Annotated in this window: 52 protein-coding genes and 1 pseudogene (2 of these 53 only partly in view); 20 read left to right on the top strand and 33 right to left on the bottom strand. The window is 58.3% G+C overall.

What is annotated here, in order from left to right; all coding sequences use genetic code 11:
- The 11 genes from ybgF to ruvC form a co-directional block, all read right to left on the bottom strand.
- A protein-coding gene (gene ybgF, locus K3757_RS04865; protein WP_259999842.1) for a tol-pal system protein YbgF crosses the window boundary here: on the bottom strand, positions 1 to 744 show its 5' portion. It extends 72 nt beyond the left edge of the window; the window shows 744 of its 816 coding nt (coding positions 1–744); it begins with the start codon at positions 742 to 744; the stop codon falls past the left edge of the window.
- A gap of 11 nt (positions 745 to 755) precedes the next feature.
- Positions 756 to 1,277 carry a peptidoglycan-associated lipoprotein Pal gene (pal, locus tag K3757_RS04860; RefSeq protein ID WP_259999841.1) on the bottom strand — a complete coding sequence of 174 codons (522 nt, stop codon included), beginning with the start codon at positions 1,275 to 1,277 and terminating at the stop codon, positions 756 to 758.
- Positions 1,278 to 1,345: 68 nt separating this feature from the next.
- Entirely contained in the window at positions 1,346 to 2,668 is a 1,323-nt protein-coding gene (tolB, locus tag K3757_RS04855) for a Tol-Pal system beta propeller repeat protein TolB (protein WP_409202571.1), read from the bottom strand.
- A 244-nt stretch (positions 2,669 to 2,912) separates the two neighbouring features.
- Positions 2,913 to 4,016 (bottom strand): energy transducer TonB, encoded by a 1,104-nt coding sequence (locus tag K3757_RS04850; protein WP_259999840.1) that lies wholly within the window; start codon positions 4,014 to 4,016, stop codon positions 2,913 to 2,915.
- A 2-nt stretch (positions 4,017 to 4,018) separates the two neighbouring features.
- Positions 4,019 to 4,492, bottom strand: a complete 474-nt coding sequence (gene tolR / locus K3757_RS04845) for a protein TolR (protein ID WP_259999839.1) — start codon at positions 4,490 to 4,492, stop codon at positions 4,019 to 4,021.
- Between the two features lie 3 nt (positions 4,493 to 4,495).
- On the bottom strand, positions 4,496 to 5,191 hold the full coding sequence (tolQ, locus tag K3757_RS04840; RefSeq protein WP_259999838.1) for a protein TolQ: 696 nt from the start codon (positions 5,189 to 5,191) through the stop codon (positions 4,496 to 4,498).
- Positions 5,192 to 5,300: 109 nt separating this feature from the next.
- The gene (gene ybgC, locus K3757_RS04835) at positions 5,301 to 5,687 is read right to left on the bottom strand and encodes a tol-pal system-associated acyl-CoA thioesterase (protein WP_259999837.1); all 387 of its coding nucleotides are present in this window, start codon (positions 5,685 to 5,687) and stop codon (positions 5,301 to 5,303) included.
- Positions 5,684 to 6,313 carry a hypothetical protein gene (locus K3757_RS04830; RefSeq protein WP_259999836.1) on the bottom strand — a complete coding sequence of 210 codons (630 nt, stop codon included), beginning with the start codon at positions 6,311 to 6,313 and terminating at the stop codon, positions 5,684 to 5,686. The genes ybgC and K3757_RS04830 overlap by 4 nt, the downstream gene beginning before the upstream one ends.
- 48 nt (positions 6,314 to 6,361) lie before the next feature.
- Entirely contained in the window at positions 6,362 to 7,381 is a 1,020-nt protein-coding gene (gene ruvB, locus K3757_RS04825; protein WP_259999835.1) for a Holliday junction branch migration DNA helicase RuvB, read from the bottom strand.
- A gap of 45 nt (positions 7,382 to 7,426) precedes the next feature.
- Complete coding sequence (gene ruvA, locus K3757_RS04820) at positions 7,427 to 8,089, bottom strand: Holliday junction branch migration protein RuvA (RefSeq protein WP_259999834.1); 663 nt, start codon at positions 8,087 to 8,089, stop codon at positions 7,427 to 7,429.
- Positions 8,086 to 8,592 carry a crossover junction endodeoxyribonuclease RuvC gene (ruvC, locus tag K3757_RS04815; RefSeq protein WP_260001183.1) on the bottom strand — a complete coding sequence of 169 codons (507 nt, stop codon included), beginning with the start codon at positions 8,590 to 8,592 and terminating at the stop codon, positions 8,086 to 8,088. Before ruvC ends, ruvA begins: the two co-directional genes overlap by 4 nt.
- 346 nt (positions 8,593 to 8,938) lie before the next feature.
- Between ruvC and K3757_RS04810 the strand changes: the two genes are divergently transcribed.
- Positions 8,939 to 9,157, top strand: a complete 219-nt coding sequence (locus K3757_RS04810; protein WP_259999833.1) for a DUF1127 domain-containing protein — start codon at positions 8,939 to 8,941, stop codon at positions 9,155 to 9,157.
- A gap of 237 nt (positions 9,158 to 9,394) precedes the next feature.
- Here the strand turns inward: K3757_RS04810 and K3757_RS04805 are convergent, their stop codons facing one another.
- From K3757_RS04805 to K3757_RS04785, 5 genes are all read right to left on the bottom strand, one after another.
- Positions 9,395 to 9,742: a hypothetical protein gene (locus tag K3757_RS04805; protein ID WP_259999832.1), complete on the bottom strand. Its 348-nt coding sequence runs from the start codon at positions 9,740 to 9,742 to the stop codon at positions 9,395 to 9,397.
- 110 nt (positions 9,743 to 9,852) lie between these two features.
- A complete protein-coding gene (locus tag K3757_RS04800; RefSeq protein WP_259999831.1) occupies positions 9,853 to 10,725 on the bottom strand; it encodes a 50S ribosomal protein L11 methyltransferase in 873 nt (290 codons plus the stop codon).
- Complete coding sequence (locus K3757_RS04795) at positions 10,726 to 12,120, bottom strand: MATE family efflux transporter (protein ID WP_259999830.1); 1,395 nt, start codon at positions 12,118 to 12,120, stop codon at positions 10,726 to 10,728.
- Positions 12,117 to 13,349 (bottom strand): MFS transporter, encoded by a 1,233-nt coding sequence (locus K3757_RS04790; RefSeq protein ID WP_259999829.1) that lies wholly within the window; start codon positions 13,347 to 13,349, stop codon positions 12,117 to 12,119. The genes K3757_RS04795 and K3757_RS04790 overlap by 4 nt, the downstream gene beginning before the upstream one ends.
- A gap of 124 nt (positions 13,350 to 13,473) precedes the next feature.
- A complete protein-coding gene (locus tag K3757_RS04785) occupies positions 13,474 to 15,657 on the bottom strand; it encodes a primosomal protein N' (protein WP_260001182.1) in 2,184 nt (727 codons plus the stop codon).
- Positions 15,658 to 16,093: 436 nt separating this feature from the next.
- On the opposite strand from K3757_RS04785, the gene K3757_RS04780 reads away from it, so the two are divergent.
- From K3757_RS04780 to K3757_RS04770, 3 genes are read left to right on the top strand one after another with little or no spacing between them, the layout of a single operon-like run.
- Positions 16,094 to 16,801, top strand: coding sequence for a DUF484 family protein (locus tag K3757_RS04780; protein WP_259999828.1), 708 nt, complete (start codon positions 16,094 to 16,096; stop codon positions 16,799 to 16,801).
- Positions 16,798 to 17,736, top strand: coding sequence for a tyrosine recombinase XerC (locus K3757_RS04775; RefSeq protein ID WP_259999827.1), 939 nt, complete (start codon positions 16,798 to 16,800; stop codon positions 17,734 to 17,736). The genes K3757_RS04780 and K3757_RS04775 overlap by 4 nt, the downstream gene beginning before the upstream one ends.
- Before the next feature lie 47 nt (positions 17,737 to 17,783).
- Positions 17,784 to 18,482 (top strand): phosphatidylcholine/phosphatidylserine synthase, encoded by a 699-nt coding sequence (locus K3757_RS04770; protein WP_259999826.1) that lies wholly within the window; start codon positions 17,784 to 17,786, stop codon positions 18,480 to 18,482.
- On the opposite strand, the gene K3757_RS04765 is transcribed toward K3757_RS04770, so the two are convergent.
- The 6 genes from K3757_RS04765 to K3757_RS04740 form a co-directional block, all read right to left on the bottom strand.
- Positions 18,479 to 18,934, bottom strand: coding sequence for a methylated-DNA--[protein]-cysteine S-methyltransferase (locus K3757_RS04765; protein ID WP_259999825.1), 456 nt, complete (start codon positions 18,932 to 18,934; stop codon positions 18,479 to 18,481). The two genes, K3757_RS04770 and K3757_RS04765, sit on opposite strands and share 4 nt — an antisense overlap.
- A gap of 100 nt (positions 18,935 to 19,034) precedes the next feature.
- A complete protein-coding gene (gene ileS / locus K3757_RS04760; RefSeq protein WP_259999824.1) occupies positions 19,035 to 21,935 on the bottom strand; it encodes an isoleucine--tRNA ligase in 2,901 nt (966 codons plus the stop codon).
- 185 nt (positions 21,936 to 22,120) lie between these two features.
- Entirely contained in the window at positions 22,121 to 24,955 is a 2,835-nt protein-coding gene (locus K3757_RS04755; RefSeq protein ID WP_259999823.1) for a DUF2339 domain-containing protein, read from the bottom strand.
- Between the two features lie 78 nt (positions 24,956 to 25,033).
- The gene (locus K3757_RS04750; protein WP_259999822.1) at positions 25,034 to 26,047 is read right to left on the bottom strand and encodes a YcjF family protein; all 1,014 of its coding nucleotides are present in this window, start codon (positions 26,045 to 26,047) and stop codon (positions 25,034 to 25,036) included.
- Complete coding sequence (locus tag K3757_RS04745; RefSeq protein WP_259999821.1) at positions 26,047 to 26,496, bottom strand: GNAT family N-acetyltransferase; 450 nt, start codon at positions 26,494 to 26,496, stop codon at positions 26,047 to 26,049. The genes K3757_RS04750 and K3757_RS04745 overlap by 1 nt, the downstream gene beginning before the upstream one ends.
- On the bottom strand, positions 26,493 to 27,908 hold the full coding sequence (locus K3757_RS04740) for a YcjX family protein (RefSeq protein WP_259999820.1): 1,416 nt from the start codon (positions 27,906 to 27,908) through the stop codon (positions 26,493 to 26,495). The genes K3757_RS04745 and K3757_RS04740 overlap by 4 nt, the downstream gene beginning before the upstream one ends.
- Positions 27,909 to 27,994: 86 nt before the next feature.
- Between K3757_RS04740 and truA the strand changes: the two genes are divergently transcribed.
- Positions 27,995 to 28,762: a tRNA pseudouridine(38-40) synthase TruA gene (truA, locus tag K3757_RS04735; protein WP_259999819.1), complete on the top strand. Its 768-nt coding sequence runs from the start codon at positions 27,995 to 27,997 to the stop codon at positions 28,760 to 28,762.
- On the opposite strand, the gene K3757_RS04730 is transcribed toward truA, so the two are convergent.
- From K3757_RS04730 to K3757_RS04710, 5 genes are all read right to left on the bottom strand, one after another.
- A complete protein-coding gene (locus K3757_RS04730) occupies positions 28,759 to 29,268 on the bottom strand; it encodes a hypothetical protein (protein ID WP_259999818.1) in 510 nt (169 codons plus the stop codon). The two genes, truA and K3757_RS04730, sit on opposite strands and share 4 nt — an antisense overlap.
- Positions 29,244 to 30,869 carry a hypothetical protein gene (locus tag K3757_RS04725; protein WP_260001181.1) on the bottom strand — a complete coding sequence of 542 codons (1,626 nt, stop codon included), beginning with the start codon at positions 30,867 to 30,869 and terminating at the stop codon, positions 29,244 to 29,246. Before K3757_RS04725 ends, K3757_RS04730 begins: the two co-directional genes overlap by 25 nt.
- A 26-nt stretch (positions 30,870 to 30,895) precedes the next feature.
- On the bottom strand, positions 30,896 to 31,963 hold the full coding sequence (locus K3757_RS04720) for a membrane dipeptidase (RefSeq protein WP_409202577.1): 1,068 nt from the start codon (positions 31,961 to 31,963) through the stop codon (positions 30,896 to 30,898).
- 175 nt (positions 31,964 to 32,138) lie between these two features.
- On the bottom strand, positions 32,139 to 32,825 hold the full coding sequence (locus K3757_RS04715; protein WP_259999816.1) for an anti-sigma factor domain-containing protein: 687 nt from the start codon (positions 32,823 to 32,825) through the stop codon (positions 32,139 to 32,141).
- A 10-nt stretch (positions 32,826 to 32,835) separates the two neighbouring features.
- A complete protein-coding gene (locus K3757_RS04710) occupies positions 32,836 to 33,381 on the bottom strand; it encodes a sigma-70 family RNA polymerase sigma factor (RefSeq protein ID WP_259999815.1) in 546 nt (181 codons plus the stop codon).
- 91 nt (positions 33,382 to 33,472) lie between these two features.
- Between K3757_RS04710 and K3757_RS04705 the strand changes: the two genes are divergently transcribed.
- The 7 genes from K3757_RS04705 to K3757_RS04675 all read left to right on the top strand — a co-directional run bounded on the left by K3757_RS04705 (position 33,473) and on the right by K3757_RS04675 (position 41,253).
- Positions 33,473 to 34,078, top strand: a complete 606-nt coding sequence (locus tag K3757_RS04705) for a 2-hydroxychromene-2-carboxylate isomerase (RefSeq protein WP_259999814.1) — start codon at positions 33,473 to 33,475, stop codon at positions 34,076 to 34,078.
- 69 nt (positions 34,079 to 34,147) lie between these two features.
- Positions 34,148 to 35,344, top strand: coding sequence for an FAD-binding oxidoreductase (locus K3757_RS04700; protein WP_259999813.1), 1,197 nt, complete (start codon positions 34,148 to 34,150; stop codon positions 35,342 to 35,344).
- 17 nt (positions 35,345 to 35,361) lie between these two features.
- On the top strand, positions 35,362 to 35,805 hold the full coding sequence (locus K3757_RS04695; protein ID WP_259999812.1) for a GNAT family N-acetyltransferase: 444 nt from the start codon (positions 35,362 to 35,364) through the stop codon (positions 35,803 to 35,805).
- A gap of 14 nt (positions 35,806 to 35,819) precedes the next feature.
- Positions 35,820 to 37,907, top strand: coding sequence for a hydantoinase/oxoprolinase family protein (locus tag K3757_RS04690; RefSeq protein WP_259999811.1), 2,088 nt, complete (start codon positions 35,820 to 35,822; stop codon positions 37,905 to 37,907).
- Positions 37,904 to 39,610: a hydantoinase B/oxoprolinase family protein gene (locus tag K3757_RS04685; protein ID WP_259999810.1), complete on the top strand. Its 1,707-nt coding sequence runs from the start codon at positions 37,904 to 37,906 to the stop codon at positions 39,608 to 39,610. Before K3757_RS04690 ends, K3757_RS04685 begins: the two co-directional genes overlap by 4 nt.
- Complete coding sequence (locus tag K3757_RS04680) at positions 39,610 to 40,383, top strand: HpcH/HpaI aldolase/citrate lyase family protein (RefSeq protein WP_259999809.1); 774 nt, start codon at positions 39,610 to 39,612, stop codon at positions 40,381 to 40,383. The genes K3757_RS04685 and K3757_RS04680 overlap by 1 nt, the downstream gene beginning before the upstream one ends.
- Positions 40,384 to 40,404: 21 nt before the next feature.
- Positions 40,405 to 41,253: an NAD(P)-dependent oxidoreductase gene (locus tag K3757_RS04675; RefSeq protein ID WP_259999808.1), complete on the top strand. Its 849-nt coding sequence runs from the start codon at positions 40,405 to 40,407 to the stop codon at positions 41,251 to 41,253.
- A gap of 31 nt (positions 41,254 to 41,284) precedes the next feature.
- Here K3757_RS04675 and K3757_RS04670 read toward each other — a convergent pair whose 3' ends face one another.
- From K3757_RS04670 to K3757_RS04660, 3 genes are read right to left on the bottom strand one after another with little or no spacing between them, the layout of a single operon-like run.
- Positions 41,285 to 42,604, bottom strand: coding sequence for an AarF/ABC1/UbiB kinase family protein (locus tag K3757_RS04670; RefSeq protein ID WP_259999807.1), 1,320 nt, complete (start codon positions 42,602 to 42,604; stop codon positions 41,285 to 41,287).
- Positions 42,601 to 42,816 (bottom strand): TIGR03643 family protein, encoded by a 216-nt coding sequence (locus K3757_RS04665; RefSeq protein WP_259999806.1) that lies wholly within the window; start codon positions 42,814 to 42,816, stop codon positions 42,601 to 42,603. The genes K3757_RS04670 and K3757_RS04665 overlap by 4 nt, the downstream gene beginning before the upstream one ends.
- Before the next feature lie 5 nt (positions 42,817 to 42,821).
- Positions 42,822 to 43,289, bottom strand: coding sequence for a CIA30 family protein (locus K3757_RS04660; protein ID WP_259999805.1), 468 nt, complete (start codon positions 43,287 to 43,289; stop codon positions 42,822 to 42,824).
- Between the two features lie 147 nt (positions 43,290 to 43,436).
- On the opposite strand from K3757_RS04660, the gene K3757_RS04655 reads away from it, so the two are divergent.
- The 4 genes and pseudogenes from K3757_RS04655 to K3757_RS04645 all read left to right on the top strand — a co-directional run bounded on the left by K3757_RS04655 (position 43,437) and on the right by K3757_RS04645 (position 47,519).
- Positions 43,437 to 44,093, top strand: a complete 657-nt coding sequence (locus K3757_RS04655; protein WP_259999804.1) for an ABC transporter ATP-binding protein — start codon at positions 43,437 to 43,439, stop codon at positions 44,091 to 44,093.
- Positions 44,090 to 45,115: pseudogene (locus K3757_RS19095) on the top strand (FtsX-like permease family protein); the annotation flags it as partial. The gene K3757_RS04655 and the pseudogene K3757_RS19095, both read left to right, overlap by 4 nt.
- Positions 45,116 to 45,427: 312 nt before the next feature.
- Entirely contained in the window at positions 45,428 to 46,477 is a 1,050-nt protein-coding gene (locus K3757_RS19090; RefSeq protein WP_409202576.1) for an ABC transporter permease, read from the top strand.
- Complete coding sequence (locus K3757_RS04645; RefSeq protein WP_259999802.1) at positions 46,467 to 47,519, top strand: lipocalin-like domain-containing protein; 1,053 nt, start codon at positions 46,467 to 46,469, stop codon at positions 47,517 to 47,519. Before K3757_RS19090 ends, K3757_RS04645 begins: the two co-directional genes overlap by 11 nt.
- Positions 47,520 to 47,594: 75 nt before the next feature.
- Here K3757_RS04645 and K3757_RS04640 read toward each other — a convergent pair whose 3' ends face one another.
- From K3757_RS04640 to K3757_RS04630, 3 genes are all read right to left on the bottom strand, one after another.
- Positions 47,595 to 50,801 carry a reductive dehalogenase gene (locus K3757_RS04640; protein WP_409202570.1) on the bottom strand — a complete coding sequence of 1,069 codons (3,207 nt, stop codon included), beginning with the start codon at positions 50,799 to 50,801 and terminating at the stop codon, positions 47,595 to 47,597.
- 235 nt (positions 50,802 to 51,036) lie between these two features.
- A complete protein-coding gene (locus K3757_RS04635) occupies positions 51,037 to 51,738 on the bottom strand; it encodes a GntR family transcriptional regulator (protein WP_259999800.1) in 702 nt (233 codons plus the stop codon).
- The gene (locus tag K3757_RS04630; RefSeq protein ID WP_259999799.1) at positions 51,735 to 53,102 is read right to left on the bottom strand and encodes a formimidoylglutamate deiminase; all 1,368 of its coding nucleotides are present in this window, start codon (positions 53,100 to 53,102) and stop codon (positions 51,735 to 51,737) included. Before K3757_RS04630 ends, K3757_RS04635 begins: the two co-directional genes overlap by 4 nt.
- A 71-nt stretch (positions 53,103 to 53,173) precedes the next feature.
- Here K3757_RS04630 and hutI point away from each other — a divergent pair, with 71 nt between their 5' ends.
- The 4 genes in view from hutI to hutU are tightly spaced (each overlapping or abutting the next) and all read left to right on the top strand, a layout consistent with a single transcriptional unit that may run on beyond the window.
- Complete coding sequence (gene hutI / locus K3757_RS04625) at positions 53,174 to 54,376, top strand: imidazolonepropionase (RefSeq protein ID WP_259999798.1); 1,203 nt, start codon at positions 53,174 to 53,176, stop codon at positions 54,374 to 54,376.
- The gene (gene hutH / locus K3757_RS04620; protein WP_259999797.1) at positions 54,373 to 55,899 is read left to right on the top strand and encodes a histidine ammonia-lyase; all 1,527 of its coding nucleotides are present in this window, start codon (positions 54,373 to 54,375) and stop codon (positions 55,897 to 55,899) included. Before hutI ends, hutH begins: the two co-directional genes overlap by 4 nt.
- Positions 55,896 to 56,684 (top strand): N-formylglutamate deformylase, encoded by a 789-nt coding sequence (gene hutG / locus K3757_RS04615; RefSeq protein WP_259999796.1) that lies wholly within the window; start codon positions 55,896 to 55,898, stop codon positions 56,682 to 56,684. The genes hutH and hutG overlap by 4 nt, the downstream gene beginning before the upstream one ends.
- On the top strand, positions 56,681 to 57,671 hold the 5' portion of the coding sequence (gene hutU, locus K3757_RS04610) for a urocanate hydratase (RefSeq protein ID WP_259999795.1). 695 nt of this gene lie beyond the right edge of the window; 991 of the gene's 1,686 nt are visible here — the first part of the coding sequence; the start codon lies at positions 56,681 to 56,683; its stop codon lies off the right edge, out of view. The genes hutG and hutU overlap by 4 nt, the downstream gene beginning before the upstream one ends.

The raw sequence follows: 57,671 nt of genomic DNA, 5'->3' as shown, positions 1-57,671 counted from the left end.
AACTTCGCCCAGCGTCACACAGGCCTCGCTGCTTTGCCCAAGCGTACCCAGTGACGAGCCTAGCTTAAAAAGGGCTTCGGGCGCATTTGGTCCTGCCGGTGATGCCCCGAAGCTGGCCAGATAGGCCCGAGCAGCTTCACGGACATCGCCGAGACCCTCCAGCGCATCGCCGCGACGCAGGTCTGCTTCAGCCGCTAGCGGAGAGCCCGGATAGGTCTGATTGAAGGTCGCAAACTGGTCTGCGGCGGTGCGAAAGTCACTTGATGCGAGCGCCTCCTGCGCCCGCTTAAAGTCGTCTTGCTCGCCCACGGCAAGCTGGCTGGTGTTCGTTTCCGGTGCTGGTGCGGGTGCAGGTGCTGTGGCCTGATCCGCGCCGCCCAATGTGGTGGTAGAGCCAAGCGCAGAGATGTCTCCGCCTTCCAGCTCGACCAAACGGAATTCAAGATCGGCAATGCGGCGTGTACCATCATCGACGATACGGTTGATGCGGAACTCCAGCTCTTCGGTCTTGGACGTGACACGGCTCAGCTCGCTTTCCATTGCGTTCACCCGATCAAGCACGGAGGCAGGCAATTGCGCACCCCCTGCTGTACCAGTGGTTGACAGCTCACGCTTGAGCTTGGTCATCTCCACATTGAGAACGGTCAGTTCCTGTCGGATGTCGGCAAGAGTTTGCGCATCTTGGGCGGCGGCCCCCATCGGGACCGCCCCCAGAACAACGGCGAAAACAAAAGCAAAGCGCATCACGTGCTCCTTTAGCTGGTTTGGCCACCGGCCAGCACGGTCACCGCGCGGCGGTTTTTGGCGTAGCATGCCTCGTTCGAGCAGATCTCGATCGGGCGCTCCTTGCCGTAGCTGACCACGCGAAGACGTTCAGCAGGAACGCCTTTGGACAACAGATATTCCCGCGCAGAGTTCGCCCGTCGGGCACCCAGTGCAAGGTTGTATTCACGTGTACCCTGCTCGTCGGCGTGACCTTCGATCACAGCCTGATAATCAGAATTTGTCATCAGCCATGTTGCCTGCCCGTCCAGTGTGGAACGGCCCGTGGCGGTCAGCGTTGACTGGTCCACCTCGAACAAAACGCGGTCGCCGACAGTCTGATTGAAATACGCGGCCGAGCTTGGATCGTTGGCACTACCCGGGACAACACCGCTCAATGGCTGGCTTCCCGTGGGGTTCACAGGCAAATCGGTATCACCGCCAAAACGGTTCGGGTTCGTACAGGCCGACAGCGCCACAGCTGCGACCAGCACGGTGATAGGAAGAAATTTCATCTGCTCGACCTTTCTAAAAGTCTTTTGTTTTCCCAAGGCTACCACAAGGCAACCTGTCAGGGGAAGGGTTACTGCTGGAGCGGCGACCAGCTTGGGTCTGAGCCGCCTTCAGGGGTTTGCACCTGCCGCAGAACGCGGCCGGTAATATCGACGGAGTACAGCGAAGAGGCACCGCCCTCGCCTTGGGTTTCGCGGGTAAACATGATCACGCGGCCGTTCGGTGACCATGTCGGTCCCTCGTCCAGAAACGATGCCGAGAGCAGGCGCTCTTCAGAACCATCCGTACGCATCACACCAATGTGGAAGCGGCCCGCGTTCTGCTTGGTGAAAGCGACCAGATCACCACGGGGCGACCATACCGGCGTGCCATAGCGGCCTTCACCGAATGAAATCCGCCGCGCTTCACCGCCACCGGCGGACATGATGTAAAGCTGCGGAGAACCCGAACGGTCACTCTCGAACACGATCTGGCTGCCATCGGGGCTATAGCTGGGGGCTGTCTCGATCGAGGGCGTATTGGTCAGGCGCACAGACTGGCCAGAGTTGATATCCATACTGTAGATATCTGTATTGCCGCCCTGCGAGATTGAGAAGACGACCGTTTGGCCGGACGGCGAGAAGCGTGGCGCAAAGCTCATCGTGCCTTCGGCGCTTTGCAGAACACGGCGCTGGACCGAGCCGATATCAAGCACATAAATACGGGGAAAACCGCTCTCGTAGCTGGTGTAAAGCACCCGGTCACCCGAAGGCGAGAAACGCGGCGCCAGCACGATTGAACTGCTGTCGGTCAGGTAGCGGACATTGGCGCCGTCGTAGTCCATAATCGCCAGACGCTTTTTGCGGTCATCCTTGGGACCCGTCTCAGAGACATAAACCACGCGGCTGTCGAAATAGCCGCCCTCACCGGTGATGCGGCTGTAAACTTCGTCGGCAACCTTATGGGCCATCCGGCGCCAGCCTTCGGTTGTGCCAGAGAATTGCAGCCCCTCACCCAAATTGGTGCCAGACACCACATCATAGACGCGGAATTTGACATTCACGCTATTGCCTGAGACCGAAACGGCGCCCGTGACAAGCGCCTGAGCGTTGATCGCTTTCCAATCCGGAAAAGAAACGGGCGCGTTAAAATCATTGTACTGCGCAATGAAAGCAGAGCTTGGAATTTCGCGGAACACGCCAGTGCCTTGCAAATCGGCGGCAATCACCCGCGCAAGATCAGAAGCAAGCTGCCCCGCGTCACCTGTCTCAGCCTGAAAATCCGGTACAGCAAAAGGTAAGGGCTGAATAATCCCCTCCTCGATCGTGATACGCAAAGGCCCTTGCTGCGCCTGCGCGCCAGCGGCAAAGCCCATGGCACAGACAAGCGCCATACAGATACTCAAGTACTTCATCGCAAAATCGTCCTTTCAGCATTGAACGTCAGTTCAATATTCCGCCATTACTCGTATTTCTCAACGGGGAGAGAGTATCCCCGGTTCCCGCAGCGCAAAACCGCTCGCTTTATGACAGCAAATGCTTGCGCCTGCCCCTTCGCTTCTGACAGCAATCGGTCTGATTCTGCATCAAACCTACCGCTGCGGTCCAGTGAAAAGCCAATTTCGGCCTCTCCCGCCCCGGTGATGACGAAACCGCCCCTCATCGAATGCGCATCCGCTCTGGGTTGAAGGTCATCTCGATCTCCTGCCACTGGCCATATTTTTCAGCAGGCAGCGGATAGCCGTCTTTCTGGCACAGAAGAATGGCACGTCTGGCCGCGCCAAAGGCCGCATCCGCCGTTGAGGCATCGCCGCCTTCGCTCGCGATCATCCGCAAAGAGGAACTAACCACTTTCCCATCTTGCGTCATGTTCATGGCAATTGTCACCGTAGTCTGCGCCCAACGCGCGCCCGGATCCACGTTCCAACAGGCTTGTACGGCGATCCGCAGTGCATCCTTTTCACCCGACGACATCGGCGGGCCGCTTGGTACAGATGCCGTGGCCGAACTCATCGCTGCCTCAAGCGCGGCCTGAACGGCGGCATCATCCACAGAGTTGGTGTCCTGCGTCGGTGCGGCAGGCGCTGGTGTCTCCACGGTTCGTGTTGGTGCCGGAGCTGACGGCCTGCGCGCAGGCGGCCTCATCGAAGCCGTTGGTGACGCGGCCGGCGGTTCAGTGGCTTCTGTCACAGTACGGTCGGACGCCTCTGGCGCCTGGGTTGCTTCGCGCGGCTGCTCAATCGTTTCACCGGTTTCTTCCGGAATGACAGCTTCTTGTGGCGCTGGTTCCTGCACCGCCTCGGGCTCAGGCCGCGGTGCGGGTGTCGGCGCAATCACTTCGGCTGGCCGCTCCACAGGTCGCGGAGATACTGGCGCTTCCTGCACAGTGACTTCGGCAGGTGGTTCAGGCAGTTCCGGCGCAGCTTCAGAGACTTCCGGCACGACATCTTCGACAGGTTGCGGGGCAGGCTCGGCTACTTCCGCTGGCGGTGGAGGGGCAACTGGTTCTGGCGGCGTCACGTCCACTTCGGGCGCGTTTTCAGTGACTTCGGGCGCTGCAGGTGTTGGCGTTTCGGCGATTTCGACTGGTTGACGCGCAGCATCTACCATCGCCTGATATTCCGCCCCTGAAATCATAGCAACTTCTTGCACCTCAACCGGATCAGGCCGAGAGGTGAACAACCCGCCAAACAGAATCCAGGTGATGAAGGCCACGTGGCCCACCCCTGATACGATATTTCCTGTTTTGCGCGCGCGCGACATCGTTAGTTCCCGGAACTGTCCAGCGTAGGCCCGCCAATGTCGGTCACTAGACCGATGTTGGAAAACCCGCCTGCGTTCAAAGCGCCCATAATTTCCATCACGGCGCTATAAGGCACCGTGCCATCTGCACGCAAAAACACACGGTCGCCTTCACGCTCAGCTGCAACGGCGCGCAATTTCGGAATCAATTCCTCCCGCGCGGTTTCAGTTGTCATGATCTGCACAACACCGTCCGCCGTGATGGTCACGGTCAATGGTTCTTCCTGCTCTGCGGGCAAGGCTTGTGCCGCAGTTTTTGGCAGTTCAACAGGCACGCCCACCGTCAACAGCGGTGCGGCCACCATAAAGATGATTAACAACACCAGCATTACGTCAACGAATGGTGTGATGTTGATTTCGGACATCTGCGCAGCACCGCCGCGGCGCCTCCGCCGACGGTTTCCGCCCCCGCTTTTTTGCATGACCCCGCCCGCCATGGCTCAGGAATCCAGTTGGCGGCTGAGGATTGTGGCGAATTCATCGGCAAATGCCTCATAGCCGCCCAGAATCGCATCGCTGTCAGAATTAAGCTTATTATAGAAGACAACGGCAGGGATCGCAGCCATCAGGCCAAGCCCTGTCGCTAGCAACGCCTCGGCAATGCCGGGGGCCACAACGGCAAGGTTGGTATTTTGCTGCTCTGCAATCTCGATGAAGGCGTTCATGATCCCGAAAACAGTTCCGAAAAGCCCGACGAAAGGGGCGGTCGATCCCGTGGTGGCAAGCACCGGCAGCCCCTTTTGCAGACGCTCCGCCTCTTTCGCGATCGCCACATCCATGGAGCGGTCGATACGCGCTGTGGCACCGGGGATCAGCCCGCCGTCTTCGCGGTGCGACCGGCGCCATTCAATCATACCGGCGGCAAAAATCTTTTGCGCGGCTCCCGCAGGCTCAGGCCCGATCTGGTCAAACAACCCGTCCAAAGGCTCACCCGACCAAAAGGCATGATCGAACTCTGCCGCTTCACGTTTGGCCGCGCGATACTGGATGGTTTTCTGAACGATGATGGACCATGTCCAAAAGCTTGCCGCTACAAGGGCCAACATCACCAGCTTTACGGTGAACGTTGCCTGGGCAAACATGCCCCATACGGTAATGCTGCCGCCAATTTCGGCCGCTATCAATGCTGTCTGCATGTTTGTGCTCTACTCTTCTGCCTCGGTCGGGCCTGTTCTCAGGCTCCATTTGAGTAGAATCTATCCCAGCGCAAGGCAAAAAGCGAGAGCCAAGCGCAGCACTGCCAGATCACATTTCAAGCAGGCGACATTCCGCTGGCAGACGCACCGGTTTTCCGCTGGCACCGATGCAAACAATCAGCACCTTGGCCGTAAAAATCAGGACATCATTACGCCAGACCTCTTGCATCATAACCATACGCGCAGGGCTCAAACTGTCCAAAGTAGTGCGCACCTCCAGCACGTCGTCAAAGCGCGCAGGGGTGACATAATCCGCCTCAACACGCCGCACGGCGAAGACAACGCCAGCCTCTTTCATGGCCAGTTGATCAATCCCAACCTCACGTACCCAGTCACTGCGTGCCCGTTCAATATAGCGCAGGTAGTTGGCGTAATAAACGATCCCCGCCATATCGGTGTCTTCGTAATAAACGCGGATTTCCTTGCGGTGGATCATTGAATACCTCCTGCCTTCATCCGCGCATAGAGTCGCAGCGCATGACTGCTGTCCATCGCCGCGGCAGGTAACACCGGATCATAAGCCGCCCTGATCAGACCAGCCACATCCGGCCGCAAAATCGTGGTATCCCCCGCCATCGCCAAAGGCGACTGATCCCGAAAAGCAGTATCGGACCATAACAAATACGATTGCACAATCTGGCTCAGCGCCAGCGTCTGCGCAGGCACCGCGCTCAGATGTTCGTCCATGCGCAAGAAAACAAAACACGCCTTGATCGCGCCCGCCTCGTCGAAGCGGAAAAACCTGTACTGGTTCGCATCAACGTCCCTGAGTTTACCCACCAGACCGTCCAGTTCAGGCACCAACCGATCCATTCCCGGCACATCCAGCAGCTCTTCCCATTGCTCAAAGAAGAACACCATCAGGTTGGAACCAAGCTCCATGTCCGTCTCGGCCATTTTATGTCCAGCCAAAGCGGTCACCGCCTCGAGCGCGCCCTTGACCACCTGCAAGGTTTCTTCCTGCACACCGAACACAACAGGAGCAATCGGCCGCCCCCAACGCGCAAACACGAATTGCCCGTCTTCACGCGTAAACAGTGCTTCAATCTGCTCCGGTTCCATCGCTTTCAAATCCTATTTCTTTTGGCCAAAAATATCCAAAGCACGCCGTCAGCCAAACAGATCAACATCGCGTTTGGGCGGCTCCATGCCCAGATGCGCCCATGCCTTTTGCGCCAACATGCGGCCCCTCGGTGTGCGCTGGATCAAACCTTGCTGCAATAGGAACGGCTCAATCACTTCTTCCAACGCATCGCGAGACTCAGAAAGGGCGGCAGACATCGTCTCGATGCCCACAGGTCCGCCCTGATAATTTTCTGCAATCAGCCGCAGGTAGCGGCGATCTGCGCCATCCAGCCCAAGATGGTCCACACCCAAACGGGTCAATGCCATGTCAGCCAAGGCACGCGTCACGCGGCCATCACCTTCGACCACGGCAAAATCGACCACACGACGCAGCAAGCGGCCTGCAATGCGTGGCGTGCCGCGCGCGCGCTTGGCAATTTCTCGTGCGCCGCCCTCGTCTGCGGGTGCGCCAAGCTTGCGCGCATTACGCTCGACTATGATGAAGAGTTCGTCTTCGGTGTAGAACTGCAATCGCGTCGGGATGCCGAAGCGGTCGCGCAGCGGTGTGGTCAGCAACCCCATCCGCGTTGTTGCCCCGACCAGCGTAAACGGCTGTAATTCGATCCGAACGGTGCGCGCTGCAGGCCCCTCACCGATAACCAGATCAAGCTCGAAATCCTCCAACGCAGGATACAAAACCTCCTCAACCGCAGGATTCAGACGGTGGATTTCGTCGATGAACAAAACGTCGCGCGCCTCAAGGTTGGTGAGGATCGCCGCCAGATCGCCCGCCTTTGCCAGAACCGGCCCAGAGGTCATCCGGAACCCCACCCCCAATTCGCGCGCCATAATCTGTGCCAACGTCGTTTTACCCAGCCCCGGAGGGCCGTGGAACAGCGTGTGGTCCATGGCTTCTTCACGCTGTCTGGCACTTTGGATGAACACCTTGAGGTTCGCGCGCGCCTCTGCTTGCCCGACAAATTCGTCCAGCATTTGCGGACGCAAGGCGCGGTCGAAATCCTCGGGCATTCCCTCGGGTCGTACTATTGGATCACTATCAATCATGCCGCCCCCAAGCGAAATATGCCCCAAGGGCCTGTCGAGCGTACATTACTCTTTAGGTGCCAGAAGTTTCAACGCCGCACGGATCAACGTAGGTGTATCAGCATCTGGTGCCTCACCTGCTGCGCGCGCGACCGCACCCGCAGCATCACCGGGACCGTATCCCAGATTCGACAACGCCGACAGCGCCTCTGATTGGGCGCTGGCATTGGGCGCTTGCGCAGGGGCGCTGCGCGGGGCCGGTTTCTCAATTACTTCGGCTTCAGCATCGCCTGTCGCTTGCGCGACGGAGCCGCCCATAGCCATCATCCCCGGTGCCTTGTCTTTCAGGTCCAATACGACGCGCTGCGCAATCTTCGGGCCGATACCCTTGGCCACCTTGACCGCATTCCAATCACCCAAGGCAATCGCCCGGCTTACCCCGTCAGGGCCAAGCGCCCCAAGAATAGCCAGTGACGCCTTCGCGCCGACGCCCTGAACCGACGTCAGCAAGCGGTGCCACTCTTTCTCTGCCAGGGTCGCAAAACCGAAAAGCTGCATCAGGTCTTCGCGCACCAACAGATCAGTATAGACAGCGGCCACTTCACCAACGCCCGGCAAACCTGCCAAAGTCCGGTCGGAGCAATAGACAAGATATCCAACACCACGCACATCAATCAGCACATGATCCGGTGCGCGATATTCGATCCGTCCGGTAATCTTTCCGATCATGCGCTCGCCCTCGCGACTGCCGCTGCAAAGTTGGATGCACCGCCATGATGCGCATGAGTGATCGCAATAGCCAATGCATCCGCAGCATCCGGCCCTTCAAACTGAACGCCGGGCAATTGCATCCGCACCATATGCGCGATCTGTCCCTTGTCGGCATGCCCGACACCGACCACTGTCTTTTTCACATTGTTAGGCGCATATTCCCCAACGGTCAGGCCCATCTGCGCGGGCACCAGCAGGGCGATGCCCCGCGCCTGTCCCAGCTTGAGTGTCGCCACACCATCCTTATTCACAAATGTATGCTCAACCGCAGCCGTCTGGGGCCGGTAGGTCACAAAAATACGCGTAAGCTGCGCGTGTAATGTCAGCAGACGTTCCGCAAGATCCATACCCGTTTGCGAATGACAGATTCCGTTTGCCACATGACTCAGCTTGGATCCCGCCACATCGATGACACCCCAACCCATGTTTCGCAGCCCCGGATCAATACCGATTACCCTGATCATTCACCCATGCCCCTTGGTATTGTTGCTTTTTGGTTGCAGTAGCACGAAACGCGAACATTGCCTACTTCTTTCCACACACCAATCGTTTGTGACCGACGAACTGTCGCTTTCAAACCATTCTGCTGCAGCGCAGAAAAATGCGGCACATCAGGTATGAAAAACGACACCGTTTGCGCCCCTGATTTACCATAAAATACGACAAATTAGCCGTCAAATGCTGCTATGCAGAAAGTGCATAGCAGCCGTGCAGCGCTATCCCTTGCCTGATGTTCTCACTCTGCCTATTTGGGCATCAGAACGCTGAAAACGTCAGCAACAACTCTCTAAATTAAGGACGGCTCCAATGGCTGCTTTTGACACATCCCGCACCACCTATGGTGTTGCATCCTTTGCAAACCGCGCATGCGCATTTGTTGCCGATATGGCAAACACAGTTAACGCGTGGAATGATGCCCGCATCACCACCAGAGCACTGGCAGGCCTGACAGACCGCGAGCTGGCGGACATCGGTCTTGAGCGTGGCGACATCGACTCCGTAGCGCGCAGTGCTATGATCCGCTGAGGCGGCACCAGATACGACAGAAGACCTGGCCACGCCAAAGCCACGCATTGCGTGCTTTTAGCGTTTTGCAGTTTTCCGAAACTGTAAAAATGGGTCGCGTAGTTTGGACCGGAAATCAAAAAGGCCGCGTCGGGCAATATCCGAAGCGGCCTTTTCTTTTTGCGCAAACAACACACGCGCAATAGCCTAATGCAGCAAATCCCCCCCGGGAAGTTCACAGCCTAGGTAATTTGGTGATTAGTGTATCAGGTATGCAAGCTGATCCGCGAAGAACTGCGTGGCTGGATCGACGACCAAAACAACTGCGCCCCACTGCTCGACAATCGAACCGTTCTGCAAGGTCGCAAGGCGTTCATTGTATGTTTCTGGACCATTCGCATAAAGCATGAATGCCTTGAGACCGAGAAAACACAGAACCATCAGGAACGCGCCTTTTACAGGCAGACGCAAACGCATCGGTTTTGGCTTTGCGATAATGATGCCATTATTATCAACACGCGTGGTGTAACCGCGGCGAATAAGCTTGGACCGCTTTCCGTCCACGTTGTTCAAACGCGTGTTAAAATCGTCTCGTGTGTAAACCATGACAGTGGTCTCTCTCAACATCAGCCCCCACCAATGTTAAGAAATAACTAACCAAAGAATGTGGCCGAAATGAGGCAAATAGGGCAAACTGAAGTCAAATGAGGTATATTCTAGTTCATTTTCCGAAGCACTATCGTCGTCCAGTCACCAATACTTTCTCTGTGATGTAGATTGATGCCAGATTGTGCATAAACCTCGATCACTTCGTCTGCCTGCTCGTTCAGGATACCTGAGAGAATCGCATAGCCTTCGGGTGCCATTGCACCGGCCATATCCGGCGCAAGAGCCACAAGCGGCCCTTTAAGAATGTTTGCGAACACCAGATCAAACGGGGCGGCCTGCGCCAACGCGGGGTGATCAAAGCCTGCTGCCTCTACGCAGGTCACGCGGCCTTCTAGATCGTTCGCAACGACATTGACCTGCGCCACATCCACTGCAACTTCGTCAATATCAGATGCCAGCACCTGATCTTCCCAGATCCGTGCAGCTGCCATCGCCAACACGGCAGTGCCGCAGCCGATGTCGACAACGCGCTTGCCGACGAATCCACCGTTCGCCAACCGGTCCAGCGCGCGCAAGCAGCCCAGTGTGGTGCCGTGGTGTCCGGTGCCGAACGCCATCGCGGCCTCAATCAGCAGCGGTTCACAGTCGGAGGGCACTTTATCTGCGTCATGACTACCATAGACAAAGAAGCGCCCAGCCTCGACCGGCGCAAGCTCACGGCGCACATGGGCGACCCAATCGGTTTCAGGCAGTTCAGAGACAACAAAGGTCTTCGCGCCCATGGCCGCAGCCAGAACCGCAAGCGCCATTGCATCGGGTTCTTCCTCAAAATAGCCACCGACTTCCCACAGACCGGAGCCGTCTTCCATCTCGAACACGCCCACGCCTGTCGGTTCGGGCGTCATGCCTTCCATTGCCTCACCCAATTTATAGGCAGGCTCGCGGCCGGTCAGCGTGGTCAGTGCGGTAAAGGTAGGCATCTATCGGCTCCTGTGTCTGTCAGGGTTCGGGTAGGGGGGCGGCGGTGTGAGGTCAAGGGCTTCCGGTGCATCGGCTTTCAGACCCTTCACATAGAACCATCCCCAAATTGCGGAAACTGCGCCCACTGTGATACCCGCAGCCGCCTGCCCGTATATCACACCAGCTGCGCCGAATACGCCAGAGAACCACAGCGCGGCGGGCATGCTCAGCAAGCCGTCCTTGGTCCAGTTTACCAGAGTCGAGCGCGCGGGTTTGCCAAGATTGTTGAAGGCCGCATTTGAAACAAACAGCGCCCCGAAAAAGATAAATCCGCCCACGCCGATCTGGACGAACGCCATCAATACATCCGCGCCCTGCCCTATCAGGCCAAATGCACCGATGACATAAGGTACCAGCGCAACGAAAAGCCCCCAAGCGACCAACGTATACAGAAAACAGAACAGCAGCGCATCGCGGTAGGTACCACGCACGCGGTCCAACTGGTCCGCGCCAAAGTTCTGGCCAAAAATTCCGCCGATCGCGCCTGATAATGCGAAGATTCCACCAAACACAACCACCGTGAGCCGTCCGACAACCGCCCATGCCGCCACCGCATCGTCACCAAACGGCGCCATGACAATGGTCAGAAGATAGTTGCCTACAGGCGTGCTCATCTGTGTTGCTATCGCCGGTATTGCCACCGCAATGAACGGCGCGCCAATGCTGCGCAACGTGCTGAACCGTGGCTTGTCCACAAGGTTCATCTCAAAAATGGCAAAGCGCACAGCCAGGGCCAACAGCGCAAAGCGGAACAGGACAAGGCCAGCAGCCGCCCCGTCCAGCCCCCAACCCCAATAGTAAATAAGGAAGGGATCAATCACCAACAGAACCGTGCCGGCAAACAGCGTGATATACATCGCCTTGGCACCGTAGCCGTCCGCACGCAGCGTGCCTGACATGACCAGCGCTGCTGACATAGGGACAAGAGAAGGGATTGTGATCGCAAGGTAGCGCGCGGCCAGTCGGGCTGTCTCTCCCTGTGCGCCGGCAAAGCCGACCAGTTGGTGCCTGAACACCACGATCAAGGTCGCAACGACAACCAGCGCGCTGGCCGCAATCACAACAGCAGCGCCAGCTTGCCGCCGCGCACTTTCCCGATCTCCTGCGCCAATAGAACGGGAAACGACGGCCGTCGCCGCGATCATCAGCCCAACCGCGACCGAAACAGAAAAGAACTGGACCGCATAAGCAAAGCCAATTGCCGCGACCAACTGCTTGTCGCCCAATTGGGACACCCACAACAGGTTCGCCGCATCTACGATAAAGACAAAAGTAATCCCAAGCGCGCCAGTGGCCGTCATCCGCACGACATGCCCCATTGTGGAGCCTGTGAGAAAACGGCCCTGGGCGCTCATTTAGCCACTTTGAGCCTGCGCTCCACAAAAACCGTCTCGTTGCCCTCATCCGGGTGGCGCGGAATCAGCGTGGCCAACAGGAACGACACGAACGCCATACCAGCGGCCAGAAAGAACACCGCCGCCGGTGACACCAACCACAACAACCCCAACATCACAGGCAGAAAAACCGCCGCAATGTGATTGATGGTAAAGGCCACCGCCGCCGTTGGCGCCATGTCGCCAGGGGCGCCAATTTTCTGGAAGTAGGTTTTGAGCGCCAACGCCAACCCAAAGAACATATGGTCCAGTACATAAAGCACAGCGGCGATCTGAAAGCCCCAATCAAAAAAGTAGACGCCACCATAAGCAAGGAACACACAGACCAGACCAGTATATTCGAACAACAGCGCGTTGCGCTCACCAAAGCGCGCCACAACCCGCCCAAGAACCGGAGCAATCAGCATGTTGAGCACAAGGTTGATGAGATATAGGCCCGCAACCTCATGCACCGCAAAGCCGAACTTTTCGACCATCATAAAGCCGGCAAATACCATAAAGATCTGCCGCCGCGCGCCCGACATGAATTGCAGCGCATAGTACAGCCAGTAACGCTTGCGCAACACCAGCCGCTTGATCTGTGGATGCGGGCTTTCATATTGTGGAAAGGCCAGCAGGGCAAAAAGCGCCGCCGCAATGGTAATGCCGCCGCCCGCCATAAAGACGATGTTATACGTCAGGCCCAGAGGCTCCCAGAGGACCATGATCACAAAATACACAAGGAACGTTGCCGCCGAACCTGTGGCCATCAACCAGCCCAAAATCTGCGGCGCACGGTCACGCGGAAGCCACTGCAACTGCAAAGACTGGTTCACCGTTTCATAGTAATGGAACCCGACCGAACTGAGGAACGTCAGGATCATGATACCCGCCAACTGCGGGAACCACGCCGTCACTGCTGTGGCCGCCCCCAGCAGCATAAGCGAGACCAGACCCAGCATCTGCTCGCGCACGAAGATGATCAGGAAAATAACCAGAAAAGACAGAAAACCGGGGATTTCGCGTATCGTATGCAGCAGGCCGATATCCGCCCCGTCAAACTGCGCAACTTCTTTCACGAAGTTGTTTAGCAGCGCATACCAAGTAAAAAACGCAATCGGCATGGCCAAGGCCATCACAAACAAAAGCGCAATAGGACGCCGCCAGACGGGTTGGTCTTTGGCATCGTCGAGGGTCAAATATTCTATCATGCCTCAGCTTTACGCCCGCAATTGTCCAAAAGCGATAGCAATATTGCCTTTGTCCTGCGCGTGAAGAAAGAGCATTGCAAAGCAAGGGTAAGCCCTTTGCGACCGGAGGAAAATTCAATCCGGTCTAATAAAAGCTTTGCGGATCAATATCGACAGCAAGACGCAGGTCGCCCTTGAGCTTGATTTGGCTGACCCATTTGGCCAGCGCCCGCTGCAAAGCCACGCTTTTGTCTGCCTTGACCAAAAGCCGCACGCGATGGCGACCGCGCACCCGTGCAATCGGGGCCGGAGCCGGACCATAAACCTGTGCGCCTACATCGCGCAGCGCACGGTCGTTGCGGGCCAACTGGTTGCCCGCCTCGAACACCGCCGCAACATCGGGGCCGCTTAGGATAATCCCGGCTAGCCTGCCATAGGGTGGCATTCCTGCCTGCTCACGCTCTTTCGCCTCAGCCTGCCAGAAGCCTTCCTCATCCCCTGCCAAAATCGCTCGGATGACCGGATGGTCGGGTTGATAAGTCTGCAACAGCGCCGTACCGGGGGCTTCGGCGCGCCCTGCCCGCCCTGCCACCTGACGCATCAGCTGGAACGTGCGTTCAGCCGCACGCAAGTCACTGCCCGATAGCCCAAGGTCCGCGTCGATCACACCGACCAGTGTCAGTTTGGGAAAATTATGTCCCTTGGCCACCAGCTGCGTGCCAATGATGATATCCGCCGCCCCTTCGGCAATTCCCGCGATCTCTGCCTTCAAGGCACGCGCCGATCCGTACATGTCAGAACTAAGCGTGGCGATGCGTGCATCGGGCCAGAGTGCGGCCGCCTCTTCGCCTAAGCGCTCCACGCCGGGACCAACAGCGGCCAGCTTGTCCACGGCCTCGCAGGACGGGCACGCCTCTGGCATGGGTTTGCTTTCGCCGCATTGATGGCAGATCAACCGCTTAAGGAAACGGTGCTCGACCATGCGCGCATCGCAGTGATCGCATGCAATCTGGTGCCCGCAGGCCCGACACAGGGTCACCGGCGCATATCCGCGGCGGTTGATGAACAGCATCGCCTGCTCACCCCGCGCCATCCGCGCGTCCACTTCTTTCTTCAGTGCTGGCGACACCCACCTATCTGATGGCAGCCCCTCGCTCCGCATATCAATTGTTCCCATCGTCGGCATCACCGCAGGGCCGAATCGCGAAGTTAGTTCAAGTCTTGTGTATTTGCCTGCCTGCGCGTTGGCCCAACTCTCAAGGCTGGGCGTGGCAGAGGCCAGCACGACATGCGCACCGCAAATGGAGGCACGCAGAACCGCCATATCCCGTGCATTATACAGCACGCCGTCTTCTTGTTTGTAGGAAGTGTCGTGTTCTTCATCGACCACGATCAGACCCAGATTCTGGAACGGCAAAAACAAAGCTGACCGCGCTCCGATGACCAGCTGCGCTTGCCCCTGCCCGACCATGCGCCAAATCCGCCGCCGCTCTGTCATCGTCGCGCCCGAATGCCACTCAGCAGGTTTGGCGCCAAATCGCGCTTCGACGCGAGTCAGGAATTCGGATGTGAGCGCGATCTCGGGCAAAAGCACCAGCGCCTGCCGTCCGCTTCGCAGGGCAGCAGCCACGGCTTCCAGATAGACTTCGGTTTTGCCCGATCCGGTGACGCCGCGCAGCAAGGTCGTACCATAAGTGCCTGAGGCAACGCCCTCTGCCAGCATCTTGGCACCAGCCTCCTGATCCGCGCTCAGCTTTTTCCCTGGCAGGGCAGGATCAAGACGCGGATATGGCTGATCGCGCGGACTGTCCTCTTCATGCACGACATCCTGCTTCATCAGCCCTTTGATGACAGACGAAGTCACCCCTGCCATTTCTGCCAGTTCCTTAAGCGTGAAAGACAAATCACCGTATTCGGCCAACGTCTCCAACACCTGCGTGCGTGCCTTGGTGACGCGGTCCGGTTCTCCGGTGCCACGCCGGTAAACTTTGCGCATCGATGGCGGATCACCCAAACCCGGCGCACGGGTGCACAGCCGCAGCATCGCGCTTAGTGGTGTCAGCGTATAGGCTGCGGATTTCTCAAGGAAGCTGACCATCTCGGCGCGCATCGGCGAGACATCAAGCACCCGAATGACCGAACGGATTTTATTGTAGTCATAGTCACCCTGCCCCGGCCCCCAGACGACACCGATCACCTTGCGCGGACCCAGCGGTACCTCGACAAACGCCCCCAGATGGCAGCCGCCTTCGGGCGCCTTGTAATCCAGCGCACGGTCCAGCGGTTGTGTGGTCAACACAGCGACCAATGCACCTTCATCAAAGAACATCTGTTGCGCCAAGGGGGCTTCCTTATGGCTAAGTGGAACGGAGGACAGCGGCGACCGCGCAAAAACAGCTACAGCATGGCCAACATAACCGCCCTGCGCGCCATTCCAACCGCCAAGCGGTCTTGTCAGGGATTTTTCCCGTCTTACGCAAGATAACCTGCGCTTCGCGGATCATTGCCGCCCTTGCCATCAGGCCCAGCAGGCCGAAAAGCACGCAGTTGGTCGGGGCTAGGCGGAAAAAACGGTTGCAGCATATTGCTTTGTATATGTTCCATAGTACAACGGCACTTCGCGTGACGCATAGAAATCAGGGGAATGGGCAGCCCGCCCTCCGCCCGCACGGCAAATTTGGCACTATCCCCTGAAAACAGGGCAAAAAAGAGCAGAAAATATAAATCTGCCGTGCTATAGGATGTCGAAACAAAACGAGAGCAGCATGAGCAGCAGCCCAAAAATTGAAGACGCCCTTCGTGAGGCGATCATTTCGCAACCCGATGTGATTCTGGATGACAACGATCTCATGCAGGCGCTTATTGCGGCCAATGAAAAAGCGATGGGCGGTAATATCGTCGATCTGCGCGGCATCGCTATGGAGCGGTTGGAGACGCGGCTTGACCGTCTTGAAGACACCCACCGCAGCGTCATTGCCGCTGCTTATGAAAACCTTGCAGGCACCAATCAGATCCACCGCGCCATTCTGCGGATGCTCGATCCGGTAGAATTCGAGACCTTTTTGCGCGATTTGGGCGGCGAAGTCGCCGAGATTTTGCGCGTTGATGCGGTCAAACTGGTGCTGGAGTCAGTCCAGAATGACACAGATCCCGCCGTTCAACGCCTTGGTGATGTGCTTAACGTGGCAGAGCCCGGATTTATTGACCGCTACCTGACCCAAGGCCGCGGCGGCACCGTGCGGCAAGTTACGCTGCGCTCGATCCAGGATGCCTCGGATCACATCTATGGTCCAAATTACGAATGGATCCGCTCCGAAGCCTGCCTCAAGCTGGACTTTGGCGCAGGTCGCCTGCCCGGAATGTTGGTTATGGGGTCTGAGGACCCGCATATGTTCGGCCCACAACAAGGCACAGACCTGCTGGCCTTCTTTACCGGCATATTCGAGCGCACAATGCGCCGCTGGCTGTCTTGAGCGATCCGGCAAGCACCCTTGCCATCAGCGCCGCTGCGCGCGACGCCCTAAAAACTTGGCTGGATCATCAGCGCGCCCTGAAAGGGGCCGCTGAGAACACGCTGACGGCCTATCGCGGGGATGTGACCGAATTTTTGGCCTTTATGAGTGTTCATCACGGCTCGCCGCATGGGTTGGGCGCGCTGGCCAAGATCACTGTCAGCGACATGCGCGCGTGGATGGCTCAAACCCGGACCACTGGCGTTGGCCCGCGCAGCCTTGCGCGCAAGTTGTCGGCAGTGAAAGCCTTCTACCGCTGGCTGGCAGAGCGTGAGGGGTTTGAGCCGACTGCCGTTCTCTCCACCCGCGCGCCGAAGTTTACCAAGAAATTGCCACGCCCTTTGGCCGTAGATGCGGCCCGTGAGCTGATCGACTGCGTCGAAACCCAGGCCCGTGCCCCGTGGGTTGCTGCGCGTGATGTTGCCGTGCTGACCCTGCTGTGGGGCTGTGGCCTGCGGATATCCGAGGCGCTTGGCCTGACTGGTGCCGATGCGCCTTTGCCGCAGGTTCTGCGCATTACCGGTAAGGGTGGTAAAGAACGCGTTGTGCCGGTCTTGCCTGCCGCGCGCCTTGCGGTGGACGCCTATCTAAAGGCCTGCCCACACGCGCGCGAAGCCAAAGGGCCGCTGTTCCGAGGCGTGCGCGGCGGTGCGCTTTCGCCCGGGGTGATCCAAAAGGTCATGGCAAGCGCGCGTATGCAACTGGGCCTACCTGCAAGTGCGACACCGCATGCGATGCGCCACAGCTTTGCCACCCATCTACTGGATGCAGGCGGTGATTTGCGCGCCATTCAGGAACTTCTGGGCCACGCGTCTCTTTCAACCACACAAGCCTATACGGCCGTGGACACGCTGCGTCTGATGGAAGTGTACAACAGCGCCCATCCGCGCGCCTGATCCGTTTTTCTGTTTGCTTGATACCATCTGATTTGCGAGACACCCTTATGACAAAACAAAAATTAGCCCTCGCAGTTCACCTGCTGACAGGAACCGGCGCAGTTTTCGCCATGCTTGCTATGTTGGCAGCTGTTGATGCAAAATATGACCTGATGTTCTTGTGGCTGGTGATCGCCTTCTTTGTGGACGGAATCGACGGGCCGTTGGCGCGCAAATATGATGTAAAGACAAACGCGCCTGAGTTTGACGGCGTGTTGCTGGATTTGATCATCGATTACCTGACCTATGTCTTCATCCCCGCCTTTGCCCTGTTCAAGTCGGGCCTGATGGACGGATGGAGCGGATGGCTTATGATCATCATCGTGACCTTTGCCAGCGCAATGTACTTTGCAGATACCCGCATGAAAACAAAGGATAATTCGTTTTCCGGATTTCCAGGCTGCTGGAACATGCTGGTGCTGGTGATCTTCGCGCTTGGCATCCCGTGGTACGTCAGCCTTGTTCTAGTTACCTTCTTGGCCATCACCATGTTTTTGCCAATCAAGTTCGTACATCCAGTGCGTACGGAACGCTGGCGCGCAGTCACGCTGCCAATGGCGCTTGCGTGGACGTTTTTCGCCGGCTGGGCAGCTTTGGTGAATTTCCATCCCGAAAGCTGGGCTCAATGGGGACTTGTTGTGACCTCGATCTACTTGCTTTTCGCAGGTCTGGCGCAGCAAATCCTATTTGACGGCCGCGACATCTAAAGCAGAAAGCCCCCTGCGCCTTCATGGCGCAGCAGGGAAACCTTGGTCTCCACCCCACCTGCCCCTGAAAATCCTGTCAGGCCCTTTGCCCCCATCACACGGTGGCACGGAATGATGACAGGTATGGGATTCCCACCACAGGCCTGCCCCACGGCCTGTGCAGGCACGCCAAGCTGACGCGAAATATCGCCGTAGGTGCAGGTTTCTCCGAAGGGAATGGCAGACATGGCGTCACACACCGCACGCTGGAAATCAGAGCCGCGCACGCGCAGCGGCAGATCAAACGTCTCTAGCGTGCCTGCATCATAGGCCAGCAGCTGACGGCGGGCTTCTTCCAGCAATTCGGTGCTGTCTTCGCCCGATCCACGCCCCCAATTCAGCGCGGTGATATAACCGTCTTCTTCCGTGAGGATGAGGGTGCCGAATTGTGTGGGAACGGTGCATGTTTTCATGCAGGCATTATGGAGCCTGAGCATCAAAGGCTCAATCCGGATGATGCGCAAAGAACGCGGGGCAGACCGTGTGACCTGCCCCGCGCTCGGTTTTTCTAGATTACATCGCTTCGTCGCAGCGGCCGCAGACACCTTCATGTGCATGTGTGCCGACATCTGGCAGTACCTTCCAGCAGCGTGCACATTTCTCGCCCTCTGCCTTGGCAAAGATCACGGCCACGCCTTTGACGTCATCAAGGGTAAAGGCACCTTCAGGCGCGTCCCCTTCTACGATTGTGATCTGGCTGGTGATGCACAGATCCGCAAACGTGTCGGGGTTCGTGACGATCTTTGCCAGCTCGGAGGACAGATAGACAGTCGGCCCTGCCTCAAGCGACGAACCGATAACCTTGGCGGTCCGCTGTTCTTCCAAGGCACCGGTAACAACGCGGCGCACAGCGCGCACTTTTTCAGAACGCGCCGCCAGTTCGTCGTTGCGCCATTCTGCCGGGGTGTCCGGGAAGTCCACCAAATGCACCGAAGTCTCCTGACCGTTCCGCTCAAGCCAGACTTCTTCCATAGTGAAAGGGAGAATAGGGGCAAGCCATGTGGTCAGCCGCGCATAGAGATGATCCAGCACGGTAAGCGCCGCAAGACGGCGTGGCGTATCACCATCGCAATACAGCGCATCCTTGCGGACATCGAAGTAGAAAGACGACAGATCAAGCGTGGCAAAATCAAAGATCGCGCGGAACACGCCCTGGAAATCAAACCGCGCGTAGCCGTCACGCACCACACCATCCAGCACCGCCAGCTTGTGCAGCATCAGCTGTTCAAGCTCTGGCATATCATCCTGCGCAACTGCCTTTGACGCATCGAAGTCAGGCAGCGAGCCAAGCATATAGCGCATCGTGTTGCGCAACCGGCGGTAACTGTCAGCCGTGCCTTTCAGGATTTCATCCCCGATCCGCTGATCATTCGTGTAGTCGGTCTGAGCCACCCACAAACGCAGGATATCCGCACCATACTGGTCCACGATCTTTTGCGGAACGATGGTGTTGCCGATGGATTTGGACATTTTCATGCCTTTGGCATCCAGCGTGAAACCGTGTGTCACAACCTGACGGTAAGGCGCGCGGCCATAGGTCCCGCATGATTGCAGCAATGATGAATGGAACCAGCCACGGTGTTGGTCGGTCCCTTCCATGTATACATCAGCGATACCATCGTCCGATCCGTCTTCGCGGTCGCGCAGGGTAAAGGCATGTGTCGAACCGGAATCGAACCACACGTCCAGAATATCCATGACCTGATTATAGTCGTCGGGATTGACGATACCGCCAAGGAAGCGTTCCTTCGCGCCTTCCTCGTACCATGCGTCAGCGCCTTCGGCTTCGAACGCCTCGACGATACGTTTATTTACCTCTTCGTTGCGCAGCAAGAAGTTGGCATCGGTCGGCAGCGCACCTTTCAGCGTGAAGCAGGTCAGCGGCACGCCCCATGCCCGCTGGCGTGACAGCACCCAGTCAGGGCGCGCTTCCATCATGGCGTGCAGACGGTTACGGCCCGATTTGGGCGTCCATTTCACGTTGTCGATTTCTGTCAGCGCGCGTTCGCGGATGGTCTTTCCGAACTGGTCCTGACCATCGCCAACGGGGCGGTCGATGGCAGCAAACCACTGCGGTGTGTTGCGGTAGATCACCGGTGCTTTGGACCGCCAGCTGTGCGGATAGCTGTGTTTGATCTTACCACGAGCCAGCAGGCCACCGACTTCGACCAGTTTGTCGATCACGGCAGAGTTGGCGTTGCCCTCTTTCCCGTTCGGCTTCAGAATCGCCTTGCCGCCAAAGAACGGCAGATCATCGCGATAGCGGCCATCGGGGTTAACGTTATAGGTGATCACCTGCTCCAGCATGCCCAATTCACGGTAGAGGTCATATTCCTCAAGCCCGTGTGAAGGTGCGCAGTGCACAAAGCCTGTGCCTTCGGTATCGGTCACAAAGTCAGCCGCACGGAAGTCGCGCAGATCGTCCCATTCGCCATTGCCACCCTCGGCCCCGGCAAGCGGGTGTTGCAGCTTGATTTTGGCCAGATCGTCTTGGCTCACGTCGCACAGACGGCGGTACATCGTCTCATCCAGACGCGCGGCTTTCAGCACGCCTTCGGCCAGATTATCAGCCAGCAGATAGCGGTCGCCGATCTTGACCCACGACTCTTCAGGCCGCCCGGTGATCTCGTACAAACCGTAAGAGATGCCCGCGCCATACACCACGGCCTTGTTGCTCGGCATTGTCCAAGGTGTAGTGGTCCAGATCACGACCTTCGCGCTATCCAATGTCGCGTCGCCTGTGCCCACAACCTGAAACTTCACCCAAACGGTAAAGCTGTCCTTGTCGTGATACTCAACCTCGGCCTCGGCCAGTGCAGTCTGCTCCACCGGAGACCACATCACAGGCTTGGAACCTTGATAGAGCGTGCCTGTCATCAGGAACTTCATGAATTCCTCCGCGATCACCCGCTCGGCGTGGAAGTCCATCGTCAGATAGGGGTTCTTCCAGTTGCCGGTGATGCCGAGGCGCTTGAACTCTTCGCGCTGGATATCGACCCAGCCTTCGGCAAAGCTGCGGCACTCGCCGCGGAATTCGTTGATCGGCACCTGATCCTTATCGCGTCCCTTTTTGCGGTACTGCTCTTCGATCTTCCATTCGATGGGCAGACCGTGGCAATCCCAACCGGGGATATAGCGCGCATCAAAGCCCATCATCTGGTGGCTGCGCACGATCATATCCTTGATCGTTTTGTTCAGCGCGTGGCCGATGTGCAGATGCCCGTTCGCATAGGGAGGGCCGTCATGCAGGATGAAAGGTTTGCGTCCGGTTTTTTCGCGCAGGCGATCATATACGCCCATCTCTTCCCAGCGTTCTAGCCACGCTGGCTCACGCTTGGGCAGGCCGGCACGCATCGGGAAATCGGTCTTGGGAAGGTTCAGTGTAGATTTATAGTCGGGGGTCTCGGCGCACATAAGGGGCGTCCTTTGTCATAGGCAATGTCTGGAAATATGGGGTCGGTGCGAGAGGCTCAAACACCTTTGCCCGGCGGCTCAGGACTGGCTGAGCGCCGGGGAAGTAATTCGCTGTATGATCAGGTGTACTGTCATCTTGGTCAGGCTTATAGGCCTGCTCTGTGAGGGGGGCAAGCCTGTCTTGGCTACTCCTGCGCAGGTGGGAGGGTCGGAGGCGTGCTGCCCGCATCTTCTATCCCGTCCCGCTGTTGTGCCCAGCGGTTGAGCCATGCCAGCGCCGCAAGCGCAAGACCCAGAACAAGCAAAGAGAACACCCGCGTCAGCCCGTCCAGATCACTGACATCAATCACGAACACCTTGGCCACAGCCAGCCCGATCACCACCAAACCCGCTTTGCGGACCAGCGCAGAGCGTCGCGCAAGCGATTGATAGAACAGCGCCGCACCGGCCACGAGCAAGACGATCGTGTAAGTATACTGTTCAGGCTGAGAGATCCCCCATGACAAAGGCATCTGTTCGCCCCCCTGCCAGAAGTGCCGGATCGCGGTGAAGGCCCAAAAAGCAGCCAACGCGCCACCAGTAACCGCCAGCGTCAGCCGCAGAACATGGTCAATCCTGCGCAACCGCCATGCGCCTGCCAGTAGCACCAGCGCCGGAAGCAGGTAGGCTGCAGCAAGTGTGTTGAACACAATCGGACCAAAGACATGCTCCGGCTGAGGGCCCTGACCCAGCGGCGGGTAGAGAACGAAGGGGCCAAGCAGCGGGTTCGCTTCGGTCAGTGCACCCAATAGCGCCCCGCCCCCGAACAACGTGAAAACTGCGGCCAATGTCCAGCGCACTTTAGCTAGCAAACCGGCGGACTTCCCATCCGTCCGTTGCAGCTGCGCCAGTGCCAGTCCTAACCAGATCGCGGCATTAAGACCAAGGGTCCAGTGCGTATTGATGAAATCCTCGCCGATCTCGCGTTCGATCCAGCGCAGCAACAGAATGCTCACGGTCAGGCCAGCCGTTGACCAAGCCGCTGAATCCAGCATGGTCTTTGCGGTCATGCGCACCAAAGGACGCAGCAGCCAAAGCGACGCGACGAAAGCCGCAAATGTACCGACATAAGCCAGCAAGACTCCCGGCAAAGGACCTGTGCCCGCATAATTGAGGCCCGGATCAACCACCAGCCGGTAGCCAAGGGTGACCACTCCGACCGCGATAAACCAGCCCAACTGTGGCAGGTTCCACTGTCGATCAAGAGCCGCAGCAGCGATCACGGTCACCGCCAGTGCCACTGTCAGTGCGACCGCGCTTAGAACGATCACAAAAGCAAATGCCAAGCAGGCCAGTGCCGACATCACTGCAAAGCTAACCTGCAAGCGCGCGTTGCCGTCCGCACGGGCCAGACGCTCTGCAAAGATTGCCATCAGCACGGCAAGCCCGGCAGCATGAAGCGCCCACGGATAAGCGCCGATCACCTCTGCAGGGCGCCATCCCATTTCAAGCACAATAGCCATGGCGGGGGCATAAACTGCGGCGACAACCGCCCAGATAACGCCGAACGGCCCGCCACGCAGCGCCCGCCACAAAGCCAGCACTGACAGGCACGCAGCAAGAACTACCACGACGGTCACGACCCAAGGAAACGCCGCCTCCGGATTGTCGCTGAAGGTTTGCGTGAAATTTCGATAACTCACGCGCCGGTTTTCAGCTTGCGCAAATACCGACAGCAGTAGCGTGCCCAGTGGCAGCAGTGCTGCATCCTGAAGCGCAGGCGCGCGATGTGACCACATGATAAGCGCGCAAGCCAATACTGCCATCACACCGACACTAAGCCAGATTTCGGCCTCTCCCGGCTTCCACATCGTAAGTACGATAAAACAGCTTGCCGCGACGCTGGCAAAAGCCAGAAGCGTCGGAAATGATGGCCAGGCAACGCCACGCTCTTTCGCGCCCAGCGTCAGGCGGCCCAGCACCCCCAGCAGCGCAGGCGGTCCGTCGTGATCCGGCGTCAGGCTGCGCGCAGGTACCAAGATTGCCAGCAACGGCAGTACAAAGAAATAAAGCTGCCCGGTCCATGCTGTCGCCCCGCCGCCGCCCAGCACGATTGCAAAGCCCATCACGTAGGCCAATGCCAGCGTCAGCGCCGAAATCCAGCCCCAACGCCGGATCGTGTCGACCCCGAGACCCAGCAGCGCGACAATGGCGAAATAACCAAACAGGGGGCTGGCATCCGTGCTGGTACTGCCCAGCACCACTGGCGCGCCATACGCCCCAATCACACCGACCGCGACCAACAGCGGTCCGTGCATCCAGCCCAGCACAACCGCGACCAGCGCGACAGCTACCATGCCCGCCATGGCGGCACCGCCCCCGATCAGATCATACAGCATACGCGCAGATAAAATGGCCCCGAACAGGGTAACAATCCCTGCCCCCGAAAACACTGACGGTAGATAGGCCGAGGCAGATTGCACATCGTCACCAAACCTGCGGCGGATGTATTCGCCCACACCGATCAGCGCCGCACCAAAACCCAGAGCTGCGGCCACCCGCGCGCGCGGCGGCAGCAAGCCATTCTCCATCCCGTATTGCACTAGGAAAATCCCCGCCAGAGCAAGCGACGCAGCGGAGACCGCGTAAAACCAGTTTTGCTGAAGCCATGGTCCGAAATCGGCAAGCGCTTGGGCAATGGGCGATGGTTGGCGCGACTCAACCGGTGGGGATTTAACAAGAGGCGGTGGCGCGCTTTGCGCTTTTGGCTGTGAGGGCTGTACGGGATCAGGCGCTTTCTGCGCCTCCGGTCGGGGCTGCGCTATATCCGCCTGCTCTGGCGGTGCCGCTTTCTCGGCCGTTTTCGCAGATGGCTTGGCGCGACCATTTCCCATGTCATCAAGAGAGCGCTGCAAACTCTCGATCTTGTCTTCGGCCTCCGAGAGCCTGCTGCGTAATCCGGACTGTCCGATCACCAGAGCGACAACCGTGACAGGTATCGCCAACACCACGAGGGCCAAAATGACCAGCAGACCGTCCATATGCATATACTCCGCACATTACCTTGAGTTTTCAGTCACCTTAGCCATGGCGTGAGCAAAGGCACAGTAAGGAAAACCCTAGTCTTCCTTGCCGTTTTTGCCAAATAAACCGCCAAGGCTGCGTGCGATGATGCTTCGGACCTTGGGTCGGCGGGTAGCGGTGAAAGGCAAAGGTCGGCAGACCTCCATGGCAGCTACACCAACGCGGGCAGTCAACGCGCCATTTACCACGCCCTCACCAAAACGACGGCTTACTTTGCCCAGCAGTGAACCGCCAAGGATCGGCTCAAGCATGTCATCGCCCACCGCAACAGCCCCCGTTGCCACAAGATGCGACAGCACTGCGCGGGTCAGTCGCCAGCTACCGAAAAAGCCGGACCGCCCGCCATATACCTCGGCAATTCGGCGGATCATCCGCAGGTTAGAGGTAAGCGCAGCAGCCACATCCGCCAAGGCCAATGGCACCAGCGCTGTTACCGTAGCGACTTGACGCGCGGCTGCCTCAACTTCGCGCTGTGCCGCCTGATCAAGCGGCGCGAGAACCTCATTCTCTGCCAAGCTTAGCAAGCTCGCGGCATCCAGCTGGTCGGCACGTAGTTCTGCCAGTCGGTCGCGCCCCCAGCGTGTATCCTCGCGCCCTTTGTACAGCTGCACCAGACGGTCGGTCACATCACGCGCGGCGGCAAGGTCATCATGCGCCAATGCCTGAACTGCTGTGTGGCGCAAGCTATCGAGCCGACCAAGCCTGCCAAAGGCAGCCAGTTCGCGCAGCGCTACCAAAGCCAGCACCAACAAAAACGCAAGCAACAGAACCGTCATGCCGGTGCCAAGCACCGGATAGCGGGCCATCAGATCGGTGACGAAAGTCCACGCAGCCAATGAAATGAAGGCCGCAACCAGTACAGAACCCAACCCCCAGAACAACCGGCTCAGCAGAGACGGTTTTCTCGCGGCCAAACGCGCTGCTATCTGCATCGCCTGTCCCTGCGGCGCGTCGAGCGTCGGCAAGTCCTCGACCGGCGGTGCGTCAGCAACTGACGGTTGCGCTTCTGTCTGGTCGTCAAGGTCAAACAGGACTGGGCCTTTGGCCATCAGGCGGTCTCCCTATACCATTCGTAACGGATATCAGGCAGATGCGCATCGTTGCCAGCGCCATTAGTGCGCGTAATCTCTATGAAACCGCCTTTTTCATAAAAATATGTCGCATGCTGGTTGGCCTGATAGCTCCACAATCCAAGCTTTTTGGCGTTGCGCTGCGCGTCACGCATCAGCGCGCGGGCAACCCCTTGGCCTTGTAAATGTGGACGCAGACAAAGCGCATGGATTTCCGTCCCTTTACGGGCAATGAAACCTGCCAAAACATTGTCCAAATAGGCCACCCGTACCCAACCCGCATCAATCATATCACCAATCAGCATGATTTCCTCGGCAGAAGAATATAGCCGTGGCAGCCAGTCAAACTGCCCGTTCGCAGAGGCCAGAATATCGCCAAGCTTGCCCGCATCCAAAGGGCGCGCGGGGCTGATCTTAATGGTGTTCATAGCCGGTCCCCGATCAAAAACTCTGCTGCGCGATCAAGACGGATATGTGGTGGACCATCCCCCGGACGCAAAGACAACCGGGCAGGTGCAAAGCGCATAATCTTGTAATCCGCATCAAGCCACTGTGTCGCGCCAGACCGCGCCGGGCCTAGTAAATGTGCCGGATCATCCGGCAGGTCACCGGGATAAAATGCCGCCTGTTTGCCGCTATCGAGCAACGTTCCACGCACCACATCAAGGGCAGTTCCCTCATGGGTCATCGTATCCTCGGTTGTGGCGCGCAGCGATGCGATCGCCAACGCTTGGGTTTGCGCACCGGCAAAACGCGCGCGTTCACGCGCGTCGCGGGTCAACGCCTCCATTATCGCTGTTAATTGCGCGTGCTGACTGTGATGCAGATGATCTGCCTTGGTCGCGGCAAAAAGGATCTTTTCTACCCGCTTGCCACGCAAAAGCCCGCTGAGGAAGTTGTTACTGCCCGGGCGGAACGCGCCCAGGGTTTCTGTCATGGCCGCGCGCAGGTCTTCAACGGCAGGCGGGCCTGCGTTTATCGCGCCCAGCGCATCCACAAGCACGACCTGCCGGTCAATACGCGCGAAATGGTCGCGAAAGAAGGGTTTTACGACCTCACGTTTATAGGCTTCAAACCGCCGCGCCATTTCGCGCCGCAGGCTTTTGCGGGCGTCACCGTCCGCCGCCGGCAGCGGCGCAAATGTCAAAACGGGCGAACCGGCCAGATCGCCGGGCAGCAAGAACCGCCCCGGTGTACAGTCGGAAAACCCGTCACTGCGCGCTTGTTTAAGGTAGCTTGCAAAGGCGTCTGCCAGCGCTTTGGCCTCCGGCTCGGCCAGTTCTGCCTGTGGATCAGTCGCCGCAACCAGCGCCAGATAGGCCTGCGCCTGCGCACGCGGTGCGATCCGCGTCAATGTTTGCGCGCTCCATTCGTCATAGGTGATATCCAATAGACCCAGATCCAGCAGCCATTCGCCGGGGTAATCCACGATATCCAGATGGATCGTTCGCGGCCCCTGCAATCCTGACAGCAGCCCCTTGGGCCGGACCCGAAGGCTTAGCCGCAGCTCTGACACCGCCCGCGTACTGTCGGGCCAATGGGGTGTCTTGTCCGTAAGGGCGGCCATATGCGATTCATACTCGAAACGCGGAATGGTATCATCGGGTTGCGGTTGCAGGAATGCCGCCTCGATCCGGCCCTCGCCTGCGGCCACAAGACCCGGCATTCGGCCACGATCAATCAGGTTGGCCACGAGCGAGGTGATGAAAACCGTCTTTCCCGAACGCGCAAGCCCTGTGACGCCTAACCGGATGACCGGCTCAAAGAATGTCTCAGACACCGTGTCCTGCACGGCTTCGACCTGTCGCCAGATCCCGTCAGCGATTTGAGATAGTACCACGCGCGCCCTGCCTTCTTTACCGCATCCTACATAGGTCGCTTATGCAGGGATTGCCACAGCCCTGCCCCCGCGATAAAGCCCCTTTTATGCCCAGATACGCTCTTCAGGTTGAATATGACGGTGCGCCGTTCCATGGCTGGCAACGCCAGAAGTCGCTTGCGTCGGTGCAGGGCGCGATCGAAAACGCCCTCGCACGGATCGAGCCGCGCACCCACAATATTGCTGCGGCAGGACGTACCGACACGGGCGTGCATGCATTGGGTCAGGTGGCCCATTGCGATATGGAGCGGGACTGGGATCCTTTCCGCCTGTCCGAAGCGGTCAACTACCACCTGAAACCACAGCCGGTCGCGATCGTGCGATGCGTTGCGGTGGCTGATGACTTCCATGCCCGTTTTTCCGCGCTTGAACGGCGGTATCTGTTCCGCATTCTGTGCCGCCGCGCCCCTGCAACACACCAGCGGGGTTACGTCTGGCAGGTCAAGAACCAGCTCGATGTGCCTGCAATGCAAGAGGCCGCGAACAGGCTGCTGGGCGAACACGACTTTACCACCTTCCGCTCCACCATCTGTCAGGCGCTCACGCCGATCAAAACTCTGGAACGGCTTAAGATCACCAAAGTCGAAACACCCCACGGCACTGAAGTGCATTTTGACGTGCGCGCACGGTCCTTTCTACACAATCAGGTCCGCAGCTTTGTCGGCACGCTGGAACGTGTGGGAAGCGGTTCATTGACGCCGGATGATGTGGAGCGGGCATTGCAAGCCCGTGACCGTGCTGCCTGCGGGCCTGTCTGTCCGCCGCACGGGCTTTATCTTGCGCACGTCGGTTATCCCCAGCCGCCCTTCGATTAATCGTTATCGCTGAGCCCGGCACCAGCCCCCGACAGGCGTGAGGCTTCGCTTTCCGGCACCAACAGACGTGCTGCAAGCCTGTTCCAATCGTCAAATAGATGGTCTGGTAAAGCGATCCGCGTCAGCCGCGGACGCGCAGAGGGGCGCGACAGGTCCAGCTCTACAAGACGGCCGTCGGCCAGCCGTGCAGCATAAGGCAGCGCCTCAAGGTAGCTTTGCAGCAGTGCGGGGTCTGCGTCCGTTACTGTTCCACTAATGTGACCGCCTTGCCCTTGCTCCGCTATTCGCATCAACGCCAGCGGAAGGAGTATCACCGGACCTTCAGGCAACGCTGCCAATGCCTGCTCAAGCGGGTCTATTTCGCGCCCCGCCCCCAGATGCACTGCTGCGGCCGCACCGAACTGCGCCGCTTGCGCAGGCGGCGCACCTGCCCCGCGCGCAGCCTTTGCAGCAAGTGTCATGACTTCATTAACAGATCGCGTCACGATCCAAACACCGGCAGCCACCAGTCGTCTGCCTCCGCGTCCAGCTCGGTGGCAAGCGGTGCGCCCTGACATAAGGTGATGCGTGTCCACCGGTCGGATTTCGGATCGAACTTGGACGCGCCAAAAAACGAAAGCTTACAGCGCAACATATCAATCGGAAGGCAGCTTTCGGCGATCAGGTTGTCGCGAATTTCCGCATAGGGGTAGCGCGCCGAAAGGCCCACACGTTCAACCGCCAATGCGTGTTCAGGATGGCGCGACAGAAACGCCGAGACAGGCTCTGGCACCGCAGGAAGATCAGCATGTGCTGCCTGCACACGTCGCGCAATGTCCAGCGGGGACTCAAGTGCGGCCCCTTCCTCGGAAAAGCGCAGGCCCAATCGCGGCTCCATTTTCGCCTCGGATACGTACCAGAACTGGCCACACTGCGCGGCCGCCGCGTAATCTGCGCCAAGCGCCCAGCCGAAATCGGCCTCAATACGAGTACGCAGTGCCTTTGTGTCAGGTAAAGGCGGGGCAAAAGCGCCATAAAGGTCAGCCATATCTGCGGCCAGATCATCCACCAGTTCGCCAAAAGGTTCTATCAGCAGCGCCACCATCAGTTCCTGGACATCGACGGTCATTCCAGCGCAGGCTTCCATAACGTGATCCAGAGGCACGTCTTTGCGCAGCAAATCGGGGGCCAGTAACGGTTTCGCTTTTTCCCAATCACTGCGCAGCTTTTCTATGCGCGCCTGATGCTGGGCATCCGGCACGTTCCACTGCGCCAGATGTGCAGTTGCCCGCTGCGCCAAAGTACCCAGTCGCGCAATCTGGTGCGGTCCAATACGCGGCAACGCCCGCACCCGCGCCAGCGCCGTCTCCCGTGCGGTCATCCAGTTGTTCAGCAGAACCGGATGGGTCACCAAAAACGGTGCCATACCAAGACCCGTCGAGTTACCGATACCAAGATGCCGCTTTAGCGCGGGGTCAAGCACACCCTGCCCGACATGCTCGGCCAAGGCATGGGTAAAGTGCCGGATGAGCCAAACCGTCAGCATTTCTGCGGCAAACGGCCCTTCCAGCCCCGGACGTGTGTCATAGGCAGCGCGATCTGCGATCCCGAACTTTCCGTTGCCGTAAACGGCAGTGGTGCGCATCAGGTAACCGACATCACGGATCATATCGGCGTCTGGCTGCCCCCCGGCCCGCAACCTTTCCGTCACGTGGGAAAAAAGGCGCACCGACTTGTTCGCACGGCTCAAAATCAAGTCTTTCGGACCAAAGCGCCCTGCCTCTTGCAGTGGAGCATTCGCGGCGATCCGGTCAATATCAGAGGCATCCGGCACGCCATCGAACAGCACATACGCGGTGTCCCAAGCTGTTGCGATAACGCGGTCTGTCCGCATATCTTCCGGCAGGTCGGTGGAAACCGCCACAAGCGAATAGGTGTGACCGCCCAAATCCACACTGAATACCGCGTGGCCAAAGCCGTCCTCGCACATCTGCCACATGTGCTGCGTGACCTCCGCGCGCTCTGCTGCAAGCCTCCGGATCAGACTGCGCAGAAAGGACAGCCGTGTCGGGAACATCGCCCCCATGCGGGACAGACGCATCACCGTGTCCGGCGAACGCAGCGGCATCTGCGCAGGTATGTCTAGGGCGTCCTTCACCGCGCAGGCCCGAAACTTGCATCATAAAAACGCAGCCAGTTGCCGCCCATGATCCCATCAATGTCTTCAGCGCTCAGGCTTGTGGCCTCCAACCCCGCGCGGATGTTGCCAAAGTCGCGATTGTCATTGAACCATGTAGGCATCGGCGGAAAGCCTGCATTGCTGGCAGATCCTTCGCCATAGTCGATCACTTTTGACCAACGCCCCACACGCATCCACTCAACAACACTGTCGGGTTGATCCTGACACAGATCGGTGCCGATCCCGAGGTTCTGCGCACCATAGCGCCGCGCGGCCTCCTCTATCATCTGGCAGTAGCTTTCAAGCGTGCAGGCAGAGCCCTTTTCCAGGTGATGGGGGTAAATCGAAAATCCCAACATACCGCCGCTGGACGTGAGCGCGCTTAACACTTCGTCGGATTTGTTACGCAATGCTTTATGCCACCATGCCGGATTTGCGTGGGTGATGGCGATGGGCCGCGTGGAATGATCTATCGCGTCCAGCGTTGAGCGATCGCCGGAGTGGGACATGTCAACAACCATGCCTACACGGTTCATCTCGGCCACTACCTGACGGCCCATGCGGGTCAGGCCCGCATCGTAATCCTCATAACAGCCCGTCGCCAGCAGCGACTGGTTGTTGTACGTAAGTTGCATGAAACGGATACCAAGCTGGTGGCAGATTTCGACCAGTCCAATATCATCTTCGATGGGGCTGGGATTCTGGAAGCCAAAAAAGATCGCTGTCCGCTCGGTGTCTTGCGCGCGCCGCACACAATCAACTGTGGTTCCCTTAAAGATCAGATCGGGATGCGCTTCAAACCAGCGGTTCCATTGTTCAAGGTTCAACACCATCTCACGAAAGCTTTCGTGGTAGGCGATGGTGACATGCACCGCGTCCACGCCGCCTGCGCGCATTTGTTCGAAAATGCGGGGGGAAAAATTGGCGTATTGCAGGTTGTCGATTACTGGCGGTTTCATACAATATTGATGGCGCAAGGCACCGCATCGGTCCAGCAATATTTCTGAAAGGTCATGCCGAAGACAAACAAAGGGTTCTGACATTCTCATGCCGAACCCTTTGCCTACTTGTTACTCTGGCACGCAAGCGCGCGCGATCCTAACTAACGTGACATGCGAAAACACGAACCTGATACCAGTTAACCCGCATGTCCAAATAGAAACGGATCAATCTATTCATAAGTTTCACCACCAGCACCGAAAAGAATCGAAAACGCCCTCAGAGCTCTGTCAGCGGCGCGGCAGCAAGAACGCTACCCGTCGGCGCCCCTGTGGGTGAGCCACCCGCCGGCTCGTCCGAGATCGCGAGCGTCAGCTCACCCGCCCGGTCGCGCAAGGATTGGGGCAGCGAAACGCGCATGGTTGATTGCGCTGTCAAAACACCCAATGACACCGGAGCAGCCTCAGGCACAATCGCCCAAAGTTCGAATGACCGGCCCTCGGCCTCTGTCCCGGCCACACGGTTTAGCGCGATATCGCCGTTGGCAAGATCAAGAACGGCAAGCACCTGAAGCGGGGTTTCAGTACCGCTTAACTGTGTCGCATAGATCGCATCCGCTCCGGAAGGAGGATCAACTGCAAGCTGCTGAACACCCAAATAGGCTGCGGCGGCCAAAGCGGCAAAGCTTAGGCCTTTCCAGACCCACAGCCGCTGTGACAAAGGCACAGGGCCGGTATCAAACAGACGTTTGAGAAGGCGCTTTTTGGCGCGGCGGCGCGGGTTCACCGGTGCAATTGCATCGGTCATGGGAACAAATCGTTCCTGCCACCCGGCGACAAGCGCCGCAAAGGCAGGATCTGTTGCGCTTCTTGCCAGTGCCTCGCGCTGCTCTTCTTCGCGAAGCAGGCCAAGCACCAATTCAGCGGCCAGCAGGTCATCGCCCTGCGGCATACTTTCGTCCAACATGTCGGGTCCCTCACTCACGGCTCATACACTCCCGCAACGAAATCAGGCCACGGCGCAACCATGTGCGCATTGTATTAAGCGGAACCGAAAACCTCTCGGCCAGATCAGCATAGCTGTGGCCGTCAAGGTAGGCACCACGCACCGCAGCGCCCCGATCTTCGGCCAACTCGTCAAGACAACCGGTCAGACGCCGCGCTTCCCCGGCCGCAACCGCCAACTGCTCTGGCCCTGCAGTAGACGCTGCAAGCTCAAGTCCCGGCGTATCGATATCCATATGCCCTTTGCGTGTCGCGCGCAGCCGGTCAATCGACGTGTTGCGCGCAATGGTAATCAGCCACGTCATCGGGCTCAGCCCGTTGGACTGGTACCTCGACGCATGTTTCCAAACTTTTACGAAACTGTCCTGCATAGCATCCTCGGCCGCTGATCTGTTATGCAACACACGCAGGCACACACCGAATAGTTTCGCCGAGGTCGCATCATACAAAGCCGAGAACGCAGCACGGTCGTTCATTGCGACCCGCCCGATCAGTGTTTCTATCTCTTGACGGTCCATTCAAAGACACCCTTACCATGTTGCCAAGACTGTGGCGCAACCACGTGCAAAGTCAAACCGCCAATCGAAAAATACGCTGAAAGAGCCCACCATGAGAGATAAAGTGATAGAATATTTTTACTCGGCCCATTCCGCATATGCATATCTGGGCGCGCGGGCCCTGACGCAGATCGCGCATGATGCCGGATGGACTATTGCGCACCGGCCATTCGACTTCCTGCCTGTCATCGCCGCGGCAGGTGCCCCGGACTTTAAAGGGCGAAGCGCCGCACATATCGACTATTTCTTTGGCCGCGAACTAAGCCGCTGGGCGCAATGGCGTGATCTGCCTATCCTATCCTACCGCCCTACCCACCATGATAACCCGCTGGGCCTTGCAAGTGGCATGATCATGGCCGCAAATGACCCCGACCGCCTCAGCTTTGGCATTCTGCAAGCGCAATGGCGCGACGATGCGGATATTGCGAATCCAGCAACTCTGAAAGCCATCGCGCTGGCGTGTGATGAAGATCCTGCTGAGCTGCAAAACACCGCAGGCAGCCCGCAGATAAAACAGCAGTTCATCACCAATACCCAAGAGGCGATCGAACGAAATATCTTTGGCTCTCCGACCTATTTTGTGGGCGGAGATATGTTCTATGGACAGGACCGGCTTGAAATGGTTGCACGCGCCATTGCTAAGCCGTTTGATCCCTGATGTTATCTCTGGGCAAAGCATCGGCACCGTGGTTATCGTGTCGATATTCGTTCAGCAGAAAGCACTCCTATGCAGGCTCCATCCCGTTCCAGCTATGATGTTTTGATTGTCGGCGGTGCCGTCTACGGTTCGGCCGTTGCATGGTGGCTGACCCAGATGGCCGGCTTTGACGGCAAGGTTCTGGTAGTCGAGCGTGACCCAGCTTACACCTTCGCCTCCACTTCGCACACGAACAGCTGCATACGCCAGCAATTCAGCAATGCCACCAATATTCAGGTAAGCCAGTTCGGAGCAGAATTCATCAAGAACTTCCGCACATTCATGGGCGGCGATCCGGACGTGCCGCATTTGTCGCTGCATAGCTTTGGCTATCTCTATCTGGCCGATACTCCGGAATTTGCGCTGACCCTGAAACGATCCCAAGCGGTTCAGGAATCACTAGGTGCCGGTACGCGCCACCTGAGCCGTGACGACATTGCCGCTGCTTATCCATTTTACCAGCTTGATGATATCATCGCCGGAAATCACAATCTGGTTGATGAGGGCTACTTCGACGGCGGCACGATGTTTGACTGGTTCAAACGAAGCGCGCGCGCCAATGGTGTCGAATATATCCACGGCGAAGTCGCCGCCATCACCCGCGACGGCAATGCAGTCCAAAGCGTTACTCTGAGCGATGGTACAAAAATCGCCTGCGGGACGCTGGTCAATGCATCTGGCCCGCGCGCCGCGGCGACCGCGCGCATGGCAGGGCTGGATATTCCGGTGGTGCCGCGCAAACGCTATACATTCGTGTTCGACGCCGCCAAGCCGTTGGACCGCGATCTGCCGCTTACCATTGATCCCTCTGGCGTACATGTACGAACGGATGGCAAATACTATCTGGCTGGCTGCCCGCCAGATGAGGATGAAGACGTCGCCTATGATGATTTCAACTTTGATCACAGCATTTGGGAGCAAAAGGTCTGGCCCGCTATCGCCACCCGCATCCCTCAATTCGAAGCGGTCAAAGTCATCAACCAGTGGGTCGGGCATTACGCCTATAATACACTGGATCAGAATGCGCTGCTGGGGCGCGCGCAGGACTGTCCGAATTTCATCTTCGTAAACGGGTTTTCCGGACACGGTCTTCAACAGTCTCCTGCGATGGGCCGCGGCATTGCCGAATTGATCGCCTATGGCACCTACCGCAGCCTTGATCTGAGCGCCTTCGACGTCAACCGCGCTAAGGCAGGCACACGCTTTCTGGAAACTGCAGTTATCTAACCCGTAAGGAGCCTGCCATGTCAGTCACCATCCGCCCCCTTGATCTGAGCGATAGGTCCGCCTGGGAAACTCTCTTTCAGGGATACGCCGCCTTCTATGGCGTCCCTCAGACGCCGCCGATGCGCGATACCGTCTGGGGATGGCTGCACGATCCCGAACACGGGTCCAATTGTTTTGTCGCAGAGCAGGACGGCAAGCTGATCGGCTTCACCCATTACCGCCCTTTCGTCTCAACCCTGCGGGCTATCACCAACGGATTTCTGGATGATCTGTTTGTTGACCCGAACGCACGCGGCAGTGGTGCGGCTCAGGCGTTGATTGATGCTGTCAGCGCAGTGGGACGGGAAAAAGGCTGGGGCGTGATCCGCTGGATCACCGCCGAAGACAACTACCGCGCGCGCAGTGTCTATGACCGTATCGCCACCCGAACGCCGTGGGTCACCTACGATATCAAACTTTAAGACAGGACAGAAATATGAGCAGGCAGGACGCACGCTTGGGCGTGGATATCGGCGGCACATTCACCGATGTGGTGCTGGAAACGCGCGGCGAAAGCTTCTCGATCAAGGTGCTGACCAACTATGACGCACCCGAGCAGGCGATCCTTGACGGTATGCAGGCTGTCTGCGCCAAGGCGGGTATCATGCCGCACGACATCACGCAGATCATCCACGGCACCACCCTCGCCACCAATGCCCTGATTGAACGGCGCGGCGCAAAAACTGCGTTGATCACAACCGAGGGCTTTCGCGATGTGATCGAAATGCGCACCGAGTCGCGGTTCGAACAATATGACCTGAACCTGCAACTGCCAGAGCCGCTGCTCCCACGGCAGATGCGCTACACCGTGCCGGGCCGGATCGACGCCACTGGGGCCGAGCTGATCCCGCTGAAATCGGCAGACATCGAACCCGTGGTCGAAGCGATTGCCCAAGCCGGGTACCAAAGCGTCGCAATCGGTCTGCTGCACAGTTACCTCAATCCCGACCACGAGCGCATGGTGCGCGATGTCCTTGCCGCGCGCCTGCCGGATGTCGCGATTTCGCTAAGTTGCGAGGTCAGCCCGCAAATGCGCGAATATGAACGCTTCAACACCGTGGTTGCAAACGCCTACATTAAACCGCTGATGAAAAGCTATCTGGGCCGCCTGGAGGGTCGTTTGCGCGAAACAGGCGTGGATTGCGCGATCTTCCTGATGCATTCGGGCGGCGGCATCATATCGCTGGAAAGTGCGGCAGAATTCCCTGTGCGATTGGTCGAAAGTGGCCCTGCGGGAGGCGCGGTTTTTGCAGCGCATATCGCCGCGCGCTACGGGCTTGATAAGGTGCTGAGCTTTGACATGGGCGGGACCACCGCCAAGATTTGCCTGATCCAGAACCAGACCCCAAAGACTTCCCGCGTGTTCGAAGTGGCTCGAAGCTACCGGTTCAAGAAAGGCTCCGGCATGCCGATCTCGATCCCCGTGATCGACATGGTTGAAATTGGTGCCGGCGGCGGGTCATTGGCCCATGTCGACAGCATGCGCCAGATTCGCGTAGGCCCGCACAGTGCGGGTTCTGAACCGGGTCCGGCCTGCTATGGTCGCGGCGGCACGAAACCTGCCGTGACCGATGCCGACCTTGTACTTGGCAAACTGGACGGAGAAAATTTCGCAGGCGGGTCCATCACGCTGGATGTTGCGGCATCCCGAACGGCAATTGCCGAAACCCTTGGAACGCCGCTTGGGTTGGATGATGCGACCGCGGCGTTCGGTCTGTCAGAGGTTGTGGACGAAAACATGGCAAACGCTGCGCGTGTCCATGCGGTGGAAAACGGCGAAGACCTGTCAGAATACACAATGATCGCATTTGGCGGCGCCGCCCCGCTTCACGCCGCCCGTCTGTGCGAAAAGCTCGGGGTTGAGCGCTTGTTGGTGCCGCCGGGTGCCGGTGTTGGATCTGCCATCGGGTTCCTGCGCGCGCCGTTTAGCTTTGAGGCGAACCGATCAGTGTATATGACGCTCGACGGTTTTGACGCCCCAACGGTGCAGGCATTGCTGGCAGAGCTGCAATCCGAGGCGACGGCCTTTGTGCAAAGTTGCGCGCCCGACGCAGAGATCATCGCGGAATACAAAGTCTACATGCGGTACAAAGGCCAAGGTTGGGAAATCCCTATTGCTCTCACCCTTGCGCAGGCAACTGCCCCCGATGCGACCCTGTTCAAATCCCTGTTCGAGGCCGACTACGCCCGCCTGTTCGGACGCGCCGTCGCAGGCATGGATATCGAGATTACGGTTTGGTCGGTCAATGCCACGACGCCGCCAAAGGACATCCCGCTAACCGAACAAAGCAAGGGCGCGGGCAGCGCGGTGCCAAAGGACGACTGCACGTTTTTCGATGCCGCTATGGGGAAAATGGAAACCGGTCACATCTACCCCCGCAACACATTGGCCGTGGGCGACATCGCCAAGGGCCCTGCAATAATCCCCGAAGATGAAACCACCATCATCATCCCCTCCAGCAGACGCGCCATTCGCCAACCTGACGGCTGCATCGACATCATCCCACAGGAGCAAGACGCATGAGCACGCCATCTACTGTAGCTTACCAAGTGATGTGGAACCGTCTGATTTCTGTTGTGGAAGAGCAGGCGCAGGCTCTGGTGCGAACGGCCTTTTCCACCTCGGTGCGGGAGGCAGGTGATCTGTCAGCGGGTGTTTATGACGCCGACGGGTTGATGCTGGCACAAGCCGTCACCGGCACACCGGGCCACGTGAATGCCATGGCCGACGCCGTTGCACACTTCATCCGCCGCATCGGCCGCGAAACCATGGCCGAAGGCGATGTATATCTGACCAACGACCCATGGGAAGGCACCGGACACCTGCATGACATCACCATGGTCACCCCTTCGTTCCACTGCGGCAGATTGGTCGGATTCTTCGCCTGTACTGCCCATGTGGTTGATATCGGCGGGCGCGGTTTCGGCGCGGATGCCAATTCCATCTATGAAGAAGGGCTTTATCTGCCGATCATGCGCTTTGCCGACCGTGGTGAGGTCGACCAGACGCTGCTGCGCATCGTGCGCGGCAACGTGCGCGAGCCTGACCAACTGGTCGGTGACCTGTATGCACTGGCGACCTGCAATGAAATCGGCCACCGCCGCCTGATTGAGATGATGACAGAATTCGACCTTGATGATCTGACAGGCATCGCTGCGTTCATCTTTAACAATTCCCGCCGCGCCACGTTGGAACGGATCGCTACCCTCCCCCAAACCTCGGCCACCGGTGAGATGACGGTTGACGGCTTCGCCTCTCCGATTACGCTGCGGGTAAAGCTAACCGTCAGCAAAGACCGCATCCTGAGCGATTTCACGGGCACTTCGGGGCTTGACCCAAAAGGCATCAACTGTCCGCTAGTCTACGCAAAGGCCTACGCTTGTTATGCTCTCAAATGCGCGATTGCGCCGGAAATCCCAAATAACGCCGCGTCGCTGGCCCCGTTCGAGATTTACGCGCCGGAAAACACAATCGTAAATGCCTTGCATCCGGCACCAGTGGCCCTGCGCCACATAGTCGGCCACTTTGTACCCGACACTGTCTATGACGCACTGGACAAAATCTTGCCTGACGTTGTCCCCGCAGAAGGCGCCGGTTGCTTGTGCAACTTTCAGGTTTCATTGCGCCCGCGCAGTGACGTGCCCGCCCCCCTCGGGGCCCGCCGTGCCGAAGTGCTGACTTTCAATTCTGGCGGCGCGGGCGCACGGCCACGGGTGGACGGGCTCAACGCAACCGCTTTTCCATCGGGTGTGATGACCATGCCAGTCGAAGCGACAGAACACGCTGGCCCTGTGATCATCTGGCGCAAGGAACTGCGCCCCGGTTCTGGCGGCGTAGGACGGATGCGGGGCGGTTTGGGCCAATTCATGGAGGTAGGCGCGCGCGATGGCTATGAATTCGACATCTCCGCGATGCTGGACCGTGTAGATCATCCAGCGCGAGGTAGGCGCGGTGGCGGGAACGGAGCACCCACAACGATTGCCCGCGATGATGGCACACCAATGCAAGGGAAAGGCCGCCAGTTTGTCCCTCATGGCGCGCGTGTGCAGATGGCTTTCCCAGGCGGTGCGGGCTACGGCCCCGCGTCAGAGCGCGATCAGGCCGCCGTCATGCGCGATCTGGCAAAAGGTTACATAACTGAAACTTCAGCATCCATCGACTATGGATTAAGCCCCGAAAATATTGAAAAAGTGAAATCCGCCATAGCGGCTGGTGAAGAGATTTAATGCAATATCCGGACAATCCTTTCACCCACGCACTGCGCGCAAAGCAAAAACAGCTTGGCCTTTGGGTCAGTTTATCAAGCGCTTTTGCAGCCGAAGTCACTGCACCCGCTGGTTTTGACTGGGCGCTCATTGATATGGAGCATTCTCCCAACGATTACTTCAGCACGCTAGGGCAAATGCAAGCCTTTGCCGCCACGGGAACGACGACAATCGTTCGACCGGAGTGGAATGATCCCGTTATGGTCAAACGCCTTCTGGATCTTGGGGCGCGCGGCTTGTTGTTCCCGATGATCAACACCGTGGCTGAAGCCGAGGCCGCTGTTGCCGCTACTCGTTATCCGCCGCGTGGCTTACGCGGTTTTTCGGGCGCGACACGTGCCAATAGTTTTGGCCGTATCCCCGACTATCTTAGCCGCGTGGAAGAAGAAACGACCGTTCTGCTACAGCTGGAGACGCGCAGTGCCATCGAGCAGGCTGAAGCCGTCGCTGACGTGGACGGTGTGCATGGTATTTTCTTCGGGCCTGCGGATATCGCTGCCGACATTGGCAAACTTGGCAAGCCACTGGATACCGAAGTCTGGGACCTGATCCGTCCATGCGCGCAAAGGCTGATGGCAAAGGGAATGCCTGTGGGCACTCTGGTAAATGATGCAGCCTTTGCCGCCCAATTGCTGAACGAAGGCTTCACCTTTGTCGCCTGCGGCACCGATACAACGCTTCTAGCTCGCGCCACCGATGCACTTCTGTCAAATGTCCGAAGCAAACTGAAATAACCTACCCTGAAAGGCCACCATATGCCCAAAAAGCTAAGCAAACTCGTCCTTACCGGTGCCGCAGGACGCCTTGGTTCTTACCTGCGTGAGCCGCTGACAGCGCTCTGCGACGAACTTGTCTCGACAGATATCAAGGAACAACCCGGCGCACTTTACGCAGGTGAGCGTTACGTTCAGGCCGACTTGGCCGATTTCGATGCCATGAACGCTGTCATTGAGGGCGCAGAAATGGTCGTGCACATGGGCGCTTTCGTGGACGAAGGCCCATTTGAACAACTTTTGGGCCCTAATTTTATCGGGTCCTACAATATATGGGAAGCTGCTTCGCGCCATGGCGTGCGCCGCGTGGTATATGGCTCGTCCATCCATGCTGTCGGCATGTATCCAAAGAACGAATTCATCGATACAGAAGTCGCCCACCGCCCCGATACATTTTACGGTCTCGCCAAATGCTTCTCTGAGGATTTGGGCCGGATGTACTGGGAAAAGCGCGGAGTGGAGAGCGTCCACATGCGCATCCTGTCTTGCGCGCAGGTCAACAATGCCCGCGCTCTTGGCTCATGGCTAAGCTATGACGACCTGATCCAGCTGGTCACCCGTTGCATTGAAACACCCGTGACCGGCTTTGCCGTTATCTATGGCGTCAGCGACAACGACCGCGCGCCAGTAGACAACTCAAAGGCGCATTTTTTGGGGTATCGCCCTACCGACAATGCCGAACAATTCGCGGAAGAGGTACTGGCGAACGAACCTCCGATGGACCCGCATGACCCCAATCACATGTGCCACGGAGGCCCCTTCGCAGGGGTGGAACTGGGTAACTCCGGCCTGGCCACGATGAACGTGGTCGACGACACCAAGAAGAGCTGACTGAGTGCGGGGCAGCAATGCCCCGCGCCCTTCAATCCACAAGATAATCTGCCAGCATTTCGCTGAGAGGCAGCCGCGCTTTCAGCTTTGCCCCCAACAGAAACATCCCCCCAAGCTTTCGCTGAACATACAGCAATTCCATCGGGACCGCAGTTGGTACGAAGCCGTCGCGAACTAACGCTTCACCTGCGCTTTGTATGCTTTGTACAAAGGCCGTATCTGCAAAATCGAACTCCGGCGCGCGCAATCGGTCAAAGACCATCTGCGCTAGATCGAGCACCACGCCCCGATGCTTAAAATCCGTATTTTCATTTAAGATTCCAATACTTACGAAAAGGTCTTCAAGCTTATCTCGCTCACCGCTCAAACCAGCCTTCAGCACATTCAGATAAAACCTTGAAATATCTTCACTAATTTCGCGCGTTGCTCCAAAATCCAGCAAAACAATGTCACCGGTCGATGGAACATACCGATAGTTTGCGAAGTTAGGATCGCTCTGCAACATCCTGAAATTAAACAACTCACTTAAGAAAAGCCTGATAAATTTCTGCGTGATGGAATTGCGCTGTTCCTTGTTTTCCGACAGGGCCTCCTCAATCGGCTTGCTGATCACAAAATCCATTGCAAGAATACTATGTGTGCTCCAGTCAGCATGGACCTTCGGCACTATAAATTCCTGTTCCCCTGCCAGCAATTCTTCGAACGCTGTGAGGTAATGTGCCTCACGAACATAATCAGTTTCTTCGTGCAACTGGCGGGCCGCTTCGGCCAGATACGGCTCCAGCTCAAAGCCCTTTGGCAACATGCCCGACATACGGATCAACGCGCCGACATTCGCCACATCGCTGTCGATGCTGCGGGCCACACCGGGATACTGGACCTTGATCGCCAGTTCCCTTCCGTCGCGCAAGGTTGCGCGGTGTACCTGCCCGATAGAGGCTGCCGCGATGGGGCGTACATCAAAGCGGGAAAAATCCTTCAACCATCCGTCCGGCCATTGCGCCGCCAAGACTTTCTTGAGTTGGGCCGGCGGCATGAAATCCGCGTTATCGCGTAGCCGTGCCATGATCTGGGAAAGCTCGGGCGGTAGAACATCACCTGTGTCCATCGATACCAGTTGCCCGATCTTCATCGCCGCTCCGCGCATCTTTGAGAGTTCATCCGCTATGCGAGTGACATTCATGGGGGTCATGAGCAGTCCGCGCCAGTCGGGGCGTTCCCCCCGCCCAAGCTGCGCCATGCCACCCATTGCCATATTCCCGGCAACCCCTGCGGTCAGTGCGCCAAGTCGCGACAAACGCCCCAAACGGGTCGCGGGCACCGCTAACCCTTTGTCGCGGCGCGGGTTCATTTGTATTGTGCCCGACGGGTTCCAAAATCATGTACCCGTTTTCGCCACGCGCGATAGCTGCCCGGCTTAAGTTCCCGCCGCATGATCGCCTGCACCTCTTTTTCGGACAGGCCGTAATCGAGTTCTATTGTAGCAAATGGCACATGATCGCTAAGAGCCATCTGGATAATGGCGCTTAGATCAGCCGCATCAAGGTCCCGCGATTGCCCCATGTTCTTCAACGGTAAAGCCGGATCGCAGACACCGCGATATCTGCCTGCATCTTTTGTCCGTATGCCAAAATCCCGATCCTGCGTAAGCGAGCGGGATCAAGCGTCTGGTCGGTCTTGCGCCCCTCAAAAGCGCCCCAGGGGAACCGGATTGTTTGCCAGTCTTCGGTCACATCAATTGTTGTACGAAAGGATTGCCAAGGCCGCTCCAATTGATCTGTGCGCAGGCGCATTTCATAACCGGTACCGTCACCGCGCACCTCAATTTCGACCCCCGCCCATGCAGAGGCATCCATCACATCGCCCTGTGCCACATCAAACGCCATCTGGATAAATCCACCGTCATTCTCAATCGAGACTTCGCCGGTCAACCGCACCGCCTGACGGCCCGCTATTTGCCCGTTCTGGACCTCTCCGGTAGAGACGCCGCCCATCACCGTGTCTGCCACGTATTCCCAATCGGGTTTCAATTCCATTCTGTTCCACCTTTCATCACCCACATGTATCTAGTTGCCGGAACCTTCCTGACCACCGCACACGCGACATATGGTCCAAACCTCCGAAAATCCTGCTGGTCTTACTGCACAACTGCGATAGGTCTTAATCAGCTCACGGGGTGCCATATGCTACTGAATGTCAAAGATTTGAAAAAATCCTACGCTGGGGCCGAAGGTTCTGTGCCCGTCCTGCGCGGCATTGATATGGAGGTCGCTGCAGGGGACACCGTCGCGCTGACAGGCGAGAGCGGATCAGGCAAAAGCACGCTACTGCATCTGATCGGAGGATTGGACATCCCGGATGAAGGCAGCATCCTGCTGGATGGGAAAGACGTAGCAACGATGGATGACGCCGCCCGTGCCGCCGTGCGACGAAGCGGCGTCGGCATCATATTCCAACAATTCAACCTCATCCCTTCCCTTGACGTTGCGGCGAACATTGCTTTTCAGGCGCGGCTGGCTGGTGTCTATGATCGCAAGGCGGCGGGCGATCTGGCGGTGGCTTTGGGTTTGGGTGCGCATCTATCCAAATACCCCGAGCAATTGTCGGGCGGCCAGCAACAGCGCGTAGCGATCGCGCGCGCATTAGCGGCCAAGCCAAAGCTGATGCTCGCGGATGAACCGACAGGAAATCTTGACGAAGCCACCGCAGCGGAGGTGATGGACCAGATGCTCGCGCTGGTGGGTCAAACAGGCGCAGCCCTCGTGATGGTCACGCACTCGCCCCGTCTGGCAGCGCGGATGCAGCGGCAGTTGCATCTGCAAAGCGGGCTTTTGGCATGACGTGGACGGGCCTGTCAGCACTACTATCGCATTGGCGGCGCAACCCCTTGCAGCTGTTCACGCTGGTGGCAGGGCTGGCGCTGGCAACCGCATTATGGTCCGGCGTTCAGGCCGTCAACGCGGAGGCCCGCGCAAGCTATGATGCTGCCGCCGCCACATTGGGTGAAGGGCAATATGACCAATTGCTACCCCGCACAGGAGACACAATCCCCCAGGAGACGTTTATCGCCCTTCGCCGCGCAGGGTGGTTAGTGGGTCCGGTTACAGAGGGCCGATTGGGCGATGTTCGGCTGGTCGGGATTGATCCGCTGACTGCGCCCGGCGGATTGGGACCAGTTGGCGGCGGTGGAGAAATGGACCTACCGGAATTTCTGGAGCAACAGCCGGTCTTTGCGAATGCGGCGACTGCATCAAAAATCAATAGATTGATCGACGCGCCTGTAGTGATCGAACCATCAATCGCACCGGATACAGCCATTACCGATATATTTGTTGCCCAGCGCCTGCTTGACGCCCAAGGCAAGCTAAGCCGCCTGATTATGGCGCCTCAGCAACCCTTAGGTCGCCTGCCACTGGCAGATGTTGCGCCCGATCTAATCCGTCGTGCCGCGCAGGGTGGATCAGATGTCGGGCGACTGACGGACAGCTTTCACCTAAATCTGACCGCTTTCGGCTTGCTCAGCTTTGCTGTGGGGATTTTCATTGTACACGGGGCAATCGGGCTTGCTTTTGAACAGCGGCGCGCGATGGTGCGGACACTGCGTGCTTTGGGTATGCCCCTAGGCCGCCTGATCGCGCTTATGGCAGCAGAGCTGTTTGTGTTTGCTTTGATCGGCGGGCTTATCGGGGTCTTCTTGGGGTATCTGGTCGCGGCCAGCCTGTTGCCTGATGTGGCAGCCACCCTCAAAGGGCTTTATGGCGCAGAAGTATCGGGAACATTGCAACTGCGGCCCTCTTGGTGGCTGTCCGGCATTGCGATTTCAGTACTTGGAACAGGCATTGCAGCGGCGGGTGCGCTCACCTCCATCGCGCGCATGCCGCTTTTGGCCAGCGCCCAGCCAAGAGCGTGGGCCACGGCAAGGGGCGCGCGGCGGCGCATTCAAATCGCAGCCAGCGGCGCCTTGCTGGTCACCGCCTGTCTGCTTGCACTGCTGGCAGATGGCTTGGTGATGGGATTTGGCCTGCTGGGCTGTTTGCTGGTCGGTGCTGCACTGGCACTGCCCTTGTTGCTGGACGCCTTCCTGCGCCTTTCGCAACACCTTGCCAAAGCAGTTACGGCACAATGGTTTTGGGCCGACACACGTCAACAACTGCCCGGCCTCAGCCTTGCTCTTATGGCATTGTTGCTTGCGATGGCGGCAAACATCGGGGTTTCCACGATGGTCTCAAGCTTTCGTCTGACCTTTACCGGATTTCTTGATCAGCGTCTCGCGTCCGAGCTTTACGTGAGCACCGAAAGCCCGGAGGAGGCACGCGCACTAGAACAGTTCGTCGCACCCCTTGTGACCGAAGTTCTTCCGTTACTGTCCGTAGAGGCAGAGCTGGCAGGCTTACCCGCCGAGCTATATGGCGCGCGGATCGGTGCGACCTACCGCGACAACTGGGTATTTCTGGATGAAGCCCCCGAAGTCTGGGATCAAATTGCCAACGGCAGCGCAGTTCTGGTGAACGAGCAACTGGCCCGCCGCGCACGGATTTGGGTGGGCGACAGCCTGACAATCGCTCCGGAGTTATCGCTTCCTATTGTCGGCGTGTTTGGGGACTACGGTAATCCCATCGGACAGGCCATCATTTCCGAACCACTGTTTGCCAAATTGCATCCGAACGTCGGGGCAACGCGCTTTGGTCTGCGCACGGACACACCGGTTGCCTTGCGTACCGCACTGTCAGACGAATTCGGGATGCCCGCGCAAAGCATTACGGATCAATCCCAGATCAAGGCATTTTCCCTTGCGGTGTTCGAACGGACGTTCACTGTGACTGCCGCCCTTAACGTGCTGACGCTTAGCGTGGCGGGCTTTGCCATTTTCATGAGCTTGTTAACCCTGGCGGGGATGCGGCTGCCACAGTTGGCGCCTGCGTGGGCGCTGGGGCTGACACGTCGCCGGTTGGGACAATTGGAACTGATCCGCGCGGTGGTGCTGGCCGTGCTGACAGCGGTTCTCGCCTTGCCCTTGGGTCTTGTGCTGGCTTGGGTCTTACTGGCGATTGTGAACGTAGAGGCCTTTGGCTGGCGGTTACCTATGTACGTCTTTCCGGGTGACTACGCCGTGCTGGGATTGTTTGCTTTGGTCGCGGCAATTCTGGCCGCGGCGTGGCCTGCACGCAGACTGGCGCGCACCCCGCCAGCGGATTTGTTGAAAGTGTTTGCCAATGAACGTTAGAGCCGCTCTGCTTGTTACACTCCTCGCTGTTGCTAGCGCGCTGCCAGTGGTGGCTCAGGGCTTTGCCGGTATGGGCAGCGAGGCTGAAGGCTTTGCCACCCCTACCCCGGAGCCGCAGTTCAGCTTTCCCGCTGATCACGCGGCGCACCCCGCCTATAGGATCGAGTGGTGGTACTTGACGGCGAATATGCGCGGTCCGGACGGCACCGCCTACGGGTTGCAATGGACGCTGTTTCGCTCCGCTCTTGCCCCCTACAGCACCCAAGACTGGGACAGCCCGCAAATCTGGTTCGGCAATGCTGCCGTGACCTCAGCCAATGCTCACTACACCTCTGAACGATTTGCGCGCGGCGGGACAGGACAGGCGGGCGTCACCGCTGCCCCGTTCAACGCATGGATTGACGAATGGCATATGCGGGGTGACAGCTTTGATGCATTGAAACTGCGCGCAGCCGGACCTGAATTTTCGTATGATGTGTCTTTACAGGCCAAAGGCCCTTTGGTTTTTCACGGTGCAGACGGCTATTCGGTCAAGTCACAGCAGGGACAAGCAAGCTATTATTACTCCCAGCCATTTTTTGAGCTGACCGGCACCCTGACCCTGCCCGAGGGCGATATTCCTGTCACTGGCACTGCATGGCTTGACCGCGAATGGTCCTCGCAACCACTTGCGGCAGACCAGACAGGGTGGGACTGGTTCTCGATTTCTTTTGAGGAGGGGCAAAAGCTGATGGGATTCAGGCTTCGGCAGGCCGATGGCAGCTACTACACTTCAGGGACATGGATCTTGCCGGACGGCACAACAACAGCGCTGCAAAATGGTAGCTTCGACGCCACACCGCTTGCGATATCGGATGTGGACAGGCGGCAAGTACCGACCAATTGGCAGGTCCGCGTTCCTGCATACGGTGTTGATATCAAAGTTGGCGCCGTGAACCCGAATGCATGGATGGATATGGCCGTCCCCTACTGGGAAGGGCCTGTGCAGGTCAGTGGTAGCCACAGCGGGAAGGGGTATCTGGAAATGACCGGCTACGAATAGGATTTTATCGCCCGCCCGAACACTGGCTTGGTGCCAGCCGATCCGGCTTTACGGGTGTTGGTGGCCGCCGCGCGGTCAAAGATCAACTTCGATCACGCCCCCTTCTTTGGCCGCACGGGACTGGCACAAGATCACCGTGGTCTCTCGTTGGGCTTTGGAAAGAACAAAATCGCGGTGCTCAACCTCACCCGATATCAACCCACATTTGCATACGCCACATAGGCCATCGGCGCATTTGACGTCCAGATGAACGCCGTTCTCGGCCAGTACATCCGTCGCAGGACGGTCCGCTGGCACAAGCAGATCGCGCCCTGATCTGGCAAGGCGCAGGGTGAAATCATGGTTCACATAATCGGGCACTTCCGGCACGGAGAAATACTCAAGATGCAGCGCATCATCTGGCAAACCCGCCCGTGAAGCGGCCTGCATAACCGCCGCCATATACGGTTCTGCCCCGCAGGTATAAACATGCGTGCCTTCGGGCTGATTTGCAAAGATCGTCGTGAGATCCGCCCGGCTGCCTTCATCAGAGACATGGAGCGCGACGTGAGATGCCCAGTCAAACACGGCAAATTCTTCCAGAAATCCCATCGTTCTGCGCGTGCGCCCTGAATAGTGCAACTCGAACGAGCGGCCTTTGGCAAAAAGTTCGTGGGCCATGGCGATCATCGGGGTAATGCCGATTCCCCCCCCCATCAGCACCGTATGCGTGGCGCCATCAACCAGACCGAAGTGGTTGATTGGCCGGGAGATAAACACCCTCCGCCCCTGCGTGAAGATGCGGTGCATAAACTTCGAGCCGCCGCGCCCTTCGTCCTCGCGCAGCACAGCAATCTGATAGGTGCTACGGTCTGCGGGATTGCCTGACATCGAATATTGGCGCAGGAATTCAGGCGCCACAACGATGTCCAGATGTGCGCCAGCCTGCCATTCTGGCAGATCGCTTCCGTCAAGGGCGCTGAATTCGTATTTGGTGACACCTTCGGCGATCACTTCTACCTTGCTTACCAAAGCAGCGATGACCGGACTTTCCCCATCAGCTGTGTAGATATGGGCGACCTGATCGATCGTTCCGTTGTCCAGATGTGCTTTGTACTGCTCTGCTGTGATCATGGCCTGATAGGCTTCGATCCCCGCCTCGCGGTCCATCGGATAGGGATATGGATGGGGTGGTGGCGCAAGAGGTGCAGGATAGACCGCCAGTGTCTGGTCCTCGTATTCGAGTTTCAGGTCCTTTTGCAGCTCACGTGCGTTCACCGGTGCTTTCGCGGGCTGGTAGCTGCCGCTCTCGTCCAGCTCCAAATCCCACCACCACTTTTTGACAGGATTCAGCCCGCCATTGCCCACGGCATCGTCCAGCTTTGCCAAAATCGGTGCCGCGGACGGGATGTTCATCGCCGCCCAGCGGAACGGCTTTTCCGCGAACAGACCTTCAAGGTTCCAGGGACAGGTTTTCATGCAGCGTCCGCACATTGCGCCACCTTCGGTGGTGATGCGGTAAGTCGCACATTTCTGGCTATCCGACTTCCAAATCTCGTATCCATTGAACATCAGCTTTGGCCCGGCAGTGATTGCACCGGACGGACATTCGCGCGCGCATTTATTGCAGGCCTCACAGAATTTTTGCAGACCGAAATCGATCGGTTTGTCATGGGCCATGGGCAAATCAGTTGTCACAACTCCAGACTTCAGACGCGGGCCAAGAAACGGGTTAAGGATGACCTCTCCGATCCGGCTGACCTCCCCCAAGCCAGACAAAAGCAACAAGGGTGGTTGCAGCACTTCGCCGTCCATCACAGTATGCGCTTTGGCGCTATAACCCAGATTGCGGATTTGCTGTGCAAGCACCCCGCCCAGCAATGAAAACCGCAGATAGGCACGCATGGATTGGGCAACACTGATCCAGTCGTCTCCACTGGCACCCTCCATTGTCTCATAGCCTTGATCAATGATCACGCTGATCGCCTGATCGTGGGGCGGATCAATCACATCCCCGCGCGCATCATGACTGTACCATGTCCAGTCGGGGCACGCCGAAATGCCAACAGCATCACAGCCCAACCAGTAAGCGGTCGCCTTGACCAATTCTGCCGCCTCTTGCGGGGGCAGTTTCACACGGTTCGGTGCGGGCGTGCCGTCCTGCAGCAAAACGAAAGCGCCCAGCGCACGACGCTGCGCCATCGACGGGGCCGCCTTGCGCGCATAGTGACCACCGGCCGCCCCCTTTTGGACGGCTTTACCCAGGTCTCCGAATTGCGCGCGGGCAAACAAATCCGCCCGTTTTGGCACCCGCGCAACCCGCGCCGCGTCAATATAGGTGGTAGGAGATTCGACCCGTTTAAGAGTTTCAAACGGATGCGCCCCATCTACAAAGCGCCGTTTGGCGAAGGGAACTGCGTTGGAAGCATTGCGCGCATATGGTCCACCAAACCGCCATTTCAAGCCAAAAGCGGAAACTGGCTGACGCGCCATAGGTTCCAAAGGCAGATCAGGCGAAACCTCGAACGTGGTCGTGATTGCAGCAAGCCCAAACCGCGTGCCGATATAGGGATGTATCAGACCGCCGTTTTCAAGCGTGACAAGGCCGGCGGCGACAGCCAACTGATTGAGATCTACATCCGCATCGGCCCCTGTATGCGCACGCGCATCGTACCCCAAGAGACGAATATATTCGGCCAGTACGACAGCCGTTTCAGCCGCCAGAAGGCTTGCACGATGGGCTTGCGCACGATCAATCCAACCGGTGCCTGCTTCGCCGTCCTCAGGCGCGCGCGGATTTTCATACAGCAACACGATCGCGTGCGTGTGGCCATCAATGGTACCCGGCGGGGATGCGATGGAGTCCTTTAAATCGGCCATAATCATATCAATGCCGGAGGCCAGCGTTTTCGTCTGGCGCGTGCGCAAGGTTTCAGCCAGCCGTGACAAGGCCGGATTACGGTGCGGATGATCCAGAATAGCAGAGCGCGGCAGCAAACAGCTACCGACCACAGCGGCATCTGCGAAGTAGCCAAATGATTTAAGATGCGCCGCCCGCTCTGCCGGATCATCGGGACAGGCTGCCTTTTGCGCATTGGTACTGCCATGCCGGATAGCGTCCAGCATCGCGTGGTACTCTCCCATGGCGTTAACAATGCTGCGCGGGTCCTCGGGCCGTTCAAAAACCAAGGGAGAATGCGCAAGAATTGCCGACAGGTCAGGCATATCACGCCTGCGCGCCAGCAGCTCTGATGGATAGGGGCCTTTATGCACCGGTCTGTTTTTGCTTGAAAAAACGTTCATTGATCCCATTCCGTGACGGCTTCGCCGAGCAACCTATTGCACAGAACCAGCAAGGTCACGGCAAAGAATGACACAAAACTACCCTTAGCTGTTTCGGATCAAAAATACGGGCCTGAATTGCTGCCTTCTAGGTTCGGCTTTGCACCGTGGTTGACTGAGTTACTCGGGAATTGACGGCCTTTGGCAAAACTCAGCGCTGTCTCTTTCTCAACCTCTTTGGTGCAGACCTGTTCGATCAGTTCTGCGCAACCAATTGATATCCAGGGGCCGCGACGGCCTGAACAGTCGTGATTGGATCAAGCCCAAGCCAGGTCGTACGCTCGATCACGAGCAGCGCCGCGCCGGCACCGGTTGCAAGGTGTTCGGCGCATTCGCCCTCGGCACTCATCGCGTAGAACCGGACATCAAGTCGGCTGTACGGCTTGTTGCGCACCAGCCATTCGTTCGCACTTTCGCTTTCCAGATCGACGTCCAGAATATCGGGATTGGAACGGAGATCGACCCAGCGATCTTCAAAGATATACGGGCGGTTATCAGCCAGATGCAGCGCCTTGACCTGAAGCATTTGTACCGGATGCTGGATGCCGAACCGGACCATCACCGACATCGGCGTATCCGCTAATGAGCGGCTGATCAGCTGGTAGCTATATTTGCTGCCCCGTTGTTCGACCTCTCGCCGCGTGATGGGAATATCAAAGGTAGCGCGTGTGACGGGGTCTGCCCGAACGTGTGTACCGCCTTTGCGCTTACGCTCGACCAGACCGATTTGGGCCAAATCCTGCATGGCACGGTGAACAGTGGGACGCGCGCAGCCCAATTCGGCTGCAATGTCTTCGTCCCGCGGCAGCCTGTCTCCGGGTGCATAGGTTCTGCTTAGGATCCGGTCGCGTATCGTATCGCGCACATCGGTCCAGGAAAGCCGCGTCTGCCCAGTCAAATGTTGGTCTCCAGTTGCCGCATTACAGTTTTGAAGTTCGAAACTATGGCATCGCGCCTTGAATGGCGACCCTCCTTAACCACATGGCGACCCGCGCTCCAGACATCGCGAACACATGATTTACCACCGCCCCCGAAAATCAGACTGTCCAAGGCCGCGTCGCCCTGCCGGTTGCAGAGCCATTGGTTGTCATCATCCAGCCCGACCAGATCAGCCCATAGGCCCACTTCAATCCGGCCACTGTCGCGACCACCCGCCTGCGCACCACCTTTGGCTGCTGCGTCGAAAAGAACACGGCCTGTGGAGCGATCTTTCGTTGCCAATGCCGCACGTGACAGATCACGCAGACGCTGGGAATACTCCAGTGTCTTAAGTTCTTCAAACAGCGAGATATGCACATTGGAATCAGAGCCTACCCCCAAAGCGCCGCCCTGCCCCATGTAAGTGGTCCCGTTAAAGATCCCGTCTCCGAGGTTCGATTCTGTCAATGGACACAGCCCCGCCACCGCACCTGTCTTGGCAAGGGCTGCCGTCTCTGCCTCGGTCATCTGCGTGCAGTGGATCAAACACCACCGGTCATCGACCGCATAATTATCCAAAAGCCATTCCGTGGGACGTGCACCCAGATGTGAAAAAACTTCATCTACTTCCGCCACCTGCTCTGCAAGATGCATGTGAACCGGACCTGATCCTGCCTGTCCAAGGATGTCTGCAAGGCCCTCAGGATTGACCGCCCGCAAAGAATGCGGCGCAACCCCTGTGGCATAGTCACCCGCCCCCAAAGCGACCGCCCCGACCGCATCTGTATGCAAGCGCATGAACCGATCAGGATCATTCCCGAACCGTTGTTGCCCGCCATTGAGCGGGCGCAGATCACACCCGCCGAACTGATAATGAACAGGCAGCAATGTCAGGCCGATGCCACTGGTAAGCGCGGCTGAAACGATCCTCTCGGACATCTCTGCAAGGTTGCGATAAGGCACACCACCAACGTCATGGTGCAGATAATGGAACTCTGCGACAGCGCCGTACCCTGCCTCCAGCATTTCCATGAAAACCAGCGCGGCAATTGCCTCAACCTGATCCGGCGATAATTGGTCCAAAAACTTGTACATCAGCCGCCGCCAGCTCCAGAAGCTGTCTTTGGGATCGGGGCCACGTGCTTCGGTCAGACCGGCCATGGCGCGCTGAAACGCATGGCTGTGCAAGTTCAACGGCGCGGGCAAAAGCAGCGCTACACGGCTAGTCGGTGCACGCAGCTGTGGACCCAGACCTGCGATTCGCCCCCCTGCATCCAAGGTCACTTCAACATCGCTCTGCCAACCCGTCGGGGTAAGCGCCTGTTTCGCATGAATGATTTGCACGAAATAACTCCGTTGACTTTATTAAGTACATACATATTAATTTTATGTAACTCTCAACGCAAGGATTCTTGATGCCCCGCTCCCACGTCATGACCGGACTGACCGCCGCAACGATGAGCCCCGACACGCAGGGATACGGCCTGATACAAGATGCGGCGATTGTCCTATCGGAGGACCTGATTGACTGGGTTGGCCCGGCCGCCACGCTTCCTGAGCGGTATCGAGAACTGCCGCGTCAGAACCTTGAGGGGCGTCTGGTCACTCCTGCCTTGATTGATTGCCACACCCATATTGTTCACGGCGGCAACCGCGCGCGCGAATTCGAGATGCGCCTGAACGGTGCGAGTTATGAAGAAGTGGCGCGCGCCGGTGGCGGAATTATATCGACAGTCACGGCGACCCGTGCGGCGACCGAGAACGATCTGCTGTCCAGCGCCTTGCCCCGCGTTGACGCTTTGATCGCCGAAGGGGTCAGCGTGATCGAGGTCAAATCAGGCTACGGGCTGGACATCGAAACCGAGCTTAAGATGCTGCGCGTGGCCCGTAAGCTGGAGCAACAGCGGCCCGTGCGCATCGTCACCAGCTTTCTGGGCGCGCATGCGGTGCCTACCGGCATGGACGCGGATACCTATATTGACACAATCTGCCTGCCCGCTCTCGAAGCGGCACACGCCGAAGGTCTGGTCGATGCGGTGGACGGGTTTTGTGAGGGCATCGCCTTTGACACGGCGCAGATCGCCCGCGTTTTTGACAAAGCCCGCACGCTGGGTCTGCCAGTGAAATTGCATGCCGAACAGCTGAGCCACATTGGCGGAACCGCATTGGCGGCGCAGTATGGCGCGCTGTCTGCCGATCATGTGGAGTATGCCACCGCTGAGGACGCAGCCGCACTGGCAGCGGCAGGCACGGTTGCCGTTGTGCTGCCCGGCGCATTCTACACAATCCACGAAACCCAAGCGCCGCCGCTTCAGGCCTTTCGCGACCAGGGCGTTGCTATGGCTGTGGCCACAGATTGGAACCCCGGGTCATCCCCTATGGGTTCCCTTCTTTTGGCAATGAATATGGCCTGCACCTTGTTCCGCATGACCCCGGCAGAGGCGCTGGCCGGCACGACCCGCAACGCGGCCCGTGCGGTAGGGCTGCCAGACTGCGGGGTCATTGCCAAAGGTATGCGCGCGGATCTGGCGATCTGGAACGTGCGCGATCCGGCTGAATTATCTTATGGCATCGGAATCAATCCCCTCCATGCCCGTCTGCTTGGAGGGAAAACATGACGCTCACACTCATCCCCGGTGCCGCGACGCTTGTACAACTCGAAGCGCTCTGGAGGCATTCGGACCCAGTTCAGCTTGATCCCGGGGCGCGCGCAGCTGTCGACGCATCCGCCGCAATTGTCGCACAGGCAGCCAGCGGCAACACACCCGTGTACGGTATCAACACCGGCTTCGGAAAGCTCGCGTCGGTGCGGATCGCGCCACAGGATACAGCGACACTGCAACGCAACCTGATCCTGTCCCACTGTTGCGGAGTGGGCGAAACCCTTGAACCAGGCACGACCCGCCTGATGATGGCGCTAAAGCTGTTGTCGCTGGGCCGGGGCGCTTCGGGCGTGAGGTGGGATATCTGCGCGCTGATCGAAGCGATGATAACAGCCGACGTGCTGCCTGTGATTCCGGTACAGGGGTCGGTCGGTGCCTCGGGCGATCTGGCCCCGTTGGCGCATATGGCCGCCGTGATGATCGGTGAAGGCGAAGCAGTCTTTCAGGGGCAAATAATGGCAGGCGGTGCGGCGCTGGATGCGGCGGGTCTTCGCCCTGTTGTGTTGGGCGCCAAAGAGGGCCTTGCCCTGATCAACGGCACCCAGTTTTCAACAGCCCTTGCGCTGGCGGCCCTGTTCGAAGGCTGGCGCGCGGCGCGTGCTGCTGTTGTGACGTCTGCACTGTCCACAGACGCGATCATGGGGTCTACCGCTCCGTTAAATCCAGCGATCCACAGCCTGCGCGGTCATCAAGGCCAGATTGAAGTTGCCGCCGCAATGTCACGCCTTCTGGAAGGAAGCATCATCCGCGAAAGCCACCGCGACGGGGACACCCGCGTTCAGGACCCCTATTGCATCCGATGCCAACCACAGGTGACGGGCGCTGCGATCGATCTGCTGCGCTTTGCAGCCCAGACGCTCCGGATCGAGGCAAACGCCGTCACCGATAACCCCCTGGTGATCCCAGCGACAGGAGAGATCCTTTCAGGCGGCAACTTCCATGCCGAACCTGTCGCCTTTGCCGCCGACCAGATCGCACTGGCGCTGGCGGAGATCGGGGCGATTGCCCAGCGCCGCGTGGCACTGATGGTGGACCCCACATTGTCGTTCGACCTGCCACCTTTCCTGACGCCTGCACCCGGCCTGAATTCCGGCTTGATGATCGCGGAAGTCACCACGGCCGCGTTGATGAGCGAGAACAAGCATCTAGCCAACCCCTGCTCCACCGACAGCACGCCGACCTCGGCCAATCAGGAGGACCACGTCAGCATGGCAGCGCATGGCGCCCGCCGTCTGGGGCGGATGACGGCGAACCTGTCGGTCATTCTGGGGATTGAGGCAATGTGCGCCGCGCAAGGCATCGAACAACGCGGGCCGCTGACGACTTCTGCGCCCTTACAATCAGCCATTGATTGTCTGCGCAAAACCATCCCGAGCTTGCAAGAGGACCGTTATCTTGCGCCCGACCTCAGAGACGCAGCCGATTGCATTTTGACAGATAGTCTTGCCGCTGCCGCCGGTCTGGAGATGATGCTGTGAGCTGGATCGACGTCTCACAGGGTGACAGCCCACTGGTGTTGGGCCTGCCACACACTGGCACGCACATCCCCGAAGACTGCCGCGCGCGGTTGAACGAAACAGGCCGCGCGATCGCAGACACGGATTGGCATATCCACACCCTCTACAACGGTTTGGTGCCTGACCTCACGACAGTGCGCACTAACGTCCACCGCTACGTGATCGACGTCAATCGCGACCCGTCAGGCAACAGCCTTTATCCCGGCCAGAACACCACAGGCCTGTGTCCGCTGACCGATTTTGACGGACGAGCGATACACCTTGATGGTCAAGAACCCGACGCGGCAGAGATCGAACACAGACGCGCCACCTATCATGCGACCTACCATCTGGCCTTGGCGACAGAGCTGGAAAGGATCAAATCGATACACGGTTTTGCAGTGCTTTATGATTGTCATTCTATCCGGTCGCGCATCCCGTTTCTCTTCGATGGCGTCTTGCCGGATTTCAACATCGGCACCAATTCCGGCGCAACCTGCGCGCCAGACATCGAATCCAAAATCAGTGAAATGTGCGAAAAATCAAATAATTACAGCACGATCCTAAATGGTCGCTTTAAGGGCGGCTGGACCACCCGTCACTACGGTCAACCTGCGTATGGCATCCATGCAATCCAGATGGAGTTAGCCCAATCGACCTATATGCATGAGGCCCCGCCGTGGACCTATGACACAGACCGCGCATCCCGACTGCGCACACACCTCAAAACCATTCTCGAAACGCTGTCCAACTGGAGGCCATCATGAGCGACCCCCGCAAAAATACTCGCGATATCTATCCGCCGACGGGCACCGAGCTGACCGCAAAAAGCTGGCAAACAGAAGCACCGCTGCGGATGTTGATGAACAACCTGCATCCCGACGTTGCCGAGAACCCGCATGAGTTGGTGGTTTATGGCGGCATCGGGCGTGCTGCGCGGACGTGGGAGGATTTCGACTGCATCGTTGCCAGCCTAAAGGACCTTGACGCGGACGAGACATTGGTCGTCCAGTCGGGCAAGCCGATAGCAATTGTCAAAACCCATACCGACGCGCCCCGCGTGTTGATTGCCAACTCCAACCTTGTGCCTCATTGGGCCACTTGGGATCACTTCAACGAGCTCGATAAGAAGGGTCTGGCGATGTATGGCCAGATGACAGCCGGATCGTGGATTTACATTGGCACCCAAGGGATTGTGCAGGGCACATTTGAAACCTTCGCCGAAGCTGGTCGCCAGCACTATGACGGCGATCTTACGGGCAAATGGATTTTGACCGGCGGACTTGGCGGCATGGGGGGCGCCCAACCCTTGGCGGCGGTGATGGCCGGTGCTTGCTGCCTGGCTGTTGAATGTGATGAGACACGCATAGATTTCCGAATTCGCACCAGATACCTTGATGCCAAAGCACAAACGCTCGACGAAGCCTTGGCGATGATCGCAGACTGGACTGCCAAGGGTGAGGCCAAGTCCGTTGGCCTGCTGGGAAACGCAGCAGAAGTATTCCCCGAACTAGTCCAGCGCATGAAGGACGGAACTGTCCGGCCTGACATCGTAACCGATCAGACCAGCGCGCATGACCCGCTGCACGGCTACCTGCCCCAAGGCTGGAGCGTGGCGGACTGGCGCGCCAAACAGGAAAGCGATCCAAAGGCCGTCGAGAAAGCAGCGCGCGCCAGCATGAAGGCGCATGTTGCGGCGATGGTAGACTTCTGGAATGCCGGTGTGCCTACGCTGGATTACGGCAACAACATCA

It is taken from the genome of Sulfitobacter sp. S223 (genome assembly GCF_025143825.1).
Taxonomy (GTDB): Bacteria; Pseudomonadota; Alphaproteobacteria; order Rhodobacterales; family Rhodobacteraceae; genus Sulfitobacter.
Note: the sequence above shows the minus strand (reverse complement) of the source record. Positions and strands in the feature narration are given on the sequence as shown.

Coding starts and splice junctions, on each gene's coding strand:
- pal (WP_259999841.1), bottom strand. CDS start 1,277: ATGAAATTTCTTCCTATCACCGTGCTGGTCGCAGCTGTGGCGCTGTCG.
- tolB (WP_409202571.1), bottom strand. CDS start 2,668: ATGAAGTACTTGAGTATCTGTATGGCGCTTGTCTGTGCCATGGGCTTT.
- K3757_RS04850 (WP_259999840.1), bottom strand. CDS start 4,016: ATGTCGCGCGCGCGCAAAACAGGAAATATCGTATCAGGGGTGGGCCAC.
- tolR (WP_259999839.1), bottom strand. CDS start 4,492: ATGGCGGGCGGGGTCATGCAAAAAAGCGGGGGCGGAAACCGTCGGCGG.
- tolQ (WP_259999838.1), bottom strand. CDS start 5,191: ATGCAGACAGCATTGATAGCGGCCGAAATTGGCGGCAGCATTACCGTA.
- ybgC (WP_259999837.1), bottom strand. CDS start 5,687: ATGATCCACCGCAAGGAAATCCGCGTTTATTACGAAGACACCGATATG.
- K3757_RS04830 (WP_259999836.1), bottom strand. CDS start 6,313: ATGGAACCGGAGCAGATTGAAGCACTGTTTACGCGTGAAGACGGGCAA.
- ruvB (WP_259999835.1), bottom strand. CDS start 7,381: ATGATTGATAGTGATCCAATAGTACGACCCGAGGGAATGCCCGAGGAT.
- ruvA (WP_259999834.1), bottom strand. CDS start 8,089: ATGATCGGAAAGATTACCGGACGGATCGAATATCGCGCACCGGATCAT.
- K3757_RS04810 (WP_259999833.1), top strand. CDS start 8,939: ATGGCTGCTTTTGACACATCCCGCACCACCTATGGTGTTGCATCCTTT.
- K3757_RS04805 (WP_259999832.1), bottom strand. CDS start 9,742: ATGGTTTACACACGAGACGATTTTAACACGCGTTTGAACAACGTGGAC.
- K3757_RS04800 (WP_259999831.1), bottom strand. CDS start 10,725: ATGCCTACCTTTACCGCACTGACCACGCTGACCGGCCGCGAGCCTGCC.
- K3757_RS04795 (WP_259999830.1), bottom strand. CDS start 12,120: ATGAGCGCCCAGGGCCGTTTTCTCACAGGCTCCACAATGGGGCATGTC.
- K3757_RS04790 (WP_259999829.1), bottom strand. CDS start 13,349: ATGATAGAATATTTGACCCTCGACGATGCCAAAGACCAACCCGTCTGG.
- K3757_RS04785 (WP_260001182.1), bottom strand. CDS start 15,657: ATGTTCTTTGATGAAGGTGCATTGGTCGCTGTGTTGACCACACAACCG.
- K3757_RS04780 (WP_259999828.1), top strand. CDS start 16,094: ATGAGCAGCAGCCCAAAAATTGAAGACGCCCTTCGTGAGGCGATCATT.
- K3757_RS04770 (WP_259999826.1), top strand. CDS start 17,784: ATGACAAAACAAAAATTAGCCCTCGCAGTTCACCTGCTGACAGGAACC.
- K3757_RS04765 (WP_259999825.1), bottom strand. CDS start 18,934: ATGAAAACATGCACCGTTCCCACACAATTCGGCACCCTCATCCTCACG.
- ileS (WP_259999824.1), bottom strand. CDS start 21,935: ATGTGCGCCGAGACCCCCGACTATAAATCTACACTGAACCTTCCCAAG.
- K3757_RS04755 (WP_259999823.1), bottom strand. CDS start 24,955: ATGGACGGTCTGCTGGTCATTTTGGCCCTCGTGGTGTTGGCGATACCT.
- K3757_RS04750 (WP_259999822.1), bottom strand. CDS start 26,047: ATGGCCAAAGGCCCAGTCCTGTTTGACCTTGACGACCAGACAGAAGCG.
- K3757_RS04745 (WP_259999821.1), bottom strand. CDS start 26,496: ATGAACACCATTAAGATCAGCCCCGCGCGCCCTTTGGATGCGGGCAAG.
- truA (WP_259999819.1), top strand. CDS start 27,995: ATGCCCAGATACGCTCTTCAGGTTGAATATGACGGTGCGCCGTTCCAT.
- K3757_RS04725 (WP_260001181.1), bottom strand. CDS start 30,869: ATGCCGCTGCGTTCGCCGGACACGGTGATGCGTCTGTCCCGCATGGGG.
- K3757_RS04720 (WP_409202577.1), bottom strand. CDS start 31,963: ATGTCAGAACCCTTTGTTTGTCTTCGGCATGACCTTTCAGAAATATTG.
- K3757_RS04715 (WP_259999816.1), bottom strand. CDS start 32,825: ATGTTGGACGAAAGTATGCCGCAGGGCGATGACCTGCTGGCCGCTGAA.
- K3757_RS04710 (WP_259999815.1), bottom strand. CDS start 33,381: ATGGACCGTCAAGAGATAGAAACACTGATCGGGCGGGTCGCAATGAAC.
- K3757_RS04705 (WP_259999814.1), top strand. CDS start 33,473: ATGAGAGATAAAGTGATAGAATATTTTTACTCGGCCCATTCCGCATAT.
- K3757_RS04700 (WP_259999813.1), top strand. CDS start 34,148: ATGCAGGCTCCATCCCGTTCCAGCTATGATGTTTTGATTGTCGGCGGT.
- K3757_RS04695 (WP_259999812.1), top strand. CDS start 35,362: ATGTCAGTCACCATCCGCCCCCTTGATCTGAGCGATAGGTCCGCCTGG.
- K3757_RS04690 (WP_259999811.1), top strand. CDS start 35,820: ATGAGCAGGCAGGACGCACGCTTGGGCGTGGATATCGGCGGCACATTC.
- K3757_RS04685 (WP_259999810.1), top strand. CDS start 37,904: ATGAGCACGCCATCTACTGTAGCTTACCAAGTGATGTGGAACCGTCTG.
- K3757_RS04680 (WP_259999809.1), top strand. CDS start 39,610: ATGCAATATCCGGACAATCCTTTCACCCACGCACTGCGCGCAAAGCAA.
- K3757_RS04675 (WP_259999808.1), top strand. CDS start 40,405: ATGCCCAAAAAGCTAAGCAAACTCGTCCTTACCGGTGCCGCAGGACGC.
- K3757_RS04670 (WP_259999807.1), bottom strand. CDS start 42,604: ATGAACCCGCGCCGCGACAAAGGGTTAGCGGTGCCCGCGACCCGTTTG.
- K3757_RS04665 (WP_259999806.1), bottom strand. CDS start 42,816: ATGGGGCAATCGCGGGACCTTGATGCGGCTGATCTAAGCGCCATTATC.
- K3757_RS04660 (WP_259999805.1), bottom strand. CDS start 43,289: ATGGAATTGAAACCCGATTGGGAATACGTGGCAGACACGGTGATGGGC.
- K3757_RS04655 (WP_259999804.1), top strand. CDS start 43,437: ATGCTACTGAATGTCAAAGATTTGAAAAAATCCTACGCTGGGGCCGAA.
- K3757_RS19090 (WP_409202576.1), top strand. CDS start 45,428: ATGGCATTGTTGCTTGCGATGGCGGCAAACATCGGGGTTTCCACGATG.
- K3757_RS04645 (WP_259999802.1), top strand. CDS start 46,467: ATGAACGTTAGAGCCGCTCTGCTTGTTACACTCCTCGCTGTTGCTAGC.
- K3757_RS04640 (WP_409202570.1), bottom strand. CDS start 50,801: ATGAACGTTTTTTCAAGCAAAAACAGACCGGTGCATAAAGGCCCCTAT.
- hutI (WP_259999798.1), top strand. CDS start 53,174: ATGCCCCGCTCCCACGTCATGACCGGACTGACCGCCGCAACGATGAGC.
- hutH (WP_259999797.1), top strand. CDS start 54,373: ATGACGCTCACACTCATCCCCGGTGCCGCGACGCTTGTACAACTCGAA.